The organism is Flavobacterium sp. Leaf82, from assembly GCF_001422725.1.
Classification (GTDB): Bacteria; Bacteroidota; Bacteroidia; order Flavobacteriales; family Flavobacteriaceae; genus Flavobacterium.
This window is the reverse complement of the sequence record NZ_LMMA01000034.1, coordinates 230,685-288,355: the sequence shown is the minus strand read 5'-3', so window position 1 is coordinate 288,355 and position 57,671 is coordinate 230,685. Positions and strand designations below refer to the sequence as shown.

Sequence of the window (57,671 nt, the reverse complement as noted above, 5' to 3'; positions counted from 1 at the left end):
TTGGATTTTTTTTATTGTAATTTAATTTTTAATTTATTTTATAAGTTATATAATTTTATCTTCGCAGTTGCGTTATTCCCATATAGGAATCGCCCCAAAAGCATGTTAAAACGATTTGTTTTACTTTTTATTATGTTAGTTTGTTCGATTTCTTTCGGACAAGTTGGAGGACGTTACACCTATCAGTTTCTTAATTTAACGACTTCGCCAAGGCAGGCAGCGTTAGGAGGGAAGACAATAACAATTTATGATGATGATGTTAATCAGGTAATGTCAAATCCGGCAGTTTTAAATGAAGATATGGACAATCACCTTGCGATGAATTATGGTAGTTACTACGGAGAAGCTTCTTACGGAACGGCTTCTTATGCCTATACATACGACAGACACGTACAAACTTTTTATGCGGGTGTAAGTTATGTAAACTACGGATCCTTTGAAGGTTACGACGAAAATGGTCAGGCAACTTCAGATTTTACCGGTAGCGAAGGCGCATTATCACTGGGATACGCTTATAATATTCCTTATACAGATATACATGTTGGGGCAAATGCGAAGTTAATAACTTCAACTCTAGAAAGTTATAATTCGATTGGTGGTGCAATTGATGTGGGAATTATGTATGAAATTCAAAAAAATAATGTAAATTTGGCCCTGGTATTTAGGAACATTGGTACACAATTTACTACTTACTCAGGAATACAAGAGAATTTGCCCTTTGAAATCATTGCCGGTGTTTCGCAAGAATTAGAACATGTTCCTATTCGTTGGCATCTTACTTTAGATAATTTGCAACAATGGAAAGTTTCTTTTTCGAACCCCGTTCGTAGCGAAACCAACATTGATGGATCAACAAGTGAGGAAAAAGTTTCATTCGTAAATAATGCTTTAAGGCATGTTATTTTTGGAGTAGAACTTTTCCCTAAGAAGGCATTTAATTTGCGTTTGGGATATAATTTTAGAAGATCTGAAGAATTAAGAATTGACGAACAGCGTAATTTTTCAGGAGTTTCATTAGGATTTGGGTTAAAAATAAATAAGTTAAAGTTTAATTATTCGTATTCGAGATATACATTGGCAGCTAATACAAGTCTTTTTGGTCTAATTTTAAATTTTCAATAATTATATGAAATTATTTAGTTTATTGTTGTTTATGACTTTAGGTGTTTTAACGGGTTCAAAACACTATTATAAAAATGAAACTACTATTACCAGTCTAGAAATAGAAAGGATAAATACTAGAGTATCCGAAATAAGAAACATGATTAGTATTGATCCTAAATACAATACTAAAATTGCTTTTTTTGTTGACATGAGAATCCCTTCAGGGAAAAATCGTTTTTTTGTTTATGACTTAGTAAACAATAAAATATTAGATCAGGGATTAGTAGCACACGGTTCCGGGTCTGAAACAGGAGTTAAAGGAAGTTTGAAATTTAGTAACACGCCAAACTCTAATTGTACTGCATTAGGAAGATATGCTATTGGTAAATGTTATAAAGGCGGATTCGGAAAAGCATATAAGTTAAATGGTCTGGATGAAACTAATAATAACGCCTTGTCAAGAGCTATTGTTTTACATTACTATTCTGCTGTTCCTTATGATGAACAAGATTATTATATTAGTAATAGTCATGGATGTCCAATGGTTAATGAACAATTCTTCAAGAGAATAGAAAAGTATATTGATACTTCAAAATCAAATATTATTCTGGATATTTATTATTAGTAGACTTTACTGAGTACTTTATTTGCTTAAAATGCCATTGCTATAGTTGTGAATGGTAACGTCTGTTTTGCCTTTATTTTAAATTAGTTTTGAATCCTTTATATTAGTATGAAGAAGATCTTTTTTGTTTTTCTTTTAATACTGACGCTTGTTTTTGGGTATAAAATTATTTTCAGGACTGATACTTTTTTGCCTGAGGAAAAAAGTATAGACATTTCTCAGATCAATGCGGTGAAAAAATTGGTAAACAGCAATTCAAAATACAATAATAGAATAGCTTTTTTTATTGATATGAAAATAGCTTCGGGTAAGAATCGATTTTTTGTCTATGATCTAAAACTAAATAAGATTATCGATAAAGGATTAGTTGCTCATGGTTCTGGTTCTGAAACCAAAATAAAAGGGAAATTAAAATTTAGTAATGTCCCAAATTCTTTAAGTACTTCACTAGGAAAATATTCTATTGAAAACCATTACACCGGTAAGTTTGGAAAAGCTTACAAATTGTACGGATTAGATACAACTAACAGCAATGCCTTTATTCGGGATATTGTATTTCATTATTATTTTGATGTTCCATATAAAGAACAGGATAACTATATTTGCAACAGTTACGGCTGTCCAATGGTGAACAAAAGATATTTTGACCGAATCGCTGCACTAATAGATCACTCAAAATCAAATATCGTGATGAGTATTTATTACTAAAACCTTAATTGTATAAAAATTTAAAATAAAAAAAATTGAAAAATATTACCATTGCAATTGATGGATTCTCATCAACAGGAAAAAGCACTTTAGCAAAACAATTGGCAAAAGAGCTGGAATATGTTTATGTAGACACCGGAGCAATGTATCGAGCTGTGGCATACTTTGCAATGCAGAATCAATTTATAGGCGCTGATTTTTTTGATAAAAAAGCTTTAACCGAAACTTTGCCCAAAATTCAGTTAGAGTTTAAATTTAATGCTGAATTGGGTTTTGCCGAAATGTATTTGAATGGTGAAAACGTCGAAAAACAAATTAGAACGATTGAGGTTTCTAATTTTGTAAGTAAAGTAGCAGAAGTTTCAGAGGTGCGTTCTAAATTAGTGGAACAGCAGCAGGAAATGGGGAAAAACAAAGCTATTGTTATGGACGGAAGGGATATAGGAACAGTTGTTTTTCCGGATGCAGAGCTTAAAATTTTCATGACAGCAAGTGCAGAAACCCGCGCTCAAAGGCGTTTTGATGAACTTCAGCAAAAAGGCGATGATGTATCTTATGAAGATGTTTTGAAAAATGTTGTCGAAAGAGATTATATAGATACACACCGTGCAGATTCTCCTTTAGTAATTGCAGATGATGCAATTGAAATAGATAATTCTTATTTAAGCAGGGAAGAACAGTTCGCAGCTGTTTTAGAATTAGTAAATGATGTTGTAAAAACGAATTAAATTTTTGTAGATATTTTTTTTAATGGTAGTTTTACCGCTTCATTTATTATTTTAAAGATAATTTCATCATATGGGAATTAAAAACAGGTTGATTATAATGAGCTTTCTTCAATTTTTTGTTTGGGGAGCCTGGCTTATAACAATTGGAAATTATTGGTTTGGAACTAAAAATTGGGAAGGAACCCAATTTGGTCTTGTTTTCGGAACCATGGGAATTGCTTCTTTATTTATGCCTACTCTAACAGGAATCATTGCTGACAGATGGGTAAATGCTGAAAAATTATATGGATTATTACATATATTTTATGCGGTAGTTTTATTTGGTATTGCACAAGTTACTACACCGGATAATTTTATATATGTAATGTTTGCTGCAATGTGTTGCTATATGCCAACAATTGCATTAAGTAATTCAATTTCGTATACTTCGTTAAAACTGAACAATAAAAATATAGTAAAAGATTTTCCGCCTATTCGCGTTTGGGGAACTATTGGTTTTATTGCCGCAATGTGGATTACTAATTTAAGTGGAAGTAAAGCAACGGAGTATCAGTTTTATATTGCCGGAGTTGGCGCATTAATTCTTGGAATTTACGCTTTTACATTACCAAAATGTAAACCACAACGTTTAACGAAAGAAGATGCTACACTAACAGAAACTTTAGGTTTAGAAGCTTTTAAGTTGTTTGGAAACTATAAAATGGCTTTGTTTTTTGTGTTTTCTATGTTTTTAGGAGGCGCTTTGCAACTAACAAATGCTTACGGTGATGTTTTCTTAGATGAGTTTAAACATTTTCCTAAATATGCTGATTCTTTTGTAATTCAGTATTCTACTATTATTATGTCGATTTCTCAGGTATCAGAAACTTTGTTTATTTTGGCAATTCCGTTTTTCTTAAGACGTTTTGGTATCAAACAAGTAATGCTTATTAGTATGCTTGCCTGGGTATTACGTTTTGGTTTATTTGCGTTTGGAGATCCTGTAGGAGGTTTATGGATGATCATTTTATCTTGTATCGTTTACGGAATGGCATTTGATTTCTTTAATATTTCAGGTTCGTTATTCGTAGAAAGTAATACAGATTCTAAAATACGTTCATCAGCTCAGGGATTATTTATGATGATGACTAATGGAGTAGGAGCAGTTTTAGGAAGTTTAACTTCTGGTTGGGCAATCGACCGTTTCTTTACAAAATCGTTTAGCAATACAACTGAATTGGCAGGTTTTTTACAAACAGAAGCTACGAACTCTAAAATGTTGGAATTTGTAAAAGGACAGGGAAATACAATTTCTACAGATGGAATTTTTACAAATCCAATTTTGATGAAAGACTGGCATACGATCTGGTTATCGTTTGCAGCTTATGCTTTGGTTATTGCAATTGCTTTTGCAGTTTTATTCAAACACAAACATGATCCTAAAGAAATAGAGAATTTGAGTCATTAATGACCTATTTAGATATAAAATCCCGTTTTCGATTTATTGAAAACGGGATTTTCTTTTTTAGTTTATATGTATATTTGATTATTCATGTAATAGTACAATATGCAAAGCCAACAAAAAATAATTCCGCCTTTTAGAGCTATTAGTTCAAAACCAATGTTATTTCTAAATTTTATATTTGGCTTATTTTGGGTATTTTTTGTTCTTTTTTTCGTTGCAGGGATTGTGTTTATGCTTTTTACTTCTCCAGAAGATATAGGGTTAGATGTTATAGCATCTGTCTTTTTGTTTTTAATATTTTTTATTGCTTTAGCCGGTATAGTAGTATTGTTGGTTTATTCAAGAAAAAAAATGTCTACAACTACTATAATAGACGAAAAAGGAATTCGGTATTTGAATAAATTCAATAGCAAAATTGTCAAAGAAGTACCTTGGAGCAGTTTTGCAAAAAGAGAAAAACTAGAGCATGTTTTTGAACCTCCAAAATACGATGTGACTTCTATTACACCAATGAAATCATTTTATGATCAGTTTTATTGGCCCGTTTTAATTGATGATAAAGTAACCGTTCATAACGATGCATTTTTAGGAAGGCATTTTTTTGCCATGTTTTATGCAAATCGATTAGAATTGATCAGAACATTTATGTTAGGAGTTGCTCATTATAGACCTGATATTACTGTTGATCCCATCATTTTTACCAATCATTATATCAATCCTGAAGATTATAGTATTGATTATCGTCAACAGAAACGGGTTAGAATTATGGCAGCTGTGTTTTGTATCGTTGTTTTAGGACTTATCTATTATTTTGTAAATTGAGAAGTTTTGTTTTTGTGACAACCAAAAGTCTTTACATATTTAGGTTTTAAACTTTTACAGAATGCAGCTAAGAATAGTAAGTCCAATAAAAATACAAAACCTCTTATCTAGCCCCGATAGAGCGGTTATCCTTTTATGGTGTCCCGAGGCTTCGGGATTCATAAAAGATAGGAGCGAAAGCGGGACTTCAGGCTTTGAAAACCCTTAAATTTGCTGCTCCTGAGCAATTAGCTGATTATCATATAGAATTGTTTTGCTATTACAAATAAATGTATTAATTTTGCAAACCTTTTGGCAGAGAAGAGTTTCCATTAGGTATCAACTATTTATGTAAAACAACTTCTGTTTTTTCTATCGCTTTATGAAACTCGAGAAAAGCAGAATACAAATTTTTTATCAGCATGTCTGAACAATTAAAATCACAAGAAGAGTTTTTAGCAAATTTTAACTGGCATAACTTCGAAGAAGGTATCGATGCAGTAGATGAGAAAAACTTACAAGAATTCGAAGACTTAGTATCAAAAACTTTCATCGCTACAGACCAAGAAGAAGTAGTTGAAGGTGTAGTTGTTAGAATTACAGATAGAGACGTTATCGTTGATATCAACGCAAAATCGGAAGGTGTTATTTCTTTAAACGAATTCCGTTACAACCCAAACTTAAAAGTAGGTGACAAAGTAGAAGTATTAATCGACATCCGTGAGGATAAAACAGGTCAATTAGTATTATCTCACAGAAAAGCACGTACTATTAAATCATGGGATAGAGTTATTTCTGCAAACGAAACAGGAGAAATCGTTAATGGTTTTGTAAAATGCAGAACTAAAGGTGGTATGATCGTTGACGTTTTCGGAATTGAAGCTTTCTTACCAGGATCTCAAATTGACGTTAAGCCAATTAGAGACTACGATGTATACGTAAACAAAATGATGGAATTCAAAGTGGTAAAAATTAACCACGAATTCAAAAACGTTGTTGTATCTCACAAAGCTCTTATCGAAGCTGATATTGAAGTACAGAAAAAAGAAATCATCGGTCAATTACAAAAAGGACAAGTATTAGAAGGTGTTGTTAAAAACATTACTTCTTATGGTGTGTTTATTGACTTAGGTGGTGTTGACGGATTAATTCACATTACTGACCTTTCTTGGAGTAGAATCAACCACCCAAGTGAAGTTCTTGAATTAGACCAAAAATTAAACGTTGTAATCCTTGATTTCGATGATGAGAAAACAAGAATTCAATTAGGATTGAAACAATTAAACGCTCACCCATGGGATGCTTTAGATGCTAATTTAACTATTGGTGATAAAGTAAAAGGTAAAGTAGTTGTAATCGCTGATTACGGTGCATTTATCGAAGTTGCAGAAGGTGTTGAAGGTTTAATTCACGTTTCTGAAATGTCATGGTCTACTCATTTACGTTCTGCTCAGGATTTCGTAAAAGTTGGAGATGTTGTTGAAGCTGTTATCTTAACTTTAGATAGAGATGACCGTAAAATGTCATTAGGTATCAAACAATTGACTCAAGATCCATGGACTGATATCACTTCTAAATACCCAGTAGGTTCTAAACATACAGGTATCGTTAGAAACTTTACAAACTTTGGTATTTTCGTAGAATTAGAAGAAGGAATTGATGGATTAATCTACATTTCTGACCTTTCTTGGACTAAGAAAATCAAACACCCATCTGAATTTGTAAATGTTGGTGAAAAACTTGATGTAGTTGTATTAGAATTAGATGTTGAAGGACGTAAATTATCTTTAGGTCACAAACAAACTACTGCTAATCCTTGGGATCAATACGAAGATTCTTTCGCTGTAGGAACTATCCACAATGGTGAAATTTCTGAAATCGTTGACAAAGGAGCTACTGTAGAATTCGGAGATGATATCGTTGCTTTCATTCCTACTCGTCACCTTGAAAAAGAAGACGGAAAGAAATTGAAAAAAGGTGATACTGCTGATTTCAAAGTAATCGAATTTAACAAAGAATTCAAAAGAGTAGTTGCTTCTCACACTGCTATCTTCCGTGAAGAAGAAGAGAAAAACGTGAAAGCTGCAACTGAAAATACTTCATCTAACTCTTCTACAAATGCACCAGCTGCAACTTTAGGAGATAACAATGATGTATTAGCTGCATTGAAAGCTAAAATGGAAAAAACTGAGAAAAAATAATTCTTAGTTTTCTCTAAATAGAAAGTCCCACAGCAATGTGGGACTTTTTTTTGCTTTATGTTTTTAATTTTAAGATATTTTAACAAATAAAGTTGTGTTATTATTTTAAAAAGTTATTTTTGTTTGAAAATATAAACATATGAAGAAACTTTACTTTTTAGTTACAGCTTTATGCTTTTTTAACGGTTTGAGTGCGCAGGTTATTAATTTTCCTGATGCGGTTTTAAAAAATATTTTGATTTCTACAAATTGTGTCGACAATAATAATGATGGTATAGCCGATAGTGATGCTGATACTAATAATGATAATGAGATTGATTATAATGAAGCTAGTGTAATTAACAATCTATATTTGGATGGAAATATTAGCTCTTTAGAAGGTTTTGATTCTAATAATTTTTCAGGATTGAAAAACTTGAGTATTAAAAATACTTCTTTAACTAAAATAAGCCTTTCCTATTTTGGTTCATTAAAGATTTTAAAAATAAATAATAATTTACAATTAAAATCTTTGCTTTTAACTTATCTAACTTCTTTATCAACTCTTGATTGTTCTAATAATCAATTGAATTTTATAAAAAGAGATAATACCAATAATATCGCTAACGTTAATTGTAGTTATAATAATTTCACTACACTGTATTTTTCAGATACAAACGCATTAACTAATTTAAACTGTTCAAATAATAACATTTCAACTTTATTTTTAAATCGTCTATATAACGTTTTTAGTTCTCTGGAGTTTAATAATAATTTAAATTTAAACTCTATTTGTGCATATCAAAGTGATATTTCATTAATTCAAAATAAATTAGCAGAATATGGAATTTCTAATGTTACAGTAGTAAATTCTTGTGCTTTACCTCAATGTGCAGCAGGAACCATATGTTTTGATGATGAAAATTTTAAAAATTCTATTTTAAGTAATACAACTATTGATTTAAACTTTGATGGTGAAATTCAATTTTCTGAAGCATTACAAGTAACTAAAATGAGCATAGCTTCAAATGTGAAATCAATTAATACAATCAAGTATTTTACCAACTTAAAAAGTTTAACTATTGTTAGCACTCAAATTGGAGGAACAATAGATTTAACCAGTTTGGTTAATTTAGAAGATTTGACTGTAGAATGGAACAGTAGTTTTTCAACATTAAAAATGGATGATTTAGTTAACTTAAAGACTTTAAATGTTAATAATAATCATAATTTGTCCGGTTTGTATGCAAATGGACTTACAAATCTTAGCAGTGTTAAATGTAATATAAATCAATATTTATCTGTTTTTCAAATGAAAAACTCCTCTAATTTATTAACTATTGATTGCTCAAACAATGCTATTACATCTTTAGATTTATTAAACGGTACAAACATAAAATCCATTAAATGCAGTAATAATAACATAGCTTATTTAAACACTGGTTCTACAACAAATTTAATTGATTTAAATTTTTCCGGAAATAAAATTACCTCTTTTACTTTTTTACCATTTGTAAATTTGCAAACGCTTAACTTTTCTGCAAATCCAATATCAATTTTTGATTTAACGGGGTTAAATAATTTGCAAAAACTTGAATGTCAAAGTACAAAGCTTTCAAAAGTAGATGTTTCCTATTTACCTAATCTAAAAGAATTAAATTGTGGATATAATAATATTTTAACCGATATTTTTATTAAAAATAATAATCCTAATCAGGATTTGATAAAATTAGACATAATTGGAAATTTAAATCTTAAACATATTTGTGCAGATATTATAGATTTTAATGTTATTCAAAAAAGCATAGATTTAAGTGGTTTAAATAATGTCTTATTAGATTCTAGTTGTAGCTGCTTAGGTGCTTGCAGTGATGCAATTATTAATATTCCAGATCCAATTTTTAAAGCAAAATTATTATCTGCAACTAATCAAAATTATGTGGCAAGGAATTTATCTGGTTCTTATTTTAAAATTGATGCTAATAATGATAAAGAAATACAATTAAGCGAAGCATTCAATGTTTATTCTTTGACGTTGAATGAAAGTAATATTTCTTCTTTGCTTGGAATTGAATATTTTGTGAATCTTGGAGTATTAGATTGTTATATGAATAAAATTAAATTGCTTAACGTTAGTAATTTATCAAAATTAACTTCCATTCAATGTCAGATTAATGGCTTAACTTCATTAAATATAAGTGGTTTAACAAAAATTCAACGACTTATTTGTTCTACAAATAGTTTAACATCTTTGGATCTTAGCAATTTAACCGAATTATCGCATCTTGACTGTTCAGGAAACCAATTGTCATCATTAATGATAAAAAATGGAATAAATGAAGATCGACTTTATATTACTCAAAATCCCAATTTAAAATACATTTGTGCTGACGAATCTCAAATCGCAGCTATACAGTCACAACTTTTATCAGCAAATATGAAAGATTGTAATGTTAATTCGTATTGTACATTTAAACCAGGAGGTAAGTTTTATGCAATTAAAGGAAATAATAGATTAGATTTAAATAATAATGGATGTGACAATGGAGATATTAAATTTCAAAATATGAAAGTTAATATTGCAAGTCAAACTATAACAAACAGTTCTGCATCTGATGAAAATGGTGATTACAATTATTATGTTAAATCGGGATCTTATGATGTTACTCCAATACTAGAAAACCCAGCGTATTTTAATGTTTATCCAACAACAGTTAAAGTTACTTTTCCAACAGAATCGAGTCCATTTACTCAAGATTTTTGTATTACTGCAAACGGTGTTCATCCAGATTTAGAAGTTGTTTTATTGCCATTAGAACCTGCAAGACCGGGTTTTAACGCTACATATAAAATTATCTATAAAAATAAAGGAAATACTACGCAATCTGGCTCAGTTAATTTAAGTTTTGATGATGCTGTTTTAGATTTCGTTACAGCAAAACCAATATCGGTGACTAATTCCTTTAATAATTTATCTTGGAATTTTGTTAATTTATTCCCATATGAAACTCGCGAAATTAAATTTACTGTAAATGCAAATTCTCCAATAGAAAGACCAGCATTAAATATTGGAGATATATTAAAATTTAAAACAACAATAGAAGGCGCTGTAACAGACGAAACTCCAATTGATAATACATTTACTTTAAATCAAACTGTTGTTGGTTCTTATGATCCAAACGATAAAACTTGTTTAGAAGGTTCCGTTATCACGCCAAGTTTGATAGGCGAGTATGTACATTACATGATCCGCTTTGAGAATACAGGAACCTATGCTGCACAAAACATCGTTATAAAAGATATGATTGATTTATCTAAATTTGATATTTCAAGTTTAGTTCCAACCAGTTCAAGCCATTCCTTTGTAATTAAAATATCAGAAGGAAATAAAGTAGAATTCATTTTTGAGAATATCAATCTTCCTTTTGATGATGCCAATAATGATGGTTATATCGCTTTTAAAATCAAGACAAAACCAACATTAAAAGTGGGAGATACGTTTGAAAACGAGGCAAATATTTATTTTGATTATAATTTTCCAATTTTAACCAATAAAGCTACTTCAAAATTTGAAACTACATTAGGAACGTCTGATTTTGTGTTTTCTAATTATTTCATTTTGTATCCAAATCCTACAAGTGATATTTTAAATATCAATACGACAAAAGATATAGAGATAAAATCGTTAACCATTTATGACATTTTGGGGCAAGTTGTTATTGCAATTCCTAATGCGCAAACGGTTTCTAACATTGATGTATCGAAGCTTAGAACTGGAAATTATTTTATAAAAGTAAAATCAGATAAAGGAAGTTCAAGTATAAAGTTTATCAAGAAATAATTTTCATATATTTCAAATATAAAGTCCCACTTACTGTGGGACTTTTTTTGTTTTAAAGATTTAGTTTTAACAAAATTTAACAAATAAAGTTGTATTATTCTCTTAAAAAGTTATTTTTGTAGTAAAATTAATCTATATGAAGAAAATATACTTTTTAGTTCCTATTCTGTTCTTTTTTAATGTTTTAAGCGCTCAGGTTATTAGTATTCCTGATATCAATCTTAAAATGAAGTTGATATCTATGAATATTGACAAAAACTCAAATTTCGAAATTGAAATTAGTGAAGCATTAAGTGTCCCTTTTTTAGATCTGAGCAATTCAAACATTAGCTCTTTGAGCGGATTAGAAAATTTTACCAATTTAGAGTATTTAAATTGTAGCAACAATCCAATATTTAACAGAATTGATTTTAATTTATTAAAGAAACTTACTTATCTAAATTATTCTAATATTCAAAGTAATACTTATTTTAACATTGACAATTCAAACCTTACTACATTAGTACTTGATGGATCGACAAATTTAAAAGAACTTTATGTTACAGGTAATAAGAATCTAACTTCATTAAGTACAGTTGGAGCAATAAATCTAACAGATCTTTTTTGTACTAATAACAAACTAACATCAATAAATGTAGCTGGATTAGTTAGTCTTAAAAATTTGCAATGCAACAGCAATCAATTGCAAACACTGGACGCGAGTGGGTTACCAAATCTTAAAGGTTTGGGTTGTGGCGGAAATTTATTAACGTCATTGAACGTTACCGGATCAACAAATATTACGAGTTTATCATGTCAAATGAATAAATTACCTAATTTAAATGTGAGCGGTTTAGTTAATTTAGTTAGTTTACTTTGTTATTCTAATCAATTAACAGGCTTGAACGTGAACGGATTAGTAAAATTAAATGAGCTTTATTGTGACGGAAATTTTATTCCTTCATTAAATTTAGCAGGTTTAGTAAGCCTTGATTTCTTAAATTGTACTAATAATCAATTAACAGAATTAAACGTAAACGGGTTAACAAATCTTAAAAGTATAAAATGCGGTTATAATAAATTAGCAGCAATAAATTTAACGGGCTTAACCAGTCTAACAAATTTAGAATGTTATCATAACGAACTTAAAACATTAGATTTAAGTGATTTAAAAAATATTGAGCAATTTAGCTGTTATCAAAATCAGCTTACCTCTTTATTGATTAGAAACGGAAGCAATGAAGCAAAATTGCTTGACTTCTCTCAAAACCCTAATTTACAATATGTTTGTGCTGACGAAAGCCAAATAAGTGATATTCAAATATTAGTAGACAAATACGGCTATACCAATTGTAATGTAAATGCATATTGTTCGTTTAAACCAGTTGGAACGTATTATACCGTTTTGGGAATTAATAAAGTTGATATGGATAATAATGGCTGTGATGCTTTAGACTCAAGTTCGCCAAATTTAAAATTTAATTTATCTGATGGTATAAATACTGCAAGTTTTATATCGAATGCAAACGGAAATTATTCAATTTCTTTTCCTGCCGGTACGCATACAATAACACCGGTTTTAGAAAATTCAACTTACTTTAATATTTCTCCATCTACTTTAAACGTTAGCTTTCCAGCACAAGCAAGTCCGCTAAATCAGGATTTTTGCATAACACCAAATGGCGTTCATCCAGATCTGGAAGTTTCAATTTTGCAAATTGTTCCGGGAAGACCAGGATTTAATTCTGTTTTCAAAATTATTTATAAAAACAAAGGAAATACAACGCAATCTGGCGTTGTAAATCTAGCTTTTCATGATTCAGTTTTAGATTTAATTACTGCAAATCCGGTTGTTGCTACTCAAACAACAAATAGTTTGTCATGGAATTTTACATCCTTGAAACCTTTTGAATCTAAAGAAATTAATGTTACCTTTAAATTAAATGCTCCAACAGAAGTTCCTGCGCTAAATATCGGAAATATTGTGTCGTATCTCGCAACCATAACATCTGCAAGTACAGACGAAAACACATTAGATAATACATTTACTTTTGACCAAACCGTTGTAGGTTCTTATGATCCAAACGATAAAACTTGTCTTGAAGGTTCTGTTATTACGTCAAATTTAATAGGCGAGTATGTTCATTACATCGTTCGCTTTGAAAATACAGGAACATATCAGGCTCAAAATGTTGTTGTAAAAGATCTAATTGATTTGTCTAAGTTTGATATTTCAACTTTAGTTCCAACAAGCTCAAGTCATTCATTTGTAACTAAAATTTCAGATGGAAACAAAGTAGAATTCATTTTTGAGAATATCAATCTTCCTTTTGATGATGCCAATAATGATGGTTATGTAGCTTTTAAAATTAAAACAAAACCAACATTAAAAGCGGGAGACACTTTTGCAAACGAGGCAAATATTTATTTTGATTATAATTTTCCAATTTTAACCAACAAAGCTACTTCAAAATTTGAAACTACATTAAAAACGTCTGATTTCGAGTTTTCTAATTATTTTACTTTGTATCCAAATCCTGTAAGTGATATTTTAAATTTCAATACAAAAGAGGATATAACAATACAATCTTTGGCGATTTATGATATTTTAGGTCAAGTTGTAATAGCAGTTCCTAATGCGCAAACGGTTTCCAGCATTGATGTATCAAAGCTTAGAACTGGTAATTATTTTATAACAGTAAAATCAGATAAAGGAAGTTCAAGTTTGAAGTTTATAAAGAAATAACTTTTAGTTTCATTTAAAGATAAAGTCCCACTTAAAGTGGGACCTTTTTTTGTTTTATATTTTTAATTTTAAGAAAATTTAACAAATAAAGTTGTGTTATTATCTTAAAAAGTTATTTTTGCATGAAAATTACTTATATGAAGAAAATCTACTTTTTGGTTCTGGCTTTAGGCTTTTTTAATGGTTTGTATGCGCAAATAATTAGTATTCCAGATACTAATTTTAAAGATAAATTGTTATCATCAGCACTTTATTCAGATATTGCAAAAGATCTCAATGGCAATAAGATAAAAATTGATTCTAATGGCAATGGCGAAATTGAAATTAGTGAAGCTGAAAAGATAAGCGAACTTTATTTAAACGAAAATGTAGTCATTAAAAGAATAGCTTCATTAACTGGTATTTTATATTTTAAAAATTTAAAGAAAATAACATTAGAATATGGTAATCTTTCTACACTTGATTTAGCTGGATTAGGTAATCTGGAAACTTTATCAATTGAAGGAAACCAACAACTAAAGTCTATCAACTTAAGTGGTTTAAATAATCTTAAAATATTAGATTTATATGGCTGCAAGCTTACGACGCTAGATTTAAGTACTTTGTCCAATCTTGAAAATCTTGATTGCACTGGTTGTAGATTAACCAATATAGATGTAAGTGATTCATTTAATTTGAAAACACTAAATTGTAGTTACAATTTATTTACCTCATTAAGTATTGCTGGTCTAAGTAAGCTTAATAATCTTGTCTGCAGTAATAATCCTATCACTGATTTGAATTTACAAGGATTAGATAATCTACAATTTCTAGAATGTGATTATACTAATTTAACAACTTTAAATTTGAATGGTTTTCCAAAATTAGAGAATGTTTTAAGTAGATGGGGAACATTGACATCAATAAAGATATCAAATTTGCCAAATTTAAAAAGGCTGGAATGTTTTTATAATAACATTACTGATTTTGATGTTACCAATACAAGTAAACTTGAATGGTTGAGTTGCGGCAATAATAATATCAGTAATTTAGATATTAGTGCTTTTAACGAGTTAAAATTTTTAAATTGTGAAACTAATAAAATTAGTTCATTAGAGACTAATAATTTGTCAAAATTAGAAGTCCTGTATTGTGGTATAAATAAATTTACCAGTCTTGATGTTCAATCTTCGCCTAATCTTCAAACTTTATCTTGTTCTAATAATCAGATTAAAATATTAAATTTAGAAAATTTGCCAAAGCTTCTAGAGGTAAATTGCAGTTACAATCAAATTGAATCGTTGGATTTTAATAGCGCTAAAAAGATTTCACAAATTACGTGTAATAATAATAATCTGGTCTATCTATTTGTAAAAAATGGTAAACAGGAAGGATTAGGTTTATATGACAGTTTTAGTTATTATAACAATCCTAATTTAAAATACATTTGCGCAGATGATACTGATATAGAACAAATAGAATATTATTTAGCAAATAATAATATGCCTAAAGTTAATTTAAATACATATTGTTCTTTTACGCCAGGAGGGGATTTTTACACTATTCAGGCATTAAATAAATTTGATCAAAATAATAATGGATGTGATTTAAATGATGTAGTGGTTTATGATATAAAATATAATGTAACAAGTAATTTAAAAACCGGGGTTCTGGTTTCTAATAACTCAAAAATTCCTTCTATTGAACTTCAACAAGGAAATTATAAAATAATACCAGTTCTGCAATATCCAGAATATTTCAATATATCACCAAAAGAAATAACGATTTCTTTTCCCAACGATGCAAGTCCGCGTATAGAAAATTTTTGTATTACTGCTGTTGATAGTCGCAACGATTTAGAGATTATTTTAGTTCCGGGGATAGCAGCTGAGCCGGGCTTTGAAAGCACCTATAATATTGTTTATAAAAATAATGGAAACACAACTCAGTCTGGATTTATTACAGTTAAATTTGATGACACCGTTTTACACTATGTTTCTTCAGATAAAGATTTAATATCTAAATCCGGTAATGAATTAAAATGGGATTTTAATAATTTAAAACCTTTTGAAAGCGGGAATATTACTTTTACCTTATATTTAAACAGACCAACAGATAAACCTGCGGCCAACATAGGAGATATTTTGAAATTTAGTACAAATATTTCTTCACTAAGTTTGGATGAGACTCCATTAAATAATCTATTTGAATTAAAACAAACAGTTGTGGGTTCTTATGATCCAAATGATAAAACTTGTCTGGAAGGGACAATCATAACACCAAATTTAATAGGGGAGTATGTTCATTATATGATCCGCTTTGAAAACACAGGAACCTCTCGAGCAAGAAATATTGTAGTAAAAGACATGATTGATTTATCTAAGTTTGATATTTCTACTTTAGTTCCAACAAGCTCAAGTCATCCTTTTGTAACTAAAATTTCAGATGGAAACAAAGTTGAATTTATTTTCGAAAATATCAATCTTCTTTTTGATGATGCCAATAATGATGGTTATGTAGCTTTTAAAATTAAAACAAAACCAACATTAAAAGTAGGGGACACTTTTGCAAACGAGGCAAATATTTATTTTGATTATAATTTTCCAATTTTAACCAATAAAGCTACTTCAAAATTTGAAACTACATTAGAAACGCCTGATTTCGAGTTTTCTAATTATTTTACTTTGTATCCAAATCCTGTAAGTAATATTTTGAATTTCAATACAAAACAAGATATAACAATACAATCTTTGGCTATTTATGATATTTTAGGGCAAGTGTTAATTGCAGTTCCAAATGCAAAATCAGTTTCTAATATTGACGTTTCAAAACTTAGAACCGGAAATTACTTTATAAAAGTAAAATCAGATAAAGGAAGTTCAAGTATGAAATTTATCAAAAAATAATTCTTAGATTTTATTAAAACAGAAAAAGTCCCATATTGCTATGGGACTTTTTTTATAATTGTTTTCAAAACAAAGGAGTGTTTATTTTGATAATTTTTATTATAATTTTAAGGAGCTATTTCCTGCTGTCCACTGTATCTTTTTCTGTCTAAAGAAGCCAGAAAAAGGATGCCGCTTCCATCAGGGCTAGGGAAGTCGTTGTTATAAGAAACTTTTATATATTTAAATTTTGATCTATTCCAAGAGAAAAAGATAATGCGTTTATTTAGCCGCTAAAATAATATTATCGGGCTGCTAATAACTTTGATTCTTCCGCTGTAAACTCGTCTACAATAGCAAAGGTTTCAATATTTGCAATATTCATTTCATCTAAAATATCGACCAAATTTTTAAAGTTGCTTTTTTTGCTTGGTTTAATAATTACTATCGGACCATTCTTTGGTTTTCCAATATTGGTTGAGTATTCCAAAATAGACATCTTTTTATTTACTAATTCTTTTCGTATACCTTCTAGGCTATAATTAGTTTCTTTTGGGGTTTCAACTGGATATAATAATAAGCCTGAATAGGTTATAATTTTATTGTTGTCATCAAGTAAAATTGTATAAATTCGATTTTCATCAACACATCCTATTGGACCACAAACTGGATCTCTATCAGGTAAAGCTAAGTCAATTCCTTTTGGTTTTGCCAATTCAATTGTGACCATAAAAAATATAATTAACAAAAAAGAGACACTAACCATTGCTGTTAAATCAACTCTTGTACTTAGTTTTTTACTTCTGACTTTTTTAGGTAGATTTTCCATAAAGAATGAATTTAGTTTACTAAAGTTAGCAATAAATTTAACATATGGATGAAGCAACAACTAAAATATTTAAAAATAAATTTTATGATTAAAGGCTTGTTTTTCAGCTATATTTAAGGATATTTCAACTTTTTTCAAACTTTTTTAGATATTTAATAAAACCAAATCGAATATTACCCCGTAAATGAGCTTATAACTTAAAATATTAATTATGAAAACTAGAAAATTTTTAGCCGTAGCAATCTTAGCATTAGGATTTGGATTTACATCATTTGCACAAAAAACTGTAATGGTTGGTGGAGCAGCAATGTACCCAAATAAAAATATTATTGAAAATGCCGTAAATTCAAAAGATCACACTACACTTGTAGCAGCTGTAAAAGCAGCAGACTTAGTAGAAACATTACAAGGTAAAGGGCCATTCACCGTTTTTGCTCCAACAAATGCAGCTTTTGCTAAATTACCAGCAGGAACTGTTGAAACATTATTGAAACCAGAAAACAAAAAAATGCTGCAAACGATCTTGACCTATCATGTGGTTGCAGGAAAAATGAATGCTTCTGATATCGCTAAAGCAATTAAAGCTGGTAAAGGAAAAGCAACTCTTAAAACTGTTAGTGGTGGAACTCTTAGTGCATGGATGAGTGGTAAAGATTTATACATTAGTGACGAAAGCGGAAATAAAGCTAAAGTTACGATTGCTGATGTTAATCAATCTAATGGTGTAATTCACGTTGTGGATACTGTTTTATTACCAAAAAAATAATAAAACTATATTTCCAGATCAAAAAAAGTCCTGCATAAGCGGGACTTTTTTTATTTTATCAAGTTGCAAATTCTATTTTTTAGCCGTTAACGTAGATCCTGCAGAAGCAATTACAACACAAACGACAGCTAAAATTTCAGTAAAAATTAATTTTTCTTGCAAAAATATAAAAGCACAAATAGATGCTGCAGCAGGTTCTAAACTCATTAAAATACTAAAGGTGCGAGGAGGAAGTTGTCCTAATGCTTTCATTTCTAAGGTAAATGGAATTGCACTGGATAATAGCGCTAAAGCGATTCCCATACCAAAAAGTTTTGGAGTAAGATTAGCTAATCCGTTTTCGTAAAAACCAAAAGGAAGAATTAAAATTGCTGCAAATAACATTCCGGTTGATACTGCCTGACCACCATTCATGATTTGAGAAATCTTTCCTCCCAAAACAATATAGGCTGCCCAGAATCCACCAGCTAAAAGTGCAAATACAACTCCTAAAATATCTACACGATCATTTGTCCAGGGAGCAATTAAAGCAATCCCGATAGCAGCCAGCAAAACCCAACAATAATCTATTAAACGTTTTGAACCAATAATAGCAACCAATAACGGACCAATAAATTCTAATGTAACCGCTAACCCGATTGGGATTCTTTCTATTGCCAGATAAAAAATTAAATTCATCGCTCCTAATGATAAACCATAAGGCGCAACAATTTTCCATTGTTGCGGAGTAATCGCTTTTAAGTTTGGTCGATATGCAATTAATAAAATTATTGCAGATACACCAATTCGAATCGATGCTGTTCCTGCTGCTCCAATTGCAGGAAATAAAGTTTTAGCTATTGCTGCTCCGCATTGTACGCTAATAATGGCAAGAAGCACCGCATAAATAGGAGGTATGTTGAATTCTTTGTTTTTCATGGGAAATAATTGATGAGATTAAGAAATGAATTAGAAAAAAATTCTCATTTCTTAAGAAGGGTTGTTGAAATTAATTTCAACCATTTGATTTCAAAATGCTTTTATTCTAAAGCACGTTTAGTTACATAAGCGCGGTAACCAATAATAGCCATTTGCCATTTTTTTGCTTTCGAAATATCCAGGCCTTGTTTGGTAAAACTTGGTAAAAGGACTTTATTTATTTTGGCTAAAATTTTATACATAACTGGTTAATTTTTCTCAAAGATATAAAAAAAAGACCTTGCGTTTAGGCAAAGTCTTTTTGGTGTATATTATAAAGGTATAAAGCAAGTAAATATTAAAATTTCAGAATTAGATTTTGTTCGATCCATTTTTAATTTTCTCCAGCATTTCTTTAGCATTTTTGTGATCTGGGGATAATTCTAATACTTTATTATAGCTTTTTTTCGAATTTTCGAGTTGGTTGCTTTTAAAATAACCATCAGCCAGACTGTCAAATGCATTTTCAGATTTTGGATTTTCTATTGTATTTAATTCTAAAACTTTAATGCCATCTTTTATCCTTCCGTGATCCATCAAGGTGTAACCAATAACATTTAATCGGTATTCAAAATCCCAATCCGGATGATTCTTTTTTATATCCAGATAATTTTGTTCTGCTTTTTTGATATCAAGTTTTAAAAAAGCCTGATTTACTTTTTCGCCAGCGAGATAGTAATCATCTGTAAGAGTTTGATCTACAATTGATGCAACATGATTTATTACCTGACTCTGAACGTACAAAGAGGAATATTTATGCCCATTTGATAAAAATATGATCGTTAATTTATGATCAGGAAATTTTCTAAAAGCCGTTTCATTTCCGCCAGTAAAACCATAGGATAGAATTTTATTTACAGGAACAATTTCCCAGCCATAAGCAAATCGATCCGTTTTATTTGCAAACGCAAATGGCTGCCACATCGAATATTTAGTTTCTTTTTTAAGATAAATATCGTTATCCAGATTTTGGTTCCATTTAATAAATTCCGGTAAAGAAATATTTAAACCATTTGCTGAATGAGCATCAAATCCAAAGTCTGAGATGCTTTTTATATATTTTTTAGTTTCTGCATTATAATTGTATCTGGAAGCACTATTAAGCACTGCTTCACCAAAATTCGATGAAAAATAAACACCTGATTTTACACCTGGAAATTGATTGTTCAAAATATATTCATCAAAACTTAAACTAGTGATTTTCTCGATGATTTTCGCCAGAAATAAATAATTGGTTTGATTATAATTGTATTCATTTCCAGTTACAAATTCCATTGGTTTATTTGATAATAACTTCAATTTTTCATCAAAAGATAATGTAATCGCAATGTCTTCGAACATAACAATATTAGGCAATCCTGAAGAATGAGACAATAAATTTTTGATTTTTACTCCTTGCCATTCTTTAGGCAGATTATTGAGGTATTTAGAAATAGGATCTTCTAATGATAATTTGCCTTGCTCTATAAGCTGAAAAACACCAACGTTTGTGCTTAATTTTGTTGTAGAGAAAATTTTAAAAGCAGTGTTTTTATCCACTGCTTTATTTTCTTCTAATGAAGCTTTTCCGTAATATTTCTCATAAACAACTTTTCCATCTTTAATAACGGCTAATGCTACTCCTGGAATTTCATTTATTGCTATAACTTCTTGTATGTAGTTGTCAATTTTTTGTTCCGTTAAATTTTCTTCCTTTTTTTGACTAAAAGTTAAATTAAAAACGAGTAGCAATACTGTAATAAGAAATGATTTTTTCATTTAAGATTTTTTACTTTCCTTCTCCATTCTTTTCATTTCTTTTTCACGAAGTTTCATATCTCTTTCCTGAAGTTTCATGTCTCTCTCATAAAGTTTCATGTCTTTTTCATATTGCTTCATGTTAAGCTCGTACTCTCTGGAATCCTTACCATATTTTTGTTCCATGTCCTGACCATATTTTTCCATATCGGCACTAAATTTCTCCATGGCAACTTCATATTTCTCCATTTCCTTTTCGTATATCGCTTCTCTTTGAGCCATAATTTCTTCAATTTGTTTTTCAAAAGCTGACATATCCGGTTCAAAGGCTTCCATTTTTTTCTCAAATTCAGCCATCTCTTTTTCAAATTTTGCCATTGCAACTTTATCTTTATGATTTGCAGGCGCAACAGGAGGTTTTGGCATTTTTGACATATCAACAGGAGGAGCTTCAGGCATTGGTCCGCTTGGGAATACCGGTGGAACTGGAGGAATAGGAGCTTCTGCAGGCAATACACGTACATTAGTACCATTTGTTTCGTTTACCTCTACAACACGATTTCCTATTACCATAGGTTTGTCAACTCCGCCATCTGTAACAACGTCGATTTTTTTAGAACCATTGTCTTTTGTTGTAATAACGATTCCGCAGCTTTTTATAGGATTATCTCCTTCAATCTGAATAGTTTGTGCTTCTCCGGTTCCTTTTTGAATATCAACTTTAATAGCTGTTAACTCATTCTTAGAGTTTCTTTTTACATCTGATACTTCCATATCAATATTATGCTCTTTTTTTAATTTTTCAGCAATTTGTTTTAACTCCTGATCCGTTGTATTTTTCTGAAATTTTAAAACATAAATTTGATCTGTTTTCTCAACATGTTCCTGATTTTCTTTTCTCTCTTTTTCCTGTGCGATTGTTTTTATCTGAAATAAAAGCACAAAGGCTACAAGTGCTGGAATAACAGCATAATACTTCCAGTAATTACGTTTTTTTGATTGATTTTTGTTTAACATGACAATTCGTTTTTTGATTAATGATTGATAAAAATGATTGGTGATTGCAACACAGCTTTCATGTGTTGTTATTTTTAAAAGCGTGTATTGATACGCTTTTTTGTCGGATATTTTTTTGGCAGCTTCGTTGTCTGCTATAAATTCAAGATTTTGCAGAATAGCTTTTTTGTAAAGCCAGATAATTGGGTTGAACCAAAATAAAACACAAAATACTCTTGCAACTAATACATCAACAGTATGATTTTGATCGCTGTGTACCTTTTCATGTTCAATAATATTTTCCAGTTCTGCAGCCGTATACATTGATGAGTTGTAAACGATATAATCAAAATAAGAAAATGGAGCAATGTTTTCGTTAATATCTACAAATTTAAAATCAGCTTGCTGTTGTACTTTCTTGCCTTTTAAAACAGAGTTTAAACTATAGAAATCAATAGCAAATTTTGCAAGTAAGGCAAGAAAACCTATCGTATAAATTGCAAGTAGTACATAATTCCAATTAATATCAAAAGATGGATTTTCAATCGCTGGAGAAATATATCCTTTTGAATAATTTATAAGAGAACCAGAAACTGCATTTTGAATAGGAGCAGGTTCAATCCATACAATTTTGGTATAAATCAAAAAAGGCAAAACTAATGAGGTAACTAAACCTGACAATAAAAACCATCTGTTGCTATTGAAAAAAGTCTCTTTGCGGAGTAAAAAATAATATGCGCAATAAAACATTGCTAACAATCCGCTTGATTTTGCGATAAAAATGAAAAGTGTTTCCATAAACTATTATTTTGCTTCTGTAGCGTTTTCAACCATAGCTAAGATTTCGCGTAATTCAGCCGCCGAAATCTTTTCTTCTTTGGCAAAAAATGAAACCATATTTTTGTAAGAACTATTAAAATAGTTGTCGATTGCAGTATTCATATACTTTTTGCTATAAGCTTCTAAAGTAATGATTGGGTAATACTGATGCGTGTTTCCAAAAGCATTGTGCCCCACAAAACCTTTCTCTTCAAGATTACGCACAATAGTAGATAATGTGTTATAATGTGGTTGGTCTTCAGTAATCTGCGCTTGGATTTCTTTTACAAAAGCTTTCTTAAGCTTCCATAAAATGTGCATGATTTCTTCTTCTTTGTTGGTTAGCTTTTGCATTTTCTGATTTTTGAAAATTTAAATAAATCGCTTATTTACGGGTTTCAATGATAATAACACCATTTTTTCCTTTATCTCCATATTTTGCAATTGCCATATCTCCTTTTAAAACATTCATCGTTTTAATATCGCCGGATTTATAGTCATCAAAACTAAAAGTCGCAGGCATTTCGACACCATCAATAATTACAAGCTTTTTTGAGTTAGAATCATTTTTACCTGAATTTGAAACAACAATCATAGACCCTCCATCTTTTGTTGTTATTTTTGTCGTGCTATTGTTATCATCTGAGCTTGTTACTATTGTAGTCTCAGAATTTGTGTTACTATTAGTATTAGTTTTTGTGCTAACAGTAGAATTAGTGCTATCATTTGTTTTTAGTTTAGTTTTCTGTTTTTTTTCTTTTATAATTTTTGGATTTTCATCTGTTTCATCACCAGTTTGGATCCCCACTTTTTTATTGCCATTATGGTCTGTAGTAACAATTATTCCGAAATCTTTGATCGTTTGATTTCCTGTTTGAACAGATTGTGATTGCTGATTTCCGTTTTTTACATCAATTTTAATTGAAGTCAGATCATTGTCAGCATTTCTTTTTATTTCAGAGGTTACAAAGTCAACGTTATGAATTGCTTTTAGTTTTTCTTTAATCTCTTTCAATTCTGCATCTGTAGTAGTTTTTTTGATTTTGTAAACATCTACAGATTTAATTTCTCCTGAAGCTTCCTTTATAACCTGTTGTTTTTCTTTTGCTTCAGTTTTTATCTGAAATAAAAAGACAAAAGCGGCAAGCACCGGAATTACAACATAAAACTTCCATAAATTCCTCTTTTTTGATTGATTTTTGTTTAACATAATGATTCGTTTTTTGATTAATGATTGATAAAAATGATTGGTAATGGCAACACAATTTTCGTGAGTTGTTATTTTTAAAAGCGTGTATTGATATGCTTTTTTATCTGATATTTTTCTGGCAGCCTCACTATCTGCAATAAATTCAAGATTTTGTAAAATAGCTTTTTTGTAAAGCCAAACAATTGGATTAAACCAAAATAGTACACAAAATATTCTCGATACGAGAACATCTATAGTGTGATTTTGCTCGCTGTGTACTTTTTCGTGTTCAAGAATACTTTCTAATTCTGAGGCGCTATACAGTGATGAGTTGTATACGATATAATCAAAATAAGAAAACGGAGCAATGTTCTCGCTAATATCTACAAATTTAAAATCAGCTTGTTGCTTTACTTTTTTACCTTTTAATACAGAGTTTAAGCTATAAAAATCAATTGCAAATTTTATTAATAAAGCTAGCAAACCAATACTGTAAATAGCAATTAGAGCTAAATTCCAATCTATATCAATATTGGTATTCGATTGCGGAGTAGAAAATTGGAAATCAATATTGTTTGAAATCGGAGTAGCATCAACCCAGACGATTTTAGTATAAACTATAAATGGTAAAATTACTGAGGTGAATAATCCCGCCAATAAAAACCATCTGTTATTATTAAAGAAAGTCTCTTTTCGCAATAAAAAATAGTAAGCACAATAAAACAATATTAGCAATGCGCCTGATTTGATGATAAAGGTAAAAAGTGCTTCCATAATGATTATTTTTCTTCTTTTGGATTCTCGATCATAGCTAAGATTTCGCGTAATTCAGCTGCAGAAATTTTTTCTTCTTTGGCAAAAAATGAAACCATATTTTTATAAGAACTATTAAAATAGTTGTCAATTGCAGTCTTCATATACTTTTTACTGTAAGCTTCTAAAGTAATGATTGGGTAATATTGATGCGTATTTCCAAATGCATTATGCGCTACAAAACCTTTCTCTTCAAGATTACGCACAATAGTAGAAAGCGTGTTATAGTGTGGTTGATCTTCGGTAATTTCTGCCTGAACTTCTTTTACAAATGCCTTTTTAAGTTTCCATAAAATGTGCATGATTTCCTCTTCCTTGTTCGTTAACTTTTGCATGTTTTCTAATTTTAATTCAAACCTACAACTATTTCTCTAGTTACGCAACTATAAATATAGTTATTTAACTAAAAAACACGTTGATTTGTTTTTGAAGTTATATAAATTTAGTTTTAATTGTTTGGTAATCAGTGTTTAAAATAGTGGTTGAATTTTACCGCAAAGTGCGCAAAGTTTTTTTATTTGGAGTGTGATTTTTATAAAACACAAAAAGTTCGCAAAGCTTTGTGATGAAAAAGCTTTGCGAACTTTATGTTTTATGTAGATACTCCTTTAAAAATAACTTAGTAAACTTTGCGTAAAATCTTCGCGAACTTTGCGGTAAAATTTCGAACCCAATTTAAAAATAAGAATTAACTAATTTTCTCATCTAATAAAGCTCTTCTAATCCAAAAGCAGCAAAGTGTTGCAAAAACACCTATAGAAGCCATAAATAACCAATTGATCTGATAACCGAGACGAGAAATGATTTCAAAACCAACTTTTGAGCTTATAATATGTGCCAAACTAAAACTCATAGTATAAAGTGCCATATAACGTCCTTCCTGACCTCGCGGTGCACGGCTTAAAGCAAAAGCATTTGAAAACGGAAAGGTTAGGATTTCTCCAATCGAAATACAAATCATACTAATAACCAGAACTCCGGCCCAGATATTTATTAGTAATAAGAAGAAGCTCAGCGCCATAATAAATGATCCCAGAATAATGATCCTGATTTTAGCAAATCCTTTTCTCTCCATAAAGCCAACTGTTGGCATTTCGAGCGCAAAAATCAAAAGTCCGTTTAAAGTCATTAATAAACCCGTTTGAAATTCACTTAAACCAAATTTTTCATTATGATATAAAGGCAGAGTCGTAAAAAGCTGAAAGAAAATCATTGCCGTTACAAAACTCACAAATAGAAATACCCAAAATATTTTATCATGAAAAACCGATTTTATTTCGGCTGCATTTTCTGTTTTATCATCATGAGCCACTTTTTTCTTCTCTTTTACCAATAAGGCAAAAATAGAAATCGAAATAATACACGAAGCGCCATCAACCCAGAATAAACCTGAATATCCAATTCCCATAATAATCAAACCACCTAAAGCAGGTCCGGCAGCAAAACCAAGATTTACTGCTAAACGTACTAAGGTTAAGGCACGGGTTCTGTTTTCGGGCTTCGCATAAGCGCCAAGAGAAACAAACATAGCCGGTCTAAACATATCCGCAATTGTCATTAAAACAAACATAGCAACACATAATGCCCAGAAAGTGGTAATATATTGTATGAAGAAAAGAGCAACACCGCTGGTAAATAAACTAAAAATCATGATTTTATAGAAACCTATTTTATCAGAAAGTTTTCCGCCCAGCCAGGAACCTAACATCGAGCCCAAACCAAAAGCGACCATGATCCAACCTACCTGATTATAACTAAATTGGAGATCTTCTTTTAAATATTTTGATAAAAAAGGAAGTACCATAGTTCCGGCACGATTGATAAAAGTAACGATTGTAAGTATCCAAATTTCTCTTGAAAATCCTTTAAAATTATTGATGTAGTGACTAAAAGCGGTCTTGAGCATTATAAATAAGTTATTTGCAACAAAGTTAAGAAACTTTGTAGAGATCATGAGTTGCTGCTTTGTTACTTTTAAACTATTTTTGCTCAAAATTTAGAAGATGAAAAATGTTATCGCTTTTCTGGTATTACTGTTGGTAAATTTTTGTTTTGGTCAGAATAAATTTGATCAGAATGAAGCTGAAAAATTCCAAAAGACAATCAATGGTGAATATGCTGACGCTAAAACAAGTCCGTTGATGGAAGAAGATCTGAAAACTTTTAAAAGTTTAGATTTTTATCCTATAAGTGCAAAATATTTTGTGAATGCAAAATTTGAGAAAGCAAAAAACGAAAAAGTTTTCGAAATGAAAACTACCGGAACCAGAACACCAAAATATATTAAATACGGAACGTTATATTTTACAATAGATGGTGTTGACCTTAAACTAAACGTATATCGAAATATAGAACTTTCGAAAACTAAGGAATACAAAGATCATTTGTTTTTACCTTTTTCAGATTTAACTTCAGGTAAAGAAAGTTATATAGGAGGAAGATATATCGATTTAAAAGTTCCAAAGGGCAATACAATTGCAGTCGATTTTAATCAGGCTTATAATCCGTATTGTGCTTATAATCATAAGTATTCCTGTCCTTTAGTTCCGCTGGAAAATGATTTGAATGTAGAGATTAAAGCCGGAGTTAAAACATTTCATTAATGGAATTCTTTAATTTTCATACGCATCAATTTACGAATCAGGCGAATATATTGGAGATGGTAAATCAGTATCCAAATGAGTTTGATGCTGCGATTCCGTATTATTCCATTGGGATTCATCCCTGGTATATAAAAGAAGATCTAATCGATGAAGAGTTGAAAATTATTGAAGAAAAATTACAAACCAAAACGTGTCTGGCAATTGGTGAATGTGGTTTAGACAAACGCATTGACATTCCGTTAGAGCAGCAAACTATAGTTTTCGAAAAACAATTGGCTTTGGCCGAAAAATATAAAAAACCAGTTGTAATACATTGCGTAGCGGCTTATCAGGAAGTTACTGCAATTAAAAAGAGAATGAAAATCTCGGTTCCGATGATTATTCACGGTTTTTCTAAAAACAGTCAAATCGCCAATCAGCTTATTAAGGAAGGATTTTATCTTTCGTTTGGAAAATATTTACTTAAAAACCCAGATTTAAAGACTGTTTTTGAGAGTATTCCAAACGATCGTTTTTTTCTGGAAACAGACACAATCGAAGAAAGCATTGAACAAGTTTATGAGTTAGCATCAGAATACAAAAACATAACCATTAAAGGGTTACAAGAGATTATCTCAAGTAATTATCGGAATGTTTTTGAAAAGTAAAAAACATGAAGTTTGTCACTTTGAGCGAAGTCTAAGGGCTTTAAAATTATAAAAGGGCTTCGACTTCGCTCAGCCTGACAACCTGAAACTTGAAACAAAAGATTAAAATAAACAAAAAATAACAAAGAAAGATATATGGCAGAGTGGACAGAAAGAGCCGAACTTTTATTTACAAAAGAAGGATTACAGAACTTACAAAACTCTAATGTTTTAGTTGTAGGTTTAGGAGGAGTTGGATCATTTGCAGCTGAGTTTTTAGCAAGGGCAGGAGTAGGAAACATGACAATTGTAGATGGTGATGTTGTAGATATTACCAACATTAACAGACAATTGCCAGCTTTGCACTCAACAGTTGGTCAGCCGAAAATTACAATTGTAGGAGATCGTTTAATGGATATTAATCCGGAATTGAAACTGACCCGCGTACAAGAGTTTTTGTCTCCGGAGAGAGCTTTTGAGATCGTTTCTCCTGAGTTTGATTATGTATTGGATTGTATTGACAGTATAACGCCAAAATTAAATCTGATTATTGCAGCCAAACGCAAAAGAGTAAAAATTATAAGCAGCATGGGCGCCGGCGGAAAAATGCTTGCTTCTAAAGTAAAAGTAACGGATATTTCGAAAACGATAAATTGTTATTTTTCTAAAGCGATCAGAAAGCGCTTAAAAGCAGAAAAAATAAACAAATTAAAAGTGGTTTTCTCTTCTGAAATTCAAGACGAAAAAAGCCTAAAACTAACTGACGGAAAAAACTTCAAAAAGTCATTTTACGGAACAAACAGCTATATGCCAGGATTATTTGGTCTTTACACAGCTGAAACAGTGATTAGATATTTGCTTAAAAAATAAGGTACTAAGATACTAAGTTGCTGAGTTGCTAAGATGTTAGCCCATAACTCTGAATTTAGTTTCTGAATACCATAATTGATTTACAATAACGTTGTCAAAGTTTTGAAAAAAGAGAAGCTGAAGCCTAAAAACTTAGAACCTTAGCAACTCAGAACCTTAGTACCTTTAAAAAAATGATTAAAACAGTAATTTTTGATATGGATGGTGTAATTGTAGACACTGAACCCGTTCACCGTTATGCTTATTACAAACAATTTTCAGAATTAAATATTGAAGTAACCGAAGAAATGTATACTTCATTTACCGGATTTTCGACAAAAAATACTTTCCAGACTTTAAAGGGATTTTTTCCTGCAATCGAGCACGAAGTAGAAGATTTGATTCAGAGAAAAAGAAATATTTTTAATGATGCTTTCGATACTAAAGAAGATTTATATCTATTGGAAGGTGTAGAAGATTTAATTAAAGATCTATATGCGAACGGAATACAATTGATTTTAGCTTCTTCGGCATCAAAAGTAACAATCGAGCGTGTGTTTACCAGATTTAATTTGCATCAGTATTTTACAGATATTGTTAGCGGTGAAGATTTTCCGCAATCAAAACCCAATCCGGCAATTTTTGTTCATGCAGCTTCATTATCTGTTGCTCCAAAAGAGGAATGTATTATTATTGAAGACAGTACAAATGGCGTAAAAGCAGCAAAAGCAGCCGGAATTTATTGTGTAGGATATAATAGTCACCATTCTAAAATGCAGGATTTATCAGAAGCTGATATCATTATCAATCATTTTACTGAATTAAACGCTCAAAAAATATCACAGCTAAAGGGCTGAATTATAGAAAATTTAACATTTGTTCGCTAATTGAATTTGTAAATTTGAACAAAACAAAATAAACTCAAAAATGAAAAAACTACTTATTGCATTGGCCATTATTTTGGCTCCTTTTGCTACAGAAGCACAAATAAAAACTCCACAAGCGAGTCCAAAAGGATATATCAAACAAACTGTTGGATTAACGGATGTAGAAGTTACTTATTCAAGACCGGGCGCGAGAGGCAGAGCGGTTTTTGGTAATTTAGTTCCGTTTGGAAAATTATGGAGAACAGGAGCTAACGAAAACACAATCATTAATTTTAGTGATGATGTAGTAATCGATGGTAAAACATTGAAAAAAGGAAAATATGCAATATATACCATTCCTAAAATTGAAAGCTGGGAAGTAATTTTTTACCTTTCTACAGACAACTGGGGATTGCCTGAAAACTGGAGTGACTCTTATGTTGCTTTAAGAACTACTGTAAAAGAAGATGCTTTACCAACTCCGGTTGAGACTTTTACAATTGGTATTAATGGTCTAGATCCTAATTTTGGATATTTAGAAATGGCTTGGGAAAACTCTCATGTAGCTTTAAAATTTGAAGTTCCAACTGCTAAAAATGCTATTGCAAGTATAGAGAAAACTTTAGGCGGACCAACTGCAAATGATTATTTCGCTGCAGCTACTTATTTGTTTCAATCAAACGGAAACATTGAAACTGCCAGAACTTATGTAGACAAATCTTTAGATATGAGCACTGATAAACCATATTTTATTTTAAGATTAAAATCACAAATCCAGGCAAAACAAGGTGATAAAAAAGGAGCTGTTGAAACTGCAAAAGCATCGCTTGCTGCTGCTGAAGCTGCTAACAATCAGGATTACGTAAAATTAAATAAAGATAGTATTGCTGAATGGAGCAGATAATAATTCTTTGAATTATTAATTTCCAATTAGATCCCGAAACTTTGGGACACGATATAAATCCAAATTCCAATTCAATATTGGAATTTGGATTTTTTTTTATTTATGTGTTGTGTGTGTCATCTCGACGAAGGAGAGATCGCACAAGAAATTCCTTTACCAAAAGGACAAATCTTTGGCGAGTTACGAGTGCGATCTCTCCTTCGTCGAGATGACAAAATTGTGTGTAGAAAATTAAATACTAAATAATATAGACAGACTTGTCTGTTTGTTCAAATAATTATTTTACATTTGTATTTATAAATTATTATCAATGCAACCCAAAGAACGAATTTTAGATACTGTTTCTGTTTTATTTCACAAGCAAGGTTACAATGCCACAGGTATTAACCAGATTATTGAAGAGGCAAAAGTGGCAAAAGCGAGTTTTTATCAGCACTTTAAATCTAAAGAAGATTTATGTGTTGCTTTTTTAAACGAAAGACATACTTTTTGGTTCAATTCGTTAGAAAATTTTACATTAAAAGAAACAGATTCAAAATCAAAAGTTCTGGGTTCTTTTGATTTCCTGATTTATATGAATCAGAAGGAGAGTTTCAGAGGTTGTAGTTTTCTAAATATTCTTTCAGAAATTCCGCCTGATAATCAAAAGATATTAAGTGTAATACAAAGCCATAAAAAAGATTTACGCCAGTATTTTAAAGATTTTATAAGTAATGATCTTGTTGCGGATCACATCTATTTATTATTTGAAAGCTGTATAATCGAAAGTCAGTTATTTAAATCAAATGAACTGATAGAACAATCTAAAAAAATCATCCAAACCTTAATTTCATAAAAATGGAACAAAAACTACCGTTGCCGCCTTTCACTTATGAAACGGCATTAGAAAAAATTCAGTTAGCCGAAGATGCCTGGAACAGTCAGGATCCGGAAAGAGTCTCAAAAGCCTATACGCTTGATAGCGAATGGAGAAACAGAGATCAATTTGTAAATGGACGTGAAGAAATCGTTCGCTTTCTATCTCAAAAATGGGAAAAAGAGAAAAATTATAAGCTAAAAAAAGAATATTGGGCACATACAGAAAACCGAATTGCTGTTCGATTTGAGTATGAATATCAAAACCCTGAAGGCAATTGGTTTAGGGCTTACGGAAATGAAAATTGGGAATTTGATGCAAACGGTCTTATGCAAAAAAGGTTTGCAAGCATAAATGATCTCGCAATAAAAGAACAAGACAGAAAACTAAAATAGCTTTTTAGTTCATACTTGGCGGTTCAGGAATTTTGATAGTTCTTTTAATTTTTTTTACGATTAAGAGATAAAAAGTAATTCCGCCCAAAATGATAAGCAATGCAATTTGCAATTGTCCCAGACTATTGTTTTTACTGTACATTGCATTTGCACTTGCCAATTTTGCTTTTCCTTCCTGAATCTGAATCTGGGATAATGATTCTAATGTTTTTAAGGCTTCTGTGCTTGAAACAACAATTTTATTCCAGTTTTTGTTTTCGACTTGTCTGTTGATTTCTTTGCAGGAGCTTAAAAAAACATCAAAATATTGCTTTTCCTTATTCGTTAAAACGGTTTTTGAATACAAATCATCGATATTATGAATCACGTCTAAAGTATGGAAAATCTCTTCTTTTTTTATTTTGTCACTTAAATCCAGTTTTTCAGCTTCGGCTTTTATAAAATGAAGTTCTTTAGAATATTGAAAAATATAATGCGCGACAACTAATCGATCATTAAAAATCTCATTGATGTTTTTATTTACGTTTTTCGAATTTTGAAGTGTATTAAAATTTCCCAACAAAATGATAAGCATCACAATAAGCAAAATAAAAGCAGCCTTTGTTTTATTGCTGTATTTCTTTAAATCTTTCATGATGACTTATTTTGCTAATTTGTAAATAGTTAGTTTCTCAAAGATATAGTTTTTGCCTTAGAATCTAATTTTTTAAATTTTCACTATATTATTAAACTTAAATTGCTTAAAAATTAAACCAAGTACTTACGAAATAGTGGTTTAAAAAAAAGCAACCACAATCATTGTCATTTCGACGAAGGAGAAATCACGCTAGAAATTCCATAAAGAGTCGCCAATCTTTGTCGAGTTACGCGTGTGATTTCTCCTTCGTCGAAATGACAAAAAAACTCTAGAAAAGATTGATTAGGTCAAGATTGAAACAATTAATTTTTGAATTAGAATTTTCAGGAGCTATTTCCTGCTGTTCGCTATATCTTTTTCTTGCTAAAGAAGTAAGAGCATGCAATCTAAATAATGAATCATTTAGCAATTATAGATTTTTTTACCAGTAATAAGAATATTTAAAAGCTATATTAAGTATAGGAATAAAATTAAAAACAACAAAAGTTGGATTTGCATTCAATTCTCTTAATCTTCGAGTTGTGACAGCTTGCATAGGGACAAATGTAAATAAGAAGATAAGGCAGCTATAAAATATATTAAGAATTTTTTCATTATCTAGATTTACGTTACGGTATAAATCTAATGCTAATAAGGACAGTAAAATATTTACTAAGCAATAAATTCCATATTCAATTCTACCTGATTTTGCTGTAAAAGAAGAATAAAAAAACAAAACATTTTTCAAATTTTCCACAGAATATTTTTATTTGATTTGACAAATAATCTTTTTACTCCAAAACAACTTCATCATTATCAGTTTCTTTTTTAAAAAACAGAAACTGCATTAATAACGACAATACAATAGTCAGCATTGCTCCAATAAAATTAAGCCATAAATAGCCTAATTTTTCTTGTTTGTAAATCATAAAATAGTAGATAAAAAATATGGTCATCTGACTAATTATCGCGCTGTAAAACATTGCTTTTGCTTTTACGCGTCGCAGGTAAAAACCAACTAAAAAGATTCCTAAAACAGTTCCGTAGAAAATAGAACCAATAATATTTACAAGCTGAATTAAATTCTCAAACAAAGTTCCTACGCAGGCAAAAAGTATCGCTACAACTCCCCAGAATAGGGTAAAGAATTTAGTTGCGTTTAAATAATGCTTTTCTGATTTTTCGGTTTTTAGATTTCGTTTGTAAATATCAATTGCCGTTGTAGATGCCAAAGCATTTAATCCTGAAGCCGTTGATGACATCGCTGCCGAAAGAATTACCGCCAATAATAACCCAATAAGTCCTTTTGGCAAATAATGCAGGATAAAATGGAAAAACACATAATCTTTATCATTGGTTTCGCTGGTGCTGTCGGCTCTGGAAATGATTTCTTTGGCGCGATCTCTTAAGTCTTTTTCCTTATTGGATAAAGTCACTAATTCTTTTCGCAAAATAGGATTATCAAAATCCTGATTCAACTGATCGATGTACAATAAATTAATTACTTTTTTATCTTCTGAAAGTGTGCTTAGTTTTTTCTCTAAAGCGTGATATTCTTCTTTATAAGCTGACTTTTCAATTACAATTTTATTATTCGGATTAAAATTTAACGGAACTGGATTGAATTGGAAAAATACAAAAACCATAACTCCGGTTAACAGAATAAAGAATTGCATCGGCACTTTTAAAAGTCCGTTCATGATTAAACCCATTTGGCTTTCACGAACAGATTTTCCGGATAAATAACGACCAACCTGAGATTGATCTGTTCCAAAATAGGCGAGAGCAAGGAAAAATCCACCTGTGATTCCGCTCCAGAAAGTATATTTTTCTTCCGGATTAAAAGAGAAATCTACGATATTCATTTTATCATTTGCACCGGCAATATGCAATGCGCTTGTAAAAGTCATATCATTTGGCAAATAATGTAAAATCAGGAAAAACGTAATAAACATTCCGGACATAATCACAAACATTTGTTGTTTCTGAGTCACGTTCACTGCCTTTGTTCCGCCGGAAAAAGTATAAATAATTACCAGAACACCAATCATAATGTTCATTAAAGTCAAATTCCATCCTAAAAGTGCTGACAAAATAATTGCCGGAGCATAAATAGTAAGTCCAGTTCCTAAACCACGCTGAACCAAAAACAAAATTGCAGCCAGAGAACGTGTTTTAAGATCGAATCGTTTCTCTAGGAACTCATAAGCGGTAAAGACTTTATTTTTATGATATAACGGAATAAAAGTCAAACATATAACAATCATAGCAATTGGCAATCCAAAATAGAACTGCACAAAACCCATTCCGTCATGATAAGCTTGTCCCGGAGTAGATAAAAAAGTAATCGCACTGGCTTGTGTTGCCATTACCGAAAGTCCAACAGTATACCAAGGAGTTTCATTGTTTCCTAAAATAAAATCCTCGACGTTTTTACTTCCTTTAGTTTTCCAGGATCCGTACCCAACAATAAATAAAAGTGTAACAATAAGTACGATCCAATCAAATAGTTGCATAGGTTATGAGTATAATTGCATGATTAAGAAAAAAATCACAATATAAATTGCGTTGGCTACCAAAACATAGGTGTAGCTTTTTTTCCATTTTTTTGTTTTTTTAGCTTCCATAATCTGAATATTTTATTTCTTTATTTCTTGTTTTGGAGCTTCAACCGGCTGTTTTAAAGAGATCATATTCGACAATAATCGGTATGCTCCGGCAACACCTTCGGGCAATTCTCTAAAAAAGCTCAAACCAGTGTAAATGTAATATCCTTTTCCATACGGCGCTACCAATAATGCACCATTTTTTGGAGATTCGCCTTTATCGTGCGATGATATAATAGGAGTAAAAGCGGGATCGTATTGATCCGGATAATATAAACCTTGTTCTTGTGTCCAGCCTTCAAAATCTTTTGAGCTTATTTTGTTTGGAGTGTTTAAAATAGGATGATTGGGTGCGAGAAAGGTAACTTTAGCGTTTTCTTCCGTCACACGATCATTTGAAATTTTTAAAGGATATGGTGCAATTTGATCCGTAACGGTTTTGCCATATGTATTGTATTGTACAATCATATTTTTGCCGCTTTTTACAAAATTAAAAAGGATATTTTGTTTGTTTGCCAAAGCATTTACGGTATTGTAAGCACGAACTCCGGTCATAACGACATTGAAGGAATCCAGTTTTTCGGGTGTAATTTCCTCTGGTTTTATGATAGTAACTTTATATCCCATTTGAGCCAGACTTTCCGGAACTTCATCGCCGGCACCCATAATATAAGCAATAGCATCTCCATTTGTTTTTAAATCAATTCGGATACATTTTGATTCGGCCGGTTTTAAAACCATTTGTTTTGTTATATGGCTGTAATCAATAATAGTCTCATCTTTATCGAAACGTTTATTATCAACAATTGCGATACTTTTAGCAACAGCTTCTTCAGGATTTACGGGCGGTGTAACTTCAAAATAAAAGATTTGTTCGTTTCCTTTTTTCTCTAAGCTAAAAGAAATTTCTTTAGGCGAAACACTCCAGCTTTTAGGCAATTCTAATTGTAAATTTCCTTTAATGCCATCTTTTCCGGCGCGGACTTTTACAGGAACCATTTTGCTTTTTGTACTTCCAAAAATTAGTACTTTCTCTAAAACAGAAGTAGTTACTTCAGGAACAATGTCGAGAAAATTATACATTTCGCCCTTTACACCATCATTATATTTATAAACAACGGTACGGTCAAAAGGAATTTCAATACCATTAATTTTGATATTAAACTGTACTTTAACCTGTCTGATGATATCCGGAATACCAATATTTTCCTGATTAGAAACGGTATACATTCCTACGCTTGCTTTTTCTTTTAACCAATAAGGCTGTGTGTATTCAATATTGCCTGGCAATTGAATTTGTAAATTTATTTTTTGATCGTTATTGTTTTTTAATACAATATTCTGAGTGGTATTTTTATTATCAGGTAATGAAGTTACGCTTATCAGTTGCATATCAACAGGAGATCTGTTTATCGCTTCAAGACTTAATTTAATAGTGCTTCCGGGAGTTGCTTCCTGTTCACTTGCAACAGCTTCAAGATATAATCCTGAACAAGATGCAATTATATTTTTTATTGCAGCAGATTTTAAAGATTTCCAGTGATCATCTTCAAGCGCTTCAATCATAGCATATGCTTTTACTAAATCCGGAATACTGGCTGATGGATTGCTAAAATCATATTTCGAAATAATGGTTGTAATCAAATCTCCAATAGGTTTTCCGTTTTTTACGCGGTTCCATGTAGTGTCAATTCCATCAAATAAATTATCACGGTCTTTAGGAGTATCGCCATTTATAAGTTCCAGATATTCAGTTTCCTGACCTCTTGCGCCTGTACTTCCAAAACCTTGTGACTGATGACGGCTTCTGCTTAAAGCGGCAATCTCCTGATTCGATTTTCCAATTCCGTTATAGTAAACGCCTGTTTCTAAATTTGTGAATTTTGATTTATTGGCAGCATCAAACTTTTCCTGACTTCCATAAAACCACCAGGACGGATTAAAAAATTGACGTTTTACTTGCCATGGTTTTACATATTTTAATTGATCGGGATATATTTTGGGATCGTTTGTAAGTTTAAAACTTTCGACACTTAACATTGCTGATGATGTGTGATGTCCGTGTGTTGTTCCCGGAGAACGATGATCGAATCGATTGATGATCACATCCGGTTGAAATTTTCTAATAGTCCAGATTACATCTGCCAATACTTTGTCTTTATCCCAGATTTCAAGGGTTTCATCCGGATTTTTTGAGTAACCAAAATCATTAGCACGAGAAAAAAACTGTTCGCCACCATCAATTTTTCTGGCTTCAATTAGTTCCTGAGTTCTTATTACGCCTAACAGTTCTCGCAATTGCGGACCTATTAAATTTTGACCTCCATCACCGCGTGTTAATGATAAATAACCTGTTCTGGCATTCATTTCATTCGCCATATAAGCTATCAAACGTGTGTTTTCGTCGTCTGGATGCGCGGCAACATACAAAACAGAACCTAAAAAGTTTAGTTTTTTGATTTGATTGTAAATTTCTACTGAACTTGGTTTTTGTGGTTGTTGTGCAAAAGAAATGGAAATCCCTGTTAAAAAAATAAGAAGAATCTGGATCTGAATTTTTCGCATAGCGTAGTTAGATATTTTGAAAGAGCTTCAAAAATACTAATTATATTTTTGAAGAGTAATTAAATGAAATGTTAATGTTTGGTTATTGATTTCCTTTTTCGTCAATAAACTTCATAAAAAAAGAGACTATCAGTATTTGATAGTCTCTTTTTGAAAATTTATTTAAGAAAAATTATCTTCTTCCGTGGTGATCATCGCGATCGTGTCTATCATGTCTGTCGTCTCTATCATGTCTGTCATGTTTATCATGCTTATCGTGATGTCTGTTATCATGTCTGTACTCTTTGTGAGGACGATCATTATAACCGTAAACTTCTCTTGGTCTGTAAGGTCTTTGTGGAGCTCCGTGATATCCTTTGTAATATTTTACTCTGTGACGATCAAAGTAGGTGTAAGGAGTTCTTCCGTGATAATCATTCAAAACTACTTTGTAACCTCCGTATAAATCGTAGTTTCTGTATTGTCTTGGTAAGTAAGTTGTTCTAACCCATCTTCCTCCTCCAAAATAAATAAACTGCGATGCTCTTACATCATAATAAGCTTCAATGTCTGGCAAATAGTAATATTCCATTTCAGAATATCCCTGAGGTCCCCATGCAGGAGGTGATCCTATGTTAACATTTATAGATACTTGAGCTTGTGTGGCACTTGCAACCAAAAGAAATAAACCTACGATTGCTATTTTTATTGTTTTCATTTTTTTTAGTTTTAATGTTAATGTTATTCCTGTTTAGGGATATTCATATACTGTGCCAAAAATGAAAAACAAAATGTAGTTGGTCGGAGAAAGAATGTATTTTAACGAGTGTTATCTGCGTAAGTGTTTTGTAAAGTTTTGATTTTGAAAACGTTTTCGTAAATTTTAAATTTAAAAAAAAAGATAAAAAATATTATCTGTATTCTACAGCTCTTGGTTTTGCAAGCTCAAAATTTTGTAAACCAAAATCACTAGTTTCAAATGTATTTGTTTTAAATACATTATCTCCCTGATACGGAATAGTAGGGTAGTAGGAGATCGAAAGCTGAAAAGAACTGAATACCAGATAATCATTGCTGATCAATAAACCTAAAGTGATTTTTTGATACGCTTTATTTCTTCCCATTGCATTATTTGGACTTCCTAATACGGCAATCGAATAATTAAAAAACGGATTCATACGAAATCCCCAAAGTGCATGAGGAGAATAGGTTTGGGTTTGCAAAGACAAAACCATTTTATTTGTTCCATATACTGCACTGTTAAATCCAGCGAGACCATTTTGTTCATTGATATTCAGCTGATCACCAATAATAGCTTCACGATTTGCACCTATAACAAATTTTGGATTAACAAATTGTCTGAGTTTCCAATTACCAATTTTGTAAAGTTTTGTAAAATAATTGGTTTCCATCAAAAATGCGGTTTGATACGTTTTTGATTGGTGAAAGAAAGTTCCGGCTTCAAAATTCATACTTAGAAATCCCCATCGGTAATAATTTCCAAAAGAAAATTGTGCACCGGCATAAGGTCGCCAGAATGTGTTTTTATATTGATATCCCAGAGTAATCCCGTAAATTCGACCTATAGGTACATCCTCAACCTGTCCGTTTCTAAAAAGATAAGTCTCTTTTATAAATTTACGTCTGTTAAGACCAATTCCGGTAAAAATAAATTTTTCGTCTGAATAAAAATTTGTCGGATCATAAACTTCAGATGGACTTTCGCTATAATTAACATTCAAAAAGCGTCCGGAAGCAACGAGATTTGTTATACCATTTTCGTCTTCAAATACTTTAGAAGCATGTCCTGCCCATAAATCCTGAAAATTATTTTTAAAAGGCTGATATGCATAAGTCAAATCCGGTGCCTGTAAAGTATCGCGTCTAAAAATCTGACCAACATAAGCTCCTCCAGCCCATTTTGTAAGTGGTGAGTAAAAGAGCCGTTCAACATTGATACTTTTAGTATAATTATTGTCCAGATCCATATTATAATAAAGTGTGGTACTTATATAAGTATTTTTAATATTAGGAACGGTATAAGTAACTTCATTAGCATTACGACCATCATCGAAACGATTGGTAAAACGATATTCTAATTGTTGTCCTGAACCAAAAAAGTCTTTCTCTTTTACCCCAACAGAAACACGATTACTGGAGATGGAGAATTTTGGTATTGTACTCCATGAATCCAGAACACGAATAGTTACATCTACAGAATCTGATGCAGCGCCTGCCAGTTTGTTTGTTATTCGAACCGCTGTTACATATTTCTGAGAACGTATCAAACGCTCCGATTCCTGTACTTTATAAGTATTATAAGCAGAGTTTCTTTTAAATAATAACAGATTATAAATTGCTATTTTTTTTGTTTTTAAATGCAATCTGTTTCCTGTTCTTTCTCCCCAATTTTTGGGCATTTGGGTCGTGTCAGAAATAGAATGACCAAATGGATCAAGTGTTACAATATTAATGTTTCTAATGATTTTACCATTAAAATTAGTGGTATCATTCTGTACAAGAATTTGTTCCTTTTTTTTGGTTTTTGCTGTTCTGAAAAATAATTTATGAAGCGTTTTTGTAAATTTATTTTTTTTAGAATAATTCTTAATTCTAGTATATACTTCTGTACTGTCTTTTTTATCGCGGTTGTCTTTTTTAGACTTATCAACCTGAGCATAGGTGCTTTGTAAGCAAAAGCATAACAAAATAAAAACTACTATTTTTTTGTTTACAAACATTAGATAATTGATAACTGGCTTAAAGTTGATATATAGTATGAATATAAGAAATTAATAAGACTTTTTTGTAAAATCGAAATACTATTTAGTTTTCGATCTTTGCTTTTCGGATTCTCCAGGTAAACTTTCTGGGCATGTGATTGCCCATTAAATAACCCCACGGTTCTAAGGATTCAATTCTGTCAAATATAATTTTTAGAATAGCTAAGAGAGGAATAGCTAAGAACATACCTGATATTCCCGCGGCTGCACCACCAATAATAATTCCCATGATGGAAACAAAGGCGTTTATTTCGACTTTAGAATTGATAATTAAAGGCACTAATAAATTATTGTCAATTAATTGAACGATGATGTTTACAATTAAAATCCCTAGTATAACGGAGCTTTCACCAGAGCCTGTTAATGATGCTAAAAGGGTAATAATTCCAGCAATTAAAATACCGATATAAGGAATAAGGTTTAGAATTCCGGTTATTAACCCTAATAAGATAAAGTATTTGATTCCAATAATCCAAAGTCCTAAACCTGTCAATACAGACACGACTATCATTTCTAAAATCAGACTTACGATGTAATTATTAATAGAAACTTTTATTTGTGCTAAAATGGCTTTTAGGTTTGCATGATCTTCTTTATTAACCAGTTTAGCTAAAAACAAAATAAAATGATCTTTATATAAAAGGAACAGAAAAGTATAAATAGGAATAATGGTGCAATCTACAAGTAAATCGGTTATAGAAACTAATGCAGAGCCTATAGTTGCTTTTCCATTTTGTACAGAATCTTTGGCAACGGTATCAATATATTTTTTTTGTTCACCAATGCTTACATGAAAATTATCTTTTACAAATCTATGAATGTCTGTAATAAACTTATTGGCATTCTTTTTTATAGTGTCAAAATCATTTGCAATATCACTTACCTGATAGGAGATAAAAACCAAAATACCTACGATACAAGCTGCAAAAAGTAAAATACAGCAAGCAGCGGCTAAATGTCTCGGGAATTTTAACCGGGAATTTAAAAAAGTAAAAATGGGCACTAATAATACGGCAAATAAAAATGCCATTAGTACTGGTGTGATAATATCTTTGCCAAGGCAAAATATAAAAGCAAAAGAAATTAAGCTAACAAGTATAAAAGCAAGTTTAGCATAAAACGGTAATTCTATGTTACGAATCATTTTAGTTGGTGAATTAGTAAAAACTAGTAATTGGTAAAGCAAATATTATATTTTATTTAAAAAATATCGTTTTAGCTTTTTAGTATTAGTTTATAAAATTCCCATTATGATTTTAGTCAAAAAACTCTTTGTCTTCGTAATGTGTAGGTATAATCGAGATTCCTTTTTGTAATAAGAGATTATTGGGAAAAATAATTTTTTCGCCTTCTTTTGTTCTTAAATTAACGTGAAATGCGCTAATATCTTCGATCTCTGCTTCGATAGGAAAATCTTTATCATGAATTTTGATTGTATCGCCAATTCTAAAAGGAAACGAAAAAAACAGTATCATTCCGGATGTTATATTGCTCAAAATAGACCATTGTGCAAACATAGCCACACCAATCACGGTCGCAATTGAAGAAACTGTGATAAAAATATCCTTTGTATCAACACCCCAAATTACAATCAAACTTATGGTTACCAGTATATTCATCAAAATCTGAATATATTTGATTACCAAATTAGTTCGATGTTCTAATAAATGACTTGTACTGGCGTAACGGCGTATTAGTTTTGCGATAATAACTCTTAACGCAACTAAAGTAAAAAGGAGAACAATGGTACTTAGAATTTCCTGACTATATTCTTTAAAAGAAAACATAAATAATTTTTTACACTAAAGTACTCAAATATTCGTAAACTTTGGCTGTTGGCAAGCCCATAACATTTGTATAAGAACCTTCAACTTTCTCAACTGCCATAAAACCAAACCATTCCTGAATTCCGTAAGCACCCGCTTTATCGTAAGGTTTGTAGTTTTCGATATAATATAAAATTGCCTCGTCTGATAAATCTTTAAAAGTAACTTTTGTAACATCATTTATAACAGTAGAAGTAAAGCTTGTTCTAAAACATACTGATGTAAAAACTTCGTGTGTAGTATTCGACATCGATTTGATCATTTCAAAAGCTTCTTCGGCATTTTTAGGTTTACCCAGTGCTTTTTTATTATGCCAAACGATGGTGTCGCTGGTTACTAAAATCTCATTTTCTTTAAGTTCTCCGTCAAATGCACTCGCTTTTAGTGCTGCCAAATAATCTGTTATTTCGACTGCTTTTAATTCTGGAGGATATATTTCTTCAATCTCTTTTAACCGAATCTCGAAATCAAGGTCAAGATCCTTAAAAAATTGCTGTCTTCGAGGTGATCCGGAAGCCAGAATTAAAGTATATTTTTTTAATTTTTCTTTAAGCATTGTATTTGATATTTAAGGTAATAACCAGAATTGATAAAATTCCGAAGAATAAAATTAGTTTTAAAACAGTACTCAAATGATGATAATCCTTACTTGTTTTTGCTGAAACTATTTTGATAATAAAATATAAAAGAGGCGCCAGTACAAAAGCAAAGGCATAAAATGTAGCTATAAAAAGATTGTTCTCTACAAAGTATTTATTAACATAAAGTAAGCAGGAAATAAAAGGAATAATAGCAAAAGCCACCGCTACTTTTGCAGCACGACTAATACCTATTGCAATTGGTAATGTATTCATTCCTTGATTATAATCACCATTTACGTCCTCAATATCTTTAATGATCTCACGAATAAAATTAATCATAAAAGCAAACAGGGCATAATCTACAAGTATAGAAAAAAGACTTGCCATTTGCGCCTGATTCTCTGAATTAGTTGCCGGAAAAAGATCAAAGACTCCAATAATAAGAACGCTTGCAGAAAGTAGCAATGCGACAACAAAATTGCCCAGAATCATGATTTGTTTTAATGTTGTGGCATAAAAATAAAGCAAAGATGCAATCAGTATAAAAAGTGATGCAAAACCTGGTCGCAAAATAATATTTGATAAAAGAAATCCAATCGCAACTCCGGTGATATTAAGCCCAATGTAAATATTATAAGCTGCAGTTTCAGAAATTCCTTTGCCAATTACTACATCCTGAGGCTTGTTGATTGTATCCGTAAAAACATCGTAAATATTATTGATAACATAACCTGCTGCGGCCAATAAAATGGTACTTAAAACCAATAACCCGTATTGCCAATCGGCTAAAGCCAAAGGAATATCCTGTTGTTTTAAAAATGCATATCGAAATAATAGCTGCATAAAAGCAAGCATCAAAAGGTTTTTGTATCGAATGAGTTTGAGGAATTTCATTTTTTTTAAGTTACTGAGTGGGTAAGTTGCTAAGGTTCTAAGGTTTTGAACTGTTTTAAACTATGCCAAAGTTAAACGTTGAAGAGAGTTGCAAGGTTATTTATTTAAACTGAAAACTGAAACTGAAAACTGCCCTCTAATCATGTTGTCCATTAAAATATTCCATCCATTTTCCCTGAACCTTCATAACTTGTTCAATTACATCACGTGCAGCACCTTTTCCGCCTTTTACATGCGAAATATAGCGTGAAATATTCTTTATTTCAGGACTCGCATCTTGTGGGCAAGTTGGTAATCCTACTAACTTCATTACATGAAAATCAGGAATATCATCTCCCATATATAGAACCTGCTCAGGCAGAATGTTATAAGTATCAGTGTATTCCTTAAAGGTTTTAACTTTATCAGGAGTTCCCAGATGAATATCTTTAATTCCTAAATTGTGTAAGCGAACACGAACGCCTTCGTTGCTTCCGCCAGAAATAATGCAAACATGATAACCACTTTCAACAGCTGCTTTCATCGCATAACCGTCACGAATATTCATCGTGCGAAGTATTTCTCCTTCACTGGTTACAAAAACCGAACTGTCTGTAAGTACGCCATCAACATCAAAAACAAAGGTTGTGATGTCGTTCATTATTTCTTTATAACTTTTTGCCATTATTCTGTATAGATTGTGTTAGTATTTTATAAATATTCTTTTGATTTTCGTTCGTCAAATACTCCAAATGCGTTTGTATTGTTGTAAAATCATTACGTTTTGCCGGTCCGGTTTGCGCATCAATTGCATCAAGCGAATTGATTTTATTAGCTGTTTCCTGAATCAAAGGTTTTAGAATCTCAAACGGAACCTGATGTTCTTCGCAAATTTCCTGACCTATTTGATACATATGGTTTGTAAAATTATTGACAAAAACAGCGGCAACATGCAACGCTTTTCTCTGATCAGAATTAATAGGGAAAATAGCTGTAGAAACACTTTTGGCTACGGATTCTAAAACGCGGAAATCAAAAGTATTTTCAGCTTCTAAGCAAAGCGGAACTGTCGCAAAATCAATTTCTTTATTTTTAGAGAATGTCTGAAGTGGATAAAAAACGCCTTTTCTGTTTTTTGAGTCCAATATATCAAGCGAAGCCGCACCGGAAGTATGAACAACGATTCGGTTTTGAAAAGGCAATTGGCTCGAAACATCGGCAATAGCCTTATCAGAAACGGCTATAATGTATAGGTCAGCTTCTTTTAATTCTTCAAAATCATTTGTAATTTTATCAAATTCAATTAAAGAAGACAGCGTTTCCTTTTTTCTGGAATATACCTGTACAATTTCTACAAGTTCACTTTTTGAGAAAGCTTTTATCAAATGCTGGGCAACATTGCCGGAACCAATTATCGTTATTTGAATCATATCGCAAAATTAGCATTATTTTTTCTAAAGGAAATAGTCAAAATAAAGTTTAGCCACAGATTGCAAACATTAAAGTGATTTTAAACCGATATTATTTTGTTAATGATATTCAAACGCCGTTACGAACAGAAAAATTTTATCTCATATTGACTTCAAAAGATATGCAACAGCTTAGTTATCAGAAAAAATGACTTTCATCACCGTAATCCGTAGTAAGATTTTTAATATATAAGCATAAATGTCATTGTCGATTTATAAAATTAAGGGTACGTTTTTAAGAATTCAATTTAATTAAATAGCCTTTTTTTAGTTTTTATTAACAAACTTCAAATATTGGAACTCAACATTTTTAAGTACTTTTGTGCCACTTTTATACAATGTAATTCCTCGAAAATGGATAAAAAAATATTCTCTTTTTTGTTTTCTACAAGATTAATGTCTGTTCTTTTTTTAACATTTGCTATCGCAATGGGTATTGGTACTTTTATCGAAAGCAAATACAATACAGACACAGCTCGAATTCTAATTTATAATACATGGTGGTTTGAAGCAATAATGGTCTTTTTTATGATCAACTTCTTCGGAAATATCAAACGTTACCAATTGCATAAAATAGAAAAATGGGCAACACTTATACTTCATATTGCCTTTATTTTTATCCTTTTAGGAGCTTTTATTACTCGTTATATCAGTTATGAAGGAATGATGCCAATTCGTGAAGGGGCTGCCGAAAATCAGATTTATTCAGATAAAACATTCTTAACTGTTTTTGCAGACGGGGAATATAAAGGCGAAATGAAACGCAGGTCTTTTGATAAAGCATTATTGTTTTCGCCAGTAACCAATAACGATTTTACACTTTCAGGTAAATTTGACGAAACTCCTTTTGAAGTAACTTATGTTAAGTACATCATGGGAGCCAAAGAAACTATAAAACCATCTGCAAACGGAACTTTATACCTTAAATTGGTAGAAGCCGGAGCGGGAGGACGTGAAGAGCATTTCCTGAAAGAAGGAGAAGTTCAAAACATTCACAATGTATTATTTGCCTTAAACAAACCTACCGAAGGTGCAATTAATATTAACACAACAGGTGAAAAATATACCATTCAAACCCCTTTTGAAGGAGAGTTTATGCGAATGGCAGATAAACTAAAAGGAACTGTAACAAAAGATAATGTACAGCCACTTATGATGCGTTCCTTATATAGTATAGGTGATATTCGTATCGTATTTCCGGATCCTGCTGTAAGAGGAGTTGTTGATTATGAATCAGATAATGATTTTAAAGCTAAATCTCATCACGATGCTTTAGTTGTAAAAGTTAAAGCAGACGGTCAGGAAAAAGAAGTTCGTCTTCTAGGTTCTAAAGGTAGTGTAGGAGAACCTCAAACCGTAAAAATTGGTAAAATCGAATACAGCTTATTCTACGGAAGTAAGGCTTATATCTTACCTTTTAAAGTAAAATTAAACGATTTTATCGCTACAAAATATCCAGGAACAGAAAAAAGTTATTCTGCTTTTGAAAGTAAAGTAACCGTTCAGGATTCTACAGAAACATTTGATGCCAGAATTTTTATGAACAACGTTTTAGATTATAAAGGATACAGATTTTTTCAATCGTCATTTGATCCGGATGAAAAAGGAACTGTATTATCTGTAAACCACGATTTCTGGGGAACATCAATTACATATTTAGGATATTTTATGTTGTTCTTTGGTTTAATGGCAATTATGTTTACCAAACATTCTCGTTTTGCCGATTTAAAACGCAAATTAGACGGTGTTAAAAAGAAAAAAGAGAAACTAATTACCATTTTGGTTTTAATGATTAGTATGAGTGGTTTTGCTCAGGCTCCGCACGTTCACACACCTGGAGAAACTCATAATCACAATCATACAGCAGATCCTAACGATCACGCGAATCACGTAACAGCAGCACCAAGTAAGAAACAAATAGATTCGTTATTGACGATTTATAAAGCACCGGAAGCACATGCTGCCAAATTTGGTCGTTTGATTATTCAGGATGCCGGTGGTAGAATGAAACCTATTAATACTTTCTCATCAGAATTATTGAGAAAAGTAAGTCAGAGCGATACATATAACGGAATGAATTCTGATCAGGTTTTCTTATCCATGACACAATACGCTCAGGTTTGGATTCAGGTTCCGCTTATTTATTTAAATACAAAAGATGATAGTATTCGTAAAATCATTGGCGTAGACAGAAAAGAAAAACTGGTACCGTTTGTAAAATTCTTTGATGAAAACGGAAATTATAAATTATCTCCTTATTTAGATGCAGCTTACAAAGCGGGGAATCCAAATAGCTTTGAAAAAGATTTTATCGAGACTGATAAAAAAGTAAATTTAATGGAGTCTGCTTTAAGCGGAAGTATTTTAAGAATTTTTCCAATTCCAAATGATCCGGGCAATAAATGGATTTCTTACTTAGAATTACAAAATGCAGGTTTAAAAGGAATGGATTCTACCTATGTAAAGCAAATTTTACCAATGTATTTTAGTGCTTTGAATAATGGCTCGATTTCAAAAGATTTTACAACCGCAGATCATTTGGTCGAAAGTATAAATGGTTTCCAGAAAAAATTTGGAAGCAAAGTTCGTCCAAGCGATAGAAAAATAGATCTTGAGATTGCCTACAATACTTATAACATTTTACCAAAAATGTTTTATTGGTATTCACTTGCCGGAATCTTCATGTTGATTTTTACACTTTTCAGTATCTTCTTTGATAAAAAATGGCTTCGCATTACCGTAAATGGTTTCCATGTATTAATAGGAGTCATATTTGCATTTCATACAGTTGCATTAATTGCAAGATGGTACATTTCTGGTCACGCACCATGGAGTAACGCTTATGAAGCAATTGTTTATGTAGCATGGGCAACAATGTTCTTTGGACTTGCTTTTGATAAAAAATCAAAACTTACCGTTGCATCTGCAGCATTCGTAACAGCAATGATTTTCATGGCAGCAAATGCAAACTGGATCGATCCGGAAATTGCAAACCTGCAACCGGTTCTTAACTCTTATTGGTTAATGATTCACGTAGCAGTAATTGTAGCAAGTTATGGTCCTTTTGCATTAGGAATGATTCTTGGTTTTGTTGCATTGATTTTAATCTTCTTTACCAACGAAAAGAACAAGGCAAAAATGGATTTGAACATCAAAGAAATCACCTATATCAACGAAATGGCCTTAACAATTGGTCTGATTATGTTAACAATTGGTAACTTCCTTGGAGGACAATGGGCAAACGAAAGTTGGGGACGTTACTGGGGATGGGATCCAAAAGAAACCTGGGCTCTGATCTCAATCATGGTTTATGCGTTTGTAATTCACGCACGTTTTGTTCCTTCATTAAGAGGAAAATGGTTCTTTAATTTAATGAGTATGTACGCGTTTATATCTATTTTGTTTACTTATTACGGAGTAAACTTTCACTTGGTAGGTTTACACTCATATGCAAGCGGAGACGCACATTCATTAAGCTGGACCTGGTATTCATTAGGTACGATTTCAGTAATTGGAGCTATTACATACCCTAAATACTGCAAGTATTATAAAAGCAAGAAAAAATAATTAAATAAGGAGTTTTATTAATTCACAAAAAAAGGTTCAACCGCAAAGTTGAACCTTTTTTTATGCAATATTGTAAGTTGATCAAAAGAATTGGGAGCTATTTCCTGCACCCGAGCCTGAAAGAGCGAATTGGCGAAGCAATCCGTTACAATCTTTTACTTTTTAAAGAAAAAAGTAAAAGGATTTCCACTTCTATCAGGGCTAGGACATTCGTTTTCATGATATAAATACAAAACCCACAGTCGAAACCGTGGGTTATAATTAAATAGGATAAAACGTTTAAAAAAAATTACCAACTCAGTCCCGAAACCTCGGAATATTTCCTCAGTACCTTTCAAAAAAAATATTTTTTTCGAAACCAAAAAGCAACATTTACCAAAGCAATCAAAGCCGGAACTTCAACCAGAGGACCAATAACACCTGTAAAAGCCTGTCCGCTATTAATGCCAAAAACGCCAATTGAAACTGCAATTGCTAATTCAAAATTATTTCCCGTAGCGGTAAAAGCAATCGAAGTACTTTTAGAATAATCAGCGCCAAAATATTTTCCGGTAAAAAAACTAATTACAAACATTAACCCAAAATAAATCGCTAACGGAATCGCTATTCGAATCACATCCATCGGAATCTGAACGATTAATTCTCCCTTTAAACTAAACATTAATGCAATCGTAAACAATAACGCTAACAAAGTAATAGGGGAGATGAACGGAATGTATTTGTGTTGAAACCATTCTTCGCCTTTCAGTTCTATCAAACCATATCGTGTTATAATTCCTAACGCAAACGGAATTCCCAAGTAAATACCAACACTTTCAGCAATCTGAATCATACTAATATTAACCGTAAAACCTGAATATCCAAAATATGGAGGCAAAACGGTGATAAAAATATAAGCATAAACGCTGTAAAGTAAAACCTGAAAAATGCTGTTCAACGCAATAAGTCCGGCTGCATATTCACGATTTCCGCCAGCAAGATCATTCCAGACTACAACCATAGCAATACAACGTGCCAAACCTATCAAGATCAAACCTATCATATATTCAGGATAGTCTTTTAAGAACAAAAGAGCTAAAGCAAACATTAAAAGAGGACCAACAATCCAATTTAAAAAAAGAGAAGCACCTAATATTTTGATATTTTTAAAAACTTCTCCCATTTTTTCATACTTCACTTTTGCTAATGGCGGATACATCATCAAAATCAAACCAATAGCAAGCGGAATATTAGTGGTTCCGCTTGAAAACGAATTGATAAAATTTCCGCTTGACGGAAAAAAATACCCCACAGAAACACCAATAAGCATAGCAAGAAAAATCCAAATAGTCAAAAAACGGTCCAGAAAACCTAATTTCTTTTTCTCTACAACAGGATAACAATGATTTAGAGACATTTTATTTTTTTATTTGAGAGAAAACATAAAACATTTCAGCAGCAATTTGTAGACTTCTTTCCTGATATTTCTCGGTTTGTTCAGAAGTGCCATCAAAAGCTTTGGGATCATCATAAGTTATTGCAATTCTTTTTTCGGCTCCTGCTATAAAAGGACATCCTCCGTCAGCTTGCGAACAAGTCATAATAGCTGCAAATTCACTTTTGGGATTAAAATCAGCATCATATGTTTTAGAAAAAACAATAATTGGTGTTTCGTTTTCAGAGAATTTAATTGCATATATAGGATTATCTCCTTCAGATAATTTCTGAATCTCAAAACCGGATTCTAAAAGTACTTCAGCAACTTTTGGGAATAATGCTGTAGCTTCAGTTCCGCCAGAATAGCAAGAGACATTTTTTATCTTATAATAATAAGCTGCCGTTTGCGCCCAAACCTGAGCCAAATGACTTCGTCTGGAATTGTGCGTACAAATTAAGTTCAATCTAATTTCTTGCTCTTGATTAAATTTTAATTGGATAAAATCAATAAGAGGTTGTAGTGTCTTTTTACGATCATTAGAAATCGCATTAAAATCAAAAGATTCAAATAAAGATTGAATTTTTGGATATAAAGCATTTTGATTCGACATTATTATAATCTTTTAAGTTTTAGCAGCAACCTCCGCCAGGAGTACAAGAATTGGCTTCATCAGTATTTAATTGTGTCAGCTTTAGTTTTGGTTTCTCAGATGGAATTCCGCATTGATCCTGTGCTAAACAAGCCGTAGTTTTATTGAGTAATAAAAAATCTTTTCCGTTAAAACTCAAGTCATATTTACCAATTGTAGTATTTTGATATTCTACTTCGATTTCAAAATCCTCTATTTCTAAAACTTTTTCAGAAAGCTCTATAATATGAATTAATTTTTGAGGTTTTAAGCGATGCTCATAATCATTTGCATCCCAAAGCTGAAAGTTTACGACAGTTTCCTTGCGAACCACTCCGCCACAATCGATAAAGTTTTTGGTAATCAGACCAACTTCTGTAACATGAAAATATTCCGGAACAAAGTTTCCGTCTGGTAACTGAAAATTTACTGCTTCTACCGTAGTAAGTATTTTTTTAATTTCTGAAAGTTTCATAATAATTCAATTTAATAGTTAACAACATTCGTTTTTTCTTTTTTCTAAATGAAGGTCAATTTGCGTAAAAAAACTTTTGATTTTCTCAAAGCCAACTTCGTTGATGCAATAACAAATAGCATTTCCTTCGATGCTTCCTTTTATAAGTCCGGCGTTTTTAAGTTCTTTAAGATGCTGAGAAACCGTAGGCTGCGAAAGTGGCAACTCGTTTACGATATCACCGCAAATACAAGCGTTTACCTTTAGTAAATATTCTATAATAGCAATCCTTGCCGGATGCCCTAATGCTTTTGTTAAAATGGCCAACTCATTTTGACTATCTGTAAAATGATCTGATTTTGTAGCTCCCATCGTTTTATTTTTATATTGCAATATTACGATATAGATATTTATAAAAAAAGAAAATAATGAACTATTTTCTTTTTAGGCTTTGTTTATGAAAGTATTAGCTTTTATATATTATTTAAATTACTATTCTTCTTTACAAATCCTTCCGGATACATAATAGCTAATAGAACAATAATCAATAAAAAATTATATTCCATGCCATTTCTTCCTCCGCCAACAACGAACCAGCCTTCCTGAAAATGCACCAATATTATGCCCATAATCAAGACAAAAATGGTTACAAATCCTGCGAGTTTAATATATTTATTCAAAATCAAAAGTACGGCAGCTACAACATGTGATAATTTTATTGACCAAGCCAGAATTACACCAAAAGGAGCAAAGCCAATCTGGTTGAGATATAAATTACCAAAATCATTAATACCGTTGTTAAACATTCCTAAAACAGAATGTGTGAGAAGAATTACAGCAACCGAAAGCCGCAAAAGTAAAGTTGAATTCATGGTTTAATTTGGTTTGGTTTATAGATAGTTATGCGAATTAAAAATAATAAAAAAACGCATATTAAATAAATTAATATGCGTTTTGAATTTTTAAGCTATGTAAGTTTTTAAACTTTTCCTAAAGTGTATAATTGTTCCATTGTAGGCGTTAAACTTCCTCCGGCAGGTTCAAGAGTGATTCCAAAAGCTTCTGCTGAATCTGTTTGACTTACAGCAAATATTTTTTGGTTATTTCCTTCAAAATTATCCAATAATCCAATACTTGTTGGCGTAAGAACCGGGCTTAATTTTAAAGACCAAACCTGATAAACCATTCCTTTTGGAGGTGTTGGTAAACCTGCTGCATCAATATAAGTTGTTTTTGTGTCTTTGTTCCAATAAACTTTAGCAAATGATTTAGGAGAAACTGCCTGACCACCAAGTGTTACACCAGTATTTTTAATATCCCTTACAATAGTTAAGTTTTTCTCCGTTTGTTTATTTTGCTGGTCTAAGTAAGCATAATCTCTTTGGATTTTGTTTTTCTCAGTGCCAACAGTAGCAATAGCATCTTTTGTTTTTGTAAGTTCCAGGGTTTGATATCCAAAACCTAAAAGCAATAGTACTGCTGCAGCCCATCCTACATATTGAGACCAGTTTGAGGCTGGTTTCATGTCGACTACTTTGCCGTGTTTCAATTCTAAACGGGCTTTTATCTTTTCGAAATTAGCTACAGAATGAAAAGGGGAGAAGCTTGATGATAAAGCTACAATAGCTTTTTCTATCGAAATGATTTCCTGCTCAACCTCCGGATTCTTTTTAGCTAATTCTGCTATTTCCAGATTTTCAGTTTCGGTTAATAAACCATAAACATACAATTCCAGAATTCCTGATTCTATATATTCTTGTGCTTCCATTATATTTTTAAATAATTACGTAAATCGTTAATACAGTTTCTGTTTTGTGTTTTGATAGTTCCCAACGGAATTGCTAATTCTTCTGAAGCTTCTTGTTGGGTATATCCTTTAAAAAATAATAAATCTATAATCTCAATACATTTTGGTTTCAGTTTTTTGACGAATTCCTGAATCCCAATAGTATCAATTCGATTAGTCAATTTATTGCTGTCGTCTAACAGATTTACGAAATTATCTGAAGAAAGGTTTTTTTGGCTGTTATTAAAATTCTTTGATCTCAGCTTGTCAATCGATGTATTCCTAGCTATATTAAGGATCCAGGTATAAAAACGACCTTTTCCTTCATTATAAGAATCGATATTTTTCCAGATTTTGACAAAAACTTCCTGCAAAACATCTTCGGCTTCTTCGCGATTTTTTATTAAAACATTGATGACAGAAAATAAACTTTTAGAGTACATATCATACAAATGGGTAAAAGCTCTTTCGTCTTTCTTGTAAATTAAAACTAACAACTCATCTTGACTCATAGATTGGATTTTTAAAGCTTAAACAAAATTTCAGTATACATTTTTATACCTTGAGATAAAGATAATTTATTTTTTTGTGAAAAACATAAATTTTTTAGTAGCCTTAAACCTAGTAAAACAAGGGATTAGAGAAAAATATTACTTTTTTTTCATTTTTTTAAATCCAAAAATAATCCAATTACGTAAATGCTATTATAACATCAAATGATAATTCTGACAATAGCAGAACGAAAGAAAACAGCTTCAAATTTATAAATGCCAAGTTGTATAAAATGGAGTTTACGAATTTGAATTATTATTGATGACAGAACAAAACGTAAAGTAAATCGCAGTATATAAAAGCTAAGAATATGAATTACATCTATACTTTAAAAATATTAATTGTGGGGCTAACGGCCATTTTAGCATTAACAAATTTTAGTAAAAGTGATTTTTGTTATAGTTTGTGTATAACAAAAAATCAGATTTAATATAGTATTTCATGGTTGATGTCCCCGGACTTCCAAACCGAAAATTTAAATAAGAATTTAAAATATTAGATTCATCTCATTATAAAGGATTAGTAAATTTTATAATATAAACGCCAGTAAACAGTATTAAAGACAAAAGATATTTAGATTTTAAATATAATTTTCACAATAACCGGGGCATCAATTATAAAGTAAAAAAATATAAAAGCATAACAATTAATTCATGGTTTGATTTGTTTGTATGGGGGGAAGCCTAGCGTCTGATTAACGCTAGGCTTCAATTTTTTATTTAACTTATGTTTAATAAAAATAATGCAGACAAAAGATTTACTGAAAACAGATTTTAACTAATTTTATAAAAAATTAAACAATGAAAAAAATAGTATTTATAGCTTGTAGTGTTGTCTTTTTATTAGGTACACAAATTCAGGCTCAAACAAGTAAAAATAAATTGTCTAAAACAGATAAAGCCATGGCAAAAGAAAACATTTACCAATTTAAAGTTCAGGACTTATCAGGAGATACTTTTGATTTTTCTTCTCTAAAAGGTAAAAAAGTTATGATTGTAAATACCGCTTCAAAATGCGGATTAACGCCTCAGTACAAAGATCTTGAAGCGATTTACAAAGAATATAAAGACAAAGGTTTTGTAATTGTAGGTTTTCCTGCTAACAATTTTGCTTCTCAGGAACCTGGAACAAACAAAGAAATCGAAACATTTTGCCAACAAAATTACGGTGTAACTTTTCCAATGATGGACAAAGTTTCTGTAAAAGGTGATGATATGTGCGAAGTTTACAAATTCCTGACGCAAAAATCTAAAAACGGATTACAGGATTCTGAAGTTGAATGGAACTTTCAGAAATACCTAATCAACGAAAAAGGAGAATTGGTAAAAGTAATCAAACCAAGAACATTGCCTACAGATCCTGAGGTAATCAACTGGATAAAAAGTTAAGCAATACTATCTAAACCAAAAAATCCACAAATTTGAATCAATTTCAAGTTTGTGGATTTTTTTATGCCGTCTGATTTGTCAAATGACAAAGAAGTAGCATCCAGCTTTGTGAACTTAAACTTTTACTCTTTCTTCAAGAACTCTGCGTAATTCTTTGTGCACTTTGCGGTAAAAAAACATTGCTGTAAAAACATTGCTGTAAAAACGTTCCAGTAAATAAACATTGCAGTAAAAAAAGAAAAAAACCACGTTAATCAGCGTTTTCTCGTTAGCGAATCCGTTTCATCCGCGTGCCATTACTTCAAAATCAACTGCATAAAAACCAAATCAAGCCAGTGATCAAATTTATAACCAACCTCACGAATTGTTCCGGTTAATACAAATCCAAATCGCTCATGAAAAGCAATACTTCCTGCATTATCCGCATCAATAGCGCCAATCATAACATGATAACCTTGTTCTTTTGCAAGGCGAATTAATTCAAGTAATAGTTTAGATCCAACACCTTTACCTATTATATTATCAACAACATAAACAGAATGTTCGACCGTATATTGATAGCCAATTTTCTCACGAAATTGCCCGTAACTTCCAAAACCTACAACTTCGCCTTCTAATTCAGCAACAATAATAGGCAGATTTTTAGCGGTTTTATCTTCGAACCATTTTGTTTGAATATCAATAGTTTGAATATCATAATTATAATTTGCAGTTGTATGCAATATAGAATGATTTACAATTTCAAGAATTTTCTCTAGATCGTTGGTTTTGGCTGGTCTTAATATTACGTCCATGGTAATTTTGTGGTAAGTTATTTTTTTTATTTTTTATTGAGTTCAGCTAATAAATCATCTACATCTTTGGTGCTCCACGTCATTTCAGTACAAATAACTTTGGCATCCTTAGCATATTTTAAGGCTGATTTTTTATCCTTTATCTTATTATAAAGTCTCGCTATAAGTAAATTTCCGTCATAAGAATCATTTAATTCTAAAGAATGCTTTACCCAAGAAATAGATTTTTTCAGACTTTCAGTATCTGTAATATGTTTTAAATAAGTCTGTCCAATATCCTTAAGGAAACTTGCATCATTCCAAACTAATTTTTCTGTGTTTTCAAGCGTTACTTTTTTGTAGAAATCCCATTTTTCGGTTCTTTCCGCCAGAGTCAGATCAAATTTAAAAACAAGAGAATCTGTCTTTTGTAATCGGATAGATTTTGCAATTTCCCTTTGTTTATAGTAGTTTATCGTATCCAGATTATCAACATATGGGCGAAGTAATTCATTAACAATACTTTCAATTTTGCGATCAACACGATTTTGCGAAGCCACAGCAGCAAAATCTTTTTGATGACTTAAAACATATTGAAACTCTCTCGATTTAATATCGGTTACACCATTTGCAATAACACGCCAATTTAGTTCACTAACCAATTGTGCATCAGATTGAGTATTTAGATAAATATGCGTTGGAATCGATAAATCGGTTCTGTCTTTTCCTTTCTTTAAAGTATTCAGATAAGTAAAAAATGTGGTTGAATTACTTGGGTCTGCAAGAAATTGTTTCTCTAAATAAGGCAATTGCATTTTAGGATTCAACGCATAATTCGCTTCGGTCATAAAATCAGCCTTTTTAGATTCTCCTTTCAAAGCATATAAAAGAGTTTCGGTATTTGGATCAATAAATAAAAAAGCAGGCAGGGATTTAGTTCCGTATTTATCCTTAAGAGCAATTCCTTCTTCTTTTTCTATATTTTTCCAGCTGCAAGTATAATTTTTCTTCAAAAAATCGATTACTGCAGGATCGCTAAAAACTTCTTTTTTCATTTGGTTACAATGCGGACACCAATCTGCATAAAGCATTACAAAAAGTGGTTTGCCTTCTTTTTTTGCATTTTCCAGAGCAGTTTTATAAGGAGTATCATCAGGAACGAATTGATTCTGAGAATGTATGGTTTGCAACGAAAAGCAAAGAAATAATAGGCAGAAGAAACGCATAAAGAGTTTATTTTTATTAAAAAATCTGTTTTACAAATATATTCCCTTTTTCTATAAACAGCCCTTAATATCTTCCTATTTATAAGTTAAATCCAATGCGAAGTTTGTAACTTTGTGATATCAAAAAGAAATTTTGGACTTCTGGATTTTCTTTAAAAAATAATACGCCATAAGAATGATTTACCCCAAAATAGCGCTTGCTCAAAGCATTATCGAAATTTGTTTAGCAAAAGGAATCACCAATATTATAATTTCTCCGGGATCAAGAAACGCACCGTTAACAATAGGTTTTGCACAAAATCCTGATTTTACTTGTTACAGTATTGCTGACGAACGTTGCGCCGCTTTTTTTGCATT

At 31.3% G+C, this 57,671-nt stretch carries 51 protein-coding genes (1 of these 51 only partly in view); 21 read left to right on the top strand and 30 right to left on the bottom strand.

Translation table 11 applies throughout. The annotated features are described in order from the left end of the window. The first annotated feature begins 102 nt into the window (after positions 1 to 102). The 10 genes from porQ (at position 103) to ASF10_RS20950 (ending at position 17,041) form a co-directional block, all read left to right on the top strand. A complete protein-coding gene (porQ, locus tag ASF10_RS20995) occupies positions 103 to 1,122 on the top strand; it encodes a type IX secretion system protein PorQ (RefSeq protein WP_056253725.1) in 1,020 nt (339 codons plus the stop codon). 4 nt (positions 1,123 to 1,126) lie between these two features. Beyond that, positions 1,127 to 1,729, top strand: coding sequence for a murein L,D-transpeptidase catalytic domain-containing protein (locus ASF10_RS20990; protein WP_056253722.1), 603 nt, complete (start codon positions 1,127 to 1,129; stop codon positions 1,727 to 1,729). A gap of 108 nt (positions 1,730 to 1,837) precedes the next feature. Further along, positions 1,838 to 2,437 (top strand): murein L,D-transpeptidase catalytic domain-containing protein, encoded by a 600-nt coding sequence (locus ASF10_RS20985; protein WP_056253720.1) that lies wholly within the window; start codon positions 1,838 to 1,840, stop codon positions 2,435 to 2,437. A 35-nt stretch (positions 2,438 to 2,472) separates the two neighbouring features. After that, positions 2,473 to 3,165, top strand: coding sequence for a (d)CMP kinase (gene cmk / locus ASF10_RS20980; protein WP_056253717.1), 693 nt, complete (start codon positions 2,473 to 2,475; stop codon positions 3,163 to 3,165). 70 nt (positions 3,166 to 3,235) lie between these two features. Next, positions 3,236 to 4,612, top strand: a complete 1,377-nt coding sequence (locus ASF10_RS20975; RefSeq protein WP_056253714.1) for a nucleoside permease — start codon at positions 3,236 to 3,238, stop codon at positions 4,610 to 4,612. 99 nt (positions 4,613 to 4,711) lie between these two features. Next, a complete protein-coding gene (locus ASF10_RS20970; RefSeq protein ID WP_056253711.1) occupies positions 4,712 to 5,431 on the top strand; it encodes a hypothetical protein in 720 nt (239 codons plus the stop codon). Between the two features lie 401 nt (positions 5,432 to 5,832). Further along, positions 5,833 to 7,611: a 30S ribosomal protein S1 gene (gene rpsA, locus ASF10_RS20965; protein WP_056253708.1), complete on the top strand. Its 1,779-nt coding sequence runs from the start codon at positions 5,833 to 5,835 to the stop codon at positions 7,609 to 7,611. Between the two features lie 139 nt (positions 7,612 to 7,750). Continuing rightward, entirely contained in the window at positions 7,751 to 11,431 is a 3,681-nt protein-coding gene (locus tag ASF10_RS20960; RefSeq protein WP_157849075.1) for a T9SS type A sorting domain-containing protein, read from the top strand. 136 nt (positions 11,432 to 11,567) lie between these two features. Then, a complete protein-coding gene (locus ASF10_RS20955) occupies positions 11,568 to 14,156 on the top strand; it encodes a T9SS type A sorting domain-containing protein (RefSeq protein ID WP_056253705.1) in 2,589 nt (862 codons plus the stop codon). A 137-nt stretch (positions 14,157 to 14,293) separates the two neighbouring features. Continuing rightward, positions 14,294 to 17,041, top strand: a complete 2,748-nt coding sequence (locus tag ASF10_RS20950; RefSeq protein ID WP_056253702.1) for a leucine-rich repeat domain-containing protein — start codon at positions 14,294 to 14,296, stop codon at positions 17,039 to 17,041. A 283-nt stretch (positions 17,042 to 17,324) separates the two neighbouring features. Here the strand turns inward: ASF10_RS20950 and ASF10_RS20945 are convergent, their stop codons facing one another. Next, positions 17,325 to 17,849, bottom strand: coding sequence for an ExbD/TolR family protein (locus tag ASF10_RS20945; RefSeq protein WP_056253698.1), 525 nt, complete (start codon positions 17,847 to 17,849; stop codon positions 17,325 to 17,327). A 211-nt stretch (positions 17,850 to 18,060) separates the two neighbouring features. On the opposite strand from ASF10_RS20945, the gene ASF10_RS20940 reads away from it, so the two are divergent. After that, complete coding sequence (locus tag ASF10_RS20940; RefSeq protein ID WP_056253695.1) at positions 18,061 to 18,615, top strand: fasciclin domain-containing protein; 555 nt, start codon at positions 18,061 to 18,063, stop codon at positions 18,613 to 18,615. Positions 18,616 to 18,687: 72 nt separating this feature from the next. On the opposite strand, the gene ASF10_RS20935 is transcribed toward ASF10_RS20940, so the two are convergent. The 8 genes from ASF10_RS20935 to ASF10_RS20900 all read right to left on the bottom strand — a co-directional run bounded on the left by ASF10_RS20935 (position 18,688) and on the right by ASF10_RS20900 (position 27,032). After that, positions 18,688 to 19,533, bottom strand: a complete 846-nt coding sequence (locus tag ASF10_RS20935; protein ID WP_056253692.1) for an EamA family transporter — start codon at positions 19,531 to 19,533, stop codon at positions 18,688 to 18,690. Positions 19,534 to 19,634: 101 nt separating this feature from the next. Continuing rightward, on the bottom strand, positions 19,635 to 19,775 hold the full coding sequence (locus ASF10_RS20930; RefSeq protein ID WP_056253689.1) for a hypothetical protein: 141 nt from the start codon (positions 19,773 to 19,775) through the stop codon (positions 19,635 to 19,637). A 109-nt stretch (positions 19,776 to 19,884) separates the two neighbouring features. After that, complete coding sequence (locus tag ASF10_RS20925) at positions 19,885 to 21,330, bottom strand: serine hydrolase domain-containing protein (protein WP_056253686.1); 1,446 nt, start codon at positions 21,328 to 21,330, stop codon at positions 19,885 to 19,887. Then, the gene (locus ASF10_RS20920; protein ID WP_056253684.1) at positions 21,331 to 23,103 is read right to left on the bottom strand and encodes a M56 family metallopeptidase; all 1,773 of its coding nucleotides are present in this window, start codon (positions 23,101 to 23,103) and stop codon (positions 21,331 to 21,333) included. A 6-nt stretch (positions 23,104 to 23,109) separates the two neighbouring features. Continuing rightward, positions 23,110 to 23,478: a BlaI/MecI/CopY family transcriptional regulator gene (locus tag ASF10_RS20915; RefSeq protein WP_056253682.1), complete on the bottom strand. Its 369-nt coding sequence runs from the start codon at positions 23,476 to 23,478 to the stop codon at positions 23,110 to 23,112. 31 nt (positions 23,479 to 23,509) lie between these two features. After that, on the bottom strand, positions 23,510 to 25,087 hold the full coding sequence (locus tag ASF10_RS20910; RefSeq protein WP_056253679.1) for a M56 family metallopeptidase: 1,578 nt from the start codon (positions 25,085 to 25,087) through the stop codon (positions 23,510 to 23,512). A gap of 5 nt (positions 25,088 to 25,092) precedes the next feature. Beyond that, positions 25,093 to 25,461, bottom strand: coding sequence for a BlaI/MecI/CopY family transcriptional regulator (locus ASF10_RS20905; RefSeq protein ID WP_056253675.1), 369 nt, complete (start codon positions 25,459 to 25,461; stop codon positions 25,093 to 25,095). Between the two features lie 353 nt (positions 25,462 to 25,814). Then, positions 25,815 to 27,032, bottom strand: a complete 1,218-nt coding sequence (locus ASF10_RS20900; RefSeq protein ID WP_056253672.1) for an MDR family MFS transporter — start codon at positions 27,030 to 27,032, stop codon at positions 25,815 to 25,817. A 97-nt stretch (positions 27,033 to 27,129) separates the two neighbouring features. Here ASF10_RS20900 and ASF10_RS20895 point away from each other — a divergent pair, with 97 nt between their 5' ends. The 7 genes from ASF10_RS20895 (at position 27,130) to ASF10_RS20865 (ending at position 32,225) form a co-directional block, all read left to right on the top strand. Further along, positions 27,130 to 27,729 (top strand): DUF1684 domain-containing protein, encoded by a 600-nt coding sequence (locus ASF10_RS20895; RefSeq protein WP_056253669.1) that lies wholly within the window; start codon positions 27,130 to 27,132, stop codon positions 27,727 to 27,729. Then, positions 27,729 to 28,376 (top strand): TatD family hydrolase, encoded by a 648-nt coding sequence (locus ASF10_RS20890; protein WP_056253668.1) that lies wholly within the window; start codon positions 27,729 to 27,731, stop codon positions 28,374 to 28,376. Before ASF10_RS20895 ends, ASF10_RS20890 begins: the two co-directional genes overlap by 1 nt. 135 nt (positions 28,377 to 28,511) lie before the next feature. Continuing rightward, positions 28,512 to 29,225, top strand: a complete 714-nt coding sequence (locus ASF10_RS20885; protein ID WP_056253665.1) for a ThiF family adenylyltransferase — start codon at positions 28,512 to 28,514, stop codon at positions 29,223 to 29,225. Positions 29,226 to 29,398: 173 nt separating this feature from the next. Next, positions 29,399 to 30,061 carry an HAD family hydrolase gene (locus ASF10_RS20880; protein ID WP_056253662.1) on the top strand — a complete coding sequence of 221 codons (663 nt, stop codon included), beginning with the start codon at positions 29,399 to 29,401 and terminating at the stop codon, positions 30,059 to 30,061. 70 nt (positions 30,062 to 30,131) lie between these two features. Further along, positions 30,132 to 30,974, top strand: coding sequence for a DUF2911 domain-containing protein (locus ASF10_RS20875; protein ID WP_056253659.1), 843 nt, complete (start codon positions 30,132 to 30,134; stop codon positions 30,972 to 30,974). A gap of 310 nt (positions 30,975 to 31,284) precedes the next feature. Further along, the gene (locus ASF10_RS20870; RefSeq protein ID WP_056253658.1) at positions 31,285 to 31,809 is read left to right on the top strand and encodes a TetR/AcrR family transcriptional regulator; all 525 of its coding nucleotides are present in this window, start codon (positions 31,285 to 31,287) and stop codon (positions 31,807 to 31,809) included. Positions 31,810 to 31,811: 2 nt separating this feature from the next. Next, the gene (locus ASF10_RS20865; RefSeq protein WP_056253655.1) at positions 31,812 to 32,225 is read left to right on the top strand and encodes a nuclear transport factor 2 family protein; all 414 of its coding nucleotides are present in this window, start codon (positions 31,812 to 31,814) and stop codon (positions 32,223 to 32,225) included. 4 nt (positions 32,226 to 32,229) lie between these two features. Here ASF10_RS20865 and ASF10_RS20860 read toward each other — a convergent pair whose 3' ends face one another. The 12 genes from ASF10_RS20860 to ASF10_RS20805 form a co-directional block, all read right to left on the bottom strand. Continuing rightward, the gene (locus ASF10_RS20860) at positions 32,230 to 32,859 is read right to left on the bottom strand and encodes an MCP four helix bundle domain-containing protein (RefSeq protein WP_056253652.1); all 630 of its coding nucleotides are present in this window, start codon (positions 32,857 to 32,859) and stop codon (positions 32,230 to 32,232) included. Between the two features lie 424 nt (positions 32,860 to 33,283). Continuing rightward, the gene (locus ASF10_RS24735; protein WP_056253649.1) at positions 33,284 to 33,598 is read right to left on the bottom strand and encodes a DUF805 domain-containing protein; all 315 of its coding nucleotides are present in this window, start codon (positions 33,596 to 33,598) and stop codon (positions 33,284 to 33,286) included. A gap of 34 nt (positions 33,599 to 33,632) precedes the next feature. Beyond that, a complete protein-coding gene (locus ASF10_RS20850) occupies positions 33,633 to 35,357 on the bottom strand; it encodes a sodium:solute symporter (protein ID WP_056253647.1) in 1,725 nt (574 codons plus the stop codon). 123 nt (positions 35,358 to 35,480) lie between these two features. Continuing rightward, the gene (locus ASF10_RS20845; RefSeq protein WP_056253644.1) at positions 35,481 to 38,012 is read right to left on the bottom strand and encodes a PIG-L family deacetylase; all 2,532 of its coding nucleotides are present in this window, start codon (positions 38,010 to 38,012) and stop codon (positions 35,481 to 35,483) included. A gap of 172 nt (positions 38,013 to 38,184) precedes the next feature. Next, positions 38,185 to 38,709 (bottom strand): hypothetical protein, encoded by a 525-nt coding sequence (locus tag ASF10_RS20840; protein ID WP_056253641.1) that lies wholly within the window; start codon positions 38,707 to 38,709, stop codon positions 38,185 to 38,187. A gap of 193 nt (positions 38,710 to 38,902) precedes the next feature. Next, positions 38,903 to 40,732, bottom strand: a complete 1,830-nt coding sequence (locus ASF10_RS20835; protein ID WP_056253639.1) for a hypothetical protein — start codon at positions 40,730 to 40,732, stop codon at positions 38,903 to 38,905. 85 nt (positions 40,733 to 40,817) lie between these two features. Beyond that, the gene (locus ASF10_RS20830) at positions 40,818 to 41,918 is read right to left on the bottom strand and encodes an AI-2E family transporter (protein ID WP_056253637.1); all 1,101 of its coding nucleotides are present in this window, start codon (positions 41,916 to 41,918) and stop codon (positions 40,818 to 40,820) included. A 112-nt stretch (positions 41,919 to 42,030) separates the two neighbouring features. Further along, a complete protein-coding gene (locus ASF10_RS20825; RefSeq protein WP_056253635.1) occupies positions 42,031 to 42,561 on the bottom strand; it encodes a mechanosensitive ion channel domain-containing protein in 531 nt (176 codons plus the stop codon). Positions 42,562 to 42,571: 10 nt separating this feature from the next. Then, a complete protein-coding gene (locus ASF10_RS20820) occupies positions 42,572 to 43,156 on the bottom strand; it encodes a Maf-like protein (RefSeq protein ID WP_056253634.1) in 585 nt (194 codons plus the stop codon). Beyond that, the gene (locus ASF10_RS20815; RefSeq protein WP_082472478.1) at positions 43,149 to 44,075 is read right to left on the bottom strand and encodes a geranylgeranylglycerol-phosphate geranylgeranyltransferase; all 927 of its coding nucleotides are present in this window, start codon (positions 44,073 to 44,075) and stop codon (positions 43,149 to 43,151) included. Before ASF10_RS20815 ends, ASF10_RS20820 begins: the two co-directional genes overlap by 8 nt. A 136-nt stretch (positions 44,076 to 44,211) precedes the next feature. After that, a complete protein-coding gene (locus ASF10_RS20810; protein ID WP_056253631.1) occupies positions 44,212 to 44,739 on the bottom strand; it encodes a KdsC family phosphatase in 528 nt (175 codons plus the stop codon). Continuing rightward, on the bottom strand, positions 44,723 to 45,484 hold the full coding sequence (locus ASF10_RS20805) for a Rossmann-like and DUF2520 domain-containing protein (protein WP_056253629.1): 762 nt from the start codon (positions 45,482 to 45,484) through the stop codon (positions 44,723 to 44,725). Before ASF10_RS20805 ends, ASF10_RS20810 begins: the two co-directional genes overlap by 17 nt. 393 nt (positions 45,485 to 45,877) lie before the next feature. On the opposite strand from ASF10_RS20805, the gene ccsA reads away from it, so the two are divergent. After that, a complete protein-coding gene (ccsA, locus tag ASF10_RS20800; protein ID WP_056253626.1) occupies positions 45,878 to 49,090 on the top strand; it encodes a cytochrome c biogenesis protein CcsA in 3,213 nt (1,070 codons plus the stop codon). Between the two features lie 334 nt (positions 49,091 to 49,424). Here ccsA and arsB read toward each other — a convergent pair whose 3' ends face one another. The 7 genes from arsB to ASF10_RS20765 form a co-directional block, all read right to left on the bottom strand. After that, positions 49,425 to 50,486 (bottom strand): ACR3 family arsenite efflux transporter, encoded by a 1,062-nt coding sequence (gene arsB, locus ASF10_RS20795; RefSeq protein ID WP_056253623.1) that lies wholly within the window; start codon positions 50,484 to 50,486, stop codon positions 49,425 to 49,427. Position 50,487: 1 nt separating this feature from the next. Continuing rightward, positions 50,488 to 51,117 carry a low molecular weight phosphatase family protein gene (locus ASF10_RS20790; protein ID WP_056253621.1) on the bottom strand — a complete coding sequence of 210 codons (630 nt, stop codon included), beginning with the start codon at positions 51,115 to 51,117 and terminating at the stop codon, positions 50,488 to 50,490. Positions 51,118 to 51,136: 19 nt separating this feature from the next. Continuing rightward, positions 51,137 to 51,610, bottom strand: a complete 474-nt coding sequence (locus ASF10_RS20785) for a DUF6428 family protein (protein ID WP_056253619.1) — start codon at positions 51,608 to 51,610, stop codon at positions 51,137 to 51,139. 18 nt (positions 51,611 to 51,628) lie between these two features. Further along, the gene (locus ASF10_RS20780; RefSeq protein WP_056253616.1) at positions 51,629 to 51,961 is read right to left on the bottom strand and encodes an ArsR/SmtB family transcription factor; all 333 of its coding nucleotides are present in this window, start codon (positions 51,959 to 51,961) and stop codon (positions 51,629 to 51,631) included. Between the two features lie 101 nt (positions 51,962 to 52,062). After that, positions 52,063 to 52,461 (bottom strand): DoxX family protein, encoded by a 399-nt coding sequence (locus ASF10_RS20775; RefSeq protein ID WP_056253613.1) that lies wholly within the window; start codon positions 52,459 to 52,461, stop codon positions 52,063 to 52,065. Positions 52,462 to 52,568: 107 nt separating this feature from the next. Then, the gene (locus ASF10_RS20770) at positions 52,569 to 53,357 is read right to left on the bottom strand and encodes an anti-sigma factor domain-containing protein (protein ID WP_056253610.1); all 789 of its coding nucleotides are present in this window, start codon (positions 53,355 to 53,357) and stop codon (positions 52,569 to 52,571) included. After that, positions 53,357 to 53,887, bottom strand: a complete 531-nt coding sequence (locus tag ASF10_RS20765) for an RNA polymerase sigma factor (RefSeq protein WP_055092081.1) — start codon at positions 53,885 to 53,887, stop codon at positions 53,357 to 53,359. Before ASF10_RS20765 ends, ASF10_RS20770 begins: the two co-directional genes overlap by 1 nt. A gap of 840 nt (positions 53,888 to 54,727) precedes the next feature. Between ASF10_RS20765 and ASF10_RS20760 the strand changes: the two genes are divergently transcribed. Further along, positions 54,728 to 55,315: a glutathione peroxidase gene (locus ASF10_RS20760; RefSeq protein ID WP_056253607.1), complete on the top strand. Its 588-nt coding sequence runs from the start codon at positions 54,728 to 54,730 to the stop codon at positions 55,313 to 55,315. A 296-nt stretch (positions 55,316 to 55,611) separates the two neighbouring features. Here ASF10_RS20760 and ASF10_RS20755 read toward each other — a convergent pair whose 3' ends face one another. Beyond that, entirely contained in the window at positions 55,612 to 56,109 is a 498-nt protein-coding gene (locus ASF10_RS20755; protein ID WP_056253604.1) for a GNAT family N-acetyltransferase, read from the bottom strand. A 26-nt stretch (positions 56,110 to 56,135) separates the two neighbouring features. Further along, the gene (locus tag ASF10_RS20750) at positions 56,136 to 57,314 is read right to left on the bottom strand and encodes a thioredoxin family protein (RefSeq protein WP_056253601.1); all 1,179 of its coding nucleotides are present in this window, start codon (positions 57,312 to 57,314) and stop codon (positions 56,136 to 56,138) included. A gap of 175 nt (positions 57,315 to 57,489) precedes the next feature. Between ASF10_RS20750 and menD the strand changes: the two genes are divergently transcribed. Further along, a protein-coding gene (gene menD, locus ASF10_RS20745; protein ID WP_056253599.1) for a 2-succinyl-5-enolpyruvyl-6-hydroxy-3-cyclohexene-1-carboxylic-acid synthase crosses the window boundary here: on the top strand, positions 57,490 to 57,671 show its beginning. 1,483 nt of this gene lie beyond the right edge of the window; the window shows 182 of its 1,665 coding nt (coding positions 1-182); it begins with the start codon at positions 57,490 to 57,492; its stop codon lies beyond the right edge, outside the window.

Excerpts from the sequence above, each read along its gene's own strand:
- porQ (WP_056253725.1), top strand. The coding sequence starts at position 103 with ATGTTAAAACGATTTGTTTTACTTTTTATTATGTTAGTTTGTTCGATT.
- ASF10_RS20990 (WP_056253722.1), top strand. The coding sequence starts at position 1,127 with ATGAAATTATTTAGTTTATTGTTGTTTATGACTTTAGGTGTTTTAACG.
- ASF10_RS20985 (WP_056253720.1), top strand. The coding sequence starts at position 1,838 with ATGAAGAAGATCTTTTTTGTTTTTCTTTTAATACTGACGCTTGTTTTT.
- ASF10_RS20975 (WP_056253714.1), top strand. The coding sequence starts at position 3,236 with ATGGGAATTAAAAACAGGTTGATTATAATGAGCTTTCTTCAATTTTTT.
- ASF10_RS20970 (WP_056253711.1), top strand. The coding sequence starts at position 4,712 with ATGCAAAGCCAACAAAAAATAATTCCGCCTTTTAGAGCTATTAGTTCA.
- rpsA (WP_056253708.1), top strand. The coding sequence starts at position 5,833 with ATGTCTGAACAATTAAAATCACAAGAAGAGTTTTTAGCAAATTTTAAC.
- ASF10_RS20960 (WP_157849075.1), top strand. The coding sequence starts at position 7,751 with ATGAAGAAACTTTACTTTTTAGTTACAGCTTTATGCTTTTTTAACGGT.
- ASF10_RS20955 (WP_056253705.1), top strand. The coding sequence starts at position 11,568 with ATGAAGAAAATATACTTTTTAGTTCCTATTCTGTTCTTTTTTAATGTT.
- ASF10_RS20950 (WP_056253702.1), top strand. The coding sequence starts at position 14,294 with ATGAAGAAAATCTACTTTTTGGTTCTGGCTTTAGGCTTTTTTAATGGT.
- ASF10_RS20945 (WP_056253698.1), bottom strand. The coding sequence starts at position 17,849 with ATGGAAAATCTACCTAAAAAAGTCAGAAGTAAAAAACTAAGTACAAGA.
- ASF10_RS20940 (WP_056253695.1), top strand. The coding sequence starts at position 18,061 with ATGAAAACTAGAAAATTTTTAGCCGTAGCAATCTTAGCATTAGGATTT.
- ASF10_RS20935 (WP_056253692.1), bottom strand. The coding sequence starts at position 19,533 with ATGAAAAACAAAGAATTCAACATACCTCCTATTTATGCGGTGCTTCTT.
- ASF10_RS20930 (WP_056253689.1), bottom strand. The coding sequence starts at position 19,775 with ATGTATAAAATTTTAGCCAAAATAAATAAAGTCCTTTTACCAAGTTTT.
- ASF10_RS20925 (WP_056253686.1), bottom strand. The coding sequence starts at position 21,330 with ATGAAAAAATCATTTCTTATTACAGTATTGCTACTCGTTTTTAATTTA.
- ASF10_RS20920 (WP_056253684.1), bottom strand. The coding sequence starts at position 23,103 with ATGGAAACACTTTTCATTTTTATCGCAAAATCAAGCGGATTGTTAGCA.
- ASF10_RS20915 (WP_056253682.1), bottom strand. The coding sequence starts at position 23,478 with ATGCAAAAGCTAACCAACAAAGAAGAAGAAATCATGCACATTTTATGG.
- ASF10_RS20910 (WP_056253679.1), bottom strand. The coding sequence starts at position 25,087 with ATGGAAGCACTTTTTACCTTTATCATCAAATCAGGCGCATTGCTAATA.
- ASF10_RS20905 (WP_056253675.1), bottom strand. The coding sequence starts at position 25,461 with ATGCAAAAGTTAACGAACAAGGAAGAGGAAATCATGCACATTTTATGG.
- ASF10_RS20900 (WP_056253672.1), bottom strand. The coding sequence starts at position 27,032 with ATGCTCAAGACCGCTTTTAGTCACTACATCAATAATTTTAAAGGATTT.
- ASF10_RS20895 (WP_056253669.1), top strand. The coding sequence starts at position 27,130 with ATGAAAAATGTTATCGCTTTTCTGGTATTACTGTTGGTAAATTTTTGT.
- ASF10_RS20890 (WP_056253668.1), top strand. The coding sequence starts at position 27,729 with ATGGAATTCTTTAATTTTCATACGCATCAATTTACGAATCAGGCGAAT.
- ASF10_RS20885 (WP_056253665.1), top strand. The coding sequence starts at position 28,512 with ATGGCAGAGTGGACAGAAAGAGCCGAACTTTTATTTACAAAAGAAGGA.
- ASF10_RS20880 (WP_056253662.1), top strand. The coding sequence starts at position 29,399 with ATGATTAAAACAGTAATTTTTGATATGGATGGTGTAATTGTAGACACT.
- ASF10_RS20875 (WP_056253659.1), top strand. The coding sequence starts at position 30,132 with ATGAAAAAACTACTTATTGCATTGGCCATTATTTTGGCTCCTTTTGCT.
- ASF10_RS20870 (WP_056253658.1), top strand. The coding sequence starts at position 31,285 with ATGCAACCCAAAGAACGAATTTTAGATACTGTTTCTGTTTTATTTCAC.
- ASF10_RS20865 (WP_056253655.1), top strand. The coding sequence starts at position 31,812 with ATGGAACAAAAACTACCGTTGCCGCCTTTCACTTATGAAACGGCATTA.
- ASF10_RS20860 (WP_056253652.1), bottom strand. The coding sequence starts at position 32,859 with ATGAAAGATTTAAAGAAATACAGCAATAAAACAAAGGCTGCTTTTATT.
- ASF10_RS20850 (WP_056253647.1), bottom strand. The coding sequence starts at position 35,357 with ATGCAACTATTTGATTGGATCGTACTTATTGTTACACTTTTATTTATT.
- ASF10_RS20845 (WP_056253644.1), bottom strand. The coding sequence starts at position 38,012 with ATGCGAAAAATTCAGATCCAGATTCTTCTTATTTTTTTAACAGGGATT.
- ASF10_RS20840 (WP_056253641.1), bottom strand. The coding sequence starts at position 38,709 with ATGAAAACAATAAAAATAGCAATCGTAGGTTTATTTCTTTTGGTTGCA.
- ASF10_RS20835 (WP_056253639.1), bottom strand. The coding sequence starts at position 40,732 with ATGTTTGTAAACAAAAAAATAGTAGTTTTTATTTTGTTATGCTTTTGC.
- ASF10_RS20830 (WP_056253637.1), bottom strand. The coding sequence starts at position 41,918 with ATGATTCGTAACATAGAATTACCGTTTTATGCTAAACTTGCTTTTATA.
- ASF10_RS20825 (WP_056253635.1), bottom strand. The coding sequence starts at position 42,561 with ATGTTTTCTTTTAAAGAATATAGTCAGGAAATTCTAAGTACCATTGTT.
- ASF10_RS20820 (WP_056253634.1), bottom strand. The coding sequence starts at position 43,156 with ATGCTTAAAGAAAAATTAAAAAAATATACTTTAATTCTGGCTTCCGGA.
- ASF10_RS20815 (WP_082472478.1), bottom strand. The coding sequence starts at position 44,075 with ATGAAATTCCTCAAACTCATTCGATACAAAAACCTTTTGATGCTTGCT.
- ASF10_RS20810 (WP_056253631.1), bottom strand. The coding sequence starts at position 44,739 with ATGGCAAAAAGTTATAAAGAAATAATGAACGACATCACAACCTTTGTT.
- ASF10_RS20805 (WP_056253629.1), bottom strand. The coding sequence starts at position 45,484 with ATGATTCAAATAACGATAATTGGTTCCGGCAATGTTGCCCAGCATTTG.
- ccsA (WP_056253626.1), top strand. The coding sequence starts at position 45,878 with ATGGATAAAAAAATATTCTCTTTTTTGTTTTCTACAAGATTAATGTCT.
- arsB (WP_056253623.1), bottom strand. The coding sequence starts at position 50,486 with ATGTCTCTAAATCATTGTTATCCTGTTGTAGAGAAAAAGAAATTAGGT.
- ASF10_RS20790 (WP_056253621.1), bottom strand. The coding sequence starts at position 51,117 with ATGTCGAATCAAAATGCTTTATATCCAAAAATTCAATCTTTATTTGAA.
- ASF10_RS20785 (WP_056253619.1), bottom strand. The coding sequence starts at position 51,610 with ATGAAACTTTCAGAAATTAAAAAAATACTTACTACGGTAGAAGCAGTA.
- ASF10_RS20780 (WP_056253616.1), bottom strand. The coding sequence starts at position 51,961 with ATGGGAGCTACAAAATCAGATCATTTTACAGATAGTCAAAATGAGTTG.
- ASF10_RS20775 (WP_056253613.1), bottom strand. The coding sequence starts at position 52,461 with ATGAATTCAACTTTACTTTTGCGGCTTTCGGTTGCTGTAATTCTTCTC.
- ASF10_RS20770 (WP_056253610.1), bottom strand. The coding sequence starts at position 53,357 with ATGGAAGCACAAGAATATATAGAATCAGGAATTCTGGAATTGTATGTT.
- ASF10_RS20765 (WP_055092081.1), bottom strand. The coding sequence starts at position 53,887 with ATGAGTCAAGATGAGTTGTTAGTTTTAATTTACAAGAAAGACGAAAGA.
- ASF10_RS20760 (WP_056253607.1), top strand. The coding sequence starts at position 54,728 with ATGAAAAAAATAGTATTTATAGCTTGTAGTGTTGTCTTTTTATTAGGT.
- ASF10_RS20755 (WP_056253604.1), bottom strand. The coding sequence starts at position 56,109 with ATGGACGTAATATTAAGACCAGCCAAAACCAACGATCTAGAGAAAATT.
- ASF10_RS20750 (WP_056253601.1), bottom strand. The coding sequence starts at position 57,314 with ATGCGTTTCTTCTGCCTATTATTTCTTTGCTTTTCGTTGCAAACCATA.